The following is a 57,671-nucleotide window of genomic DNA, read 5'->3' as shown; positions in this document are numbered from 1 at the left end:
TACTCCCTACTCAACCATGAGTATAGTATCCGCTTGCATTCTGGCGGACAAGCCTCGGACTTCCTGCGTGGAGTTGTAAAGCGCGGGGCAGGTCAGCCCGGCGGAAGCGGCCGCGACAACACGAAGGCAGCGACGCCGGGGCCCGGGCAGCGCGTCCCGGTCTTGCACCGGCGGGGCGCATGCGATTTCCTGCGTCGCATCGACGAAAGGCGGCGGATGGCAGGCACGCGACACAGGCGGAACCGATGCTAGCCGGATGGGGCGGCTTCGTCGCGGCCTATGCCGCCTTCCTGCTGACGCATGCGATCCCGGTGCGCCCGCCGGTGCGGCCCTGGCTGGTCGCGCGCCTGGGGCCGGCGGGGTTTGGGCTGGCCTATTCGGCGCTGTCGCTGGCGGTGCTGGTCTGGCTGTTTCTGGCGGCGCGGGCGGCGCCCTGGGTGCCGCTCTGGCATCCGCCGTTCTGGGCGGGGCATGTCACGCTGCTGGCGATGGCGCTGGCCTGCCTGCTGCTGGCCTTCGCCGCCTTCCGCCCGAACCCGCTGTCCTTTGCCGGGTGGCGCAACGACCGGTTCGACCCGCGTGCGCCGGGCGTCGTCGGCTTCCTGCGCCACCCGGTGCTGGCGGCGCTGGCGCTCTGGTCGGGCGGGCATCTGGCGGCAAACGGAGATCTGGCGCATGTGCTGATGTTCGGCGGGTTCGCCGGCTTCGCGCTGCTCGGCCAACGATTGATCGACCGCCGGCGCCGACGTGAACTGGGGCCGCGCGGCTGGGCGGATCTTGCCGCCACCGCGCGCGCGCATCGCCTGTCCCAAGGCGCGGGTGCCGAGACCTTTCTGCGGCTGCTGGCCGGACTGGCGTTGGTCCATCTGCTGATCGCCCTGCATCCCTGGCTTGCCGGCGTGCCCATCGCCGCGCGCTTCATGCCCTGAGCGCTAGGCGCCGGGCATCCCCGGCGCCTTGATGTGGCGCAGCACGAGGTTGGTCTGGATATTGGCGATGCCGTCGAGTTGGAAGAGCGTGCGTTCCATGAAGTCGTTGAACGCGTCGAGGTCGCGGCAGAGCACGCGCAGATGGTAATCCGCGCCGCCGGTCGTGGCGTAGCAATCCTGCACCTCGTCATGGCGCATGACCTCGGCGACGAAACGATCGACGATCTCGCGGGCGTGGCGCACCAGCCGCACGTGGATGATGGCGTGAAACGCCATGCCGGCGCGGCGCGGGTCGATCTCGGCGCGGTAGCCGCGGATCACGCCGGCTTCCTCCAGCGCCTTGACCCGCCGCCAGCAGGCCGAGGTCGACATGCCCACCCGGTCGGCCAGGTCCTGGTTCGACAGGCGCGAATCCCGTTGCAGCAGGTCGAGAATTTGCAGATCGCGTGGTTCCAGTTGCATGGCCCCTCCTGGCAGGATATTCCACTATCCTGCCCATTCCCGGCATGAAGACCAGTCAAGACTGCGTCATTCCGGCAAATCTGGCACCCACTTTCGCCCGGCCTGCGCTAGACTGGCGCAAAGCCACAGCCACGATATGCCTTTACCGGAGGATCGCCATGACCGCCCCCTTCCGCCCGCCACTGGCCAAATACGACATGTCCGACCGCTACAGCCGGACCGAGGGACGCGTGTTCCTGACCGGCACGCAGGCGCTGGTGCGCATCCTGCTGGACCAGGCGCGGCGCGACCGGGCAGCGGGGCTGAAGACCGGCGGGCTGGTGTCGGGCTATCGCGGCTCGCCGCTGGGGGCGCTGGATCTGGAGATCTGGCGCGCGCGCGACCGGGTGAAGGAAAGCGGGATCGAGTTCCTGCCCGCGGTGAACGAGGATCTGGGCGCGACCGCGATCCTGGGATCGCAGCAGGTGGAGACGAACCCGAACGCCCAGGTGCAGGGCGTCTTCGGCATGTGGTACGGCAAGGGGCCGGGGGTGGACCGGTCGGGCGACGCGCTCAAGCACGGCAATGCCTATGGATCCAGCCCGCATGGCGGCGTGCTGGTGGTGGCGGGGGATGACCACGGTTGTGTCTCGTCCTCGATGCCGCACCAGTCGGACGCGGCGTTCCTGGCGTGGTTCATGCCGGTCATCAGCCCGGCGAACGTGGCCGAGTTCCTGCCCTTCGGCGAATGGGGCTATGCGCTCTCGCGGTTTTCCGGCCTTTGGGTCGGGTTCAAGGCGGTGTCGGACGTGGTCGAATCGGGCATGTCCGTGGACCTGCTGCCCGACCGCGCGTTCATGACGCCCGACTTCACGCCGCCGAAGGATGGGTTGCACTACCGCTGGCCCGACCTGCCCGGCTTCCAGATCGAGGACCGGCTGGAGGCCAAGAAGCAGGCCGCGCTCGCCTTCGCCGAGGCCAACCCGATCGACCGCGTGATCCATGGCATCCCGCGCGCGCGCTTCGGGTTCGTGACCACCGGCAAGGCGCATCTGGACCTGATGGAGGCGCTGCGGCTCTTGGGCATCGACCGCGACACCTGCGCGAAACTGGGCATCGACATCTACAAGGTCGGCATGGTCTGGCCGCTGGCGCATCGCGGGGCGCTGGATTTCGTCGCCGGCAAGGAGGAGATCCTGGTCGTCGAGGAAAAGCGCGGCATCGTCGAAAGCCAGTTGAAGGAATATTTCTACGACTGGGACGGCGACAAGCCGCGCCTGATGGTCGGCAAGCGCGACGAGAAGGGCGAACGCCTGATCCCGTGGACGGGCGAGCTATCGCCCCGCCAGTTGCTGCCCATCGTCGCCCAGCGACTGGACCGGCATTTCCCCGCAGGGAGATACCCCCAGCGCGCGGCCGAGATCCTGGGCGTCCAGCCTCAGGTGCTGAACATCCCCGGCGCCACCCGCACGCCCTATTTCTGCTCGGGCTGCCCGCACAACACCTCGACCCGCGTGCCGGAGGGGTCGAAGGCGCTGGCCGGCATCGGGTGTCACTTCATGGCCTCCTGGATGAACCGCGACACGACCTCGCTGATCCAGATGGGGGGCGAGGGGGTGAACTGGGCGGCATCCAGCATGTTTACCGGCAACGATCACGTCTTCCAGAACCTGGGCGAAGGCACCTGGTATCATTCGGGATCGATGGCGATCCGGCAGGCGATCGCCGCCGGCGCCAACATCACCTACAAGATCCTTTATAACGACGCGGTCGCGATGACCGGCGGCCAGCCGGTGGACGGCCCCGTCTCGGTCCAGTCCATCGCGGCGATCTGCCGGGCCGAAGGGGTGGAGCGGATCGCGCTGGTGTCGGACAATATCGGCAAGTTCAAGAGCGCCGATTTTCCCGCCGGCACCACCTTTCATGACCGCGCCGCGCTCGACGGCGTCCAGCGCGAGATCCGCACGGTGAAGGGCGTCTCGGTCCTGATCTACGAACAGGCCTGCGCCACCGAAAAGCGCCGCCGCCGCAAGCGCGGCAAGCTGGAGGATCCGCAGAAGTTCGTCATGATCAACGAACTGGTCTGCGAGGGTTGTGGCGATTGCTCGAAGGAGTCGAACTGCCTTTCGGTCGAGCCCATCGAGACGGAGTTCGGCCCCAAGCGGCGGATCAACCAGTCGAACTGCAACAAGGACTATTCCTGCCTCAACGGCTTCTGCCCGTCCTTCGTCACCGTCGAGGGCGCGGAGCGGCTGAAGCCGAAGCCGAAGGCCTCCGACGCCATCGACGCGGCGCTGGCCAAGCTGCCCGAGCCCGATCTGCCGATGCTGGAAAAGCCCTATGACCTGCTGGTCACCGGCGTCGGCGGCACCGGCGTCGTCACCGTCGGCGCGCTGATTTCCATGGCCGCGCATCTGGAGGGGCGCGGCGCGTCGGTGCTGGACTTCACCGGCTTTGCCCAGAAGTTTGGTCCGGTGCTGAGCTTCCTGCGCCTTGCGCCGAAGCCCGCGGATATCCAGCAGGTCCGCACCGACCGCGCCGCGGCCGACGCGCTGATCGGCTGCGATCTGGTGGTGTCGACCGCGCCCAAGGCCAGCGCCTGCCTTCGGCCAGGCACCCGCGCGGTGGTTACGTTGACCGAGATGCCGACCGGCGACATCGTGCTCAACCGCGATGCATCCCTGAAGATCCCGGCGCGGCTGAGGGCGCTGGAATCGGCGGTCGGCGGCGAGGTCGGCGCGCTGGATGCCGGCCGTCTGGCCGAGGCGCTGATGGGCGACACGGTCTATGCCAACATGATCCTGATGGGCTTTGCCTGGCAATCGGGGCTGGTGCCGGTGTCGCTGGCCGCGCTTGACCGGGCGATCGAGCTGAATGGCGTGGCGATGGAGGCGAACCGGCGTGCTTTCGCCCTGGGCCGGCTGGCCGCCGTCGATCCGGCGCCGTTTTCGGAGGTGCTGAACCCGAAGCCCGCCGAGGAAACGGTGGAGAAGCTGATCACGCGCCGCGCGGCGTTCCTGATCGACTATCAGGACGCAGCCTATGCGCAGGCCTATCGCGACCGGCTGGCCCCGATCCTGGCGCTGGGGGACGAGGAGTTATCGCGGGCGGCGGCGAAGAGCCTCTTCAAGCTGATGGCGGTGAAGGACGAATACGAGGTCGCGCGGCTGCACCGCGATGCCAGCTTTGCCGAGCGGATCAAGCGCGAGTTCGGCGACGGGGCGCGGGTCAACTATCACCTGGCGCCGCCGCTCTGGCCCACGGGGACCGACCACCGCGGCCGGCCCAACAAGCGCCGCTTCCCGGGATGGGGGATGCGGCCGGCGTTTGCGATGCTGGCGCGGATGAAGGGCGTCCGGGGGACGAAATGGGACCTCTTCGCCCGCCACCCCGAGCGGAAGATGGAGCGCGAGTTGCTGGACTGGTACGCGGGCCTGCTGGACCGCGCCGCGGCCGAGGCGACAGGCGACCTGCCGCGCTGGCGCGCAGTGCTGGCCGCGCCGATGGGCATCCGCGGCTATGGCCCGGTCAAGGCCGAAGCCGCTGGCAAGGTCCAGGCCGAGGTCGCGGCGAAGCTGGCCGCGCCCCGCCGCGCGGCGGCCTGAGCGCGCCGATGCCGGCAGTTTTTGCCCGCCAAACGCTCCAATGAGCGGCCTGCTCGCCAGCGAGCAAACGGGCAAAGCCTTGTAATGGATAGCTAAAAACCTTTTTGTTAACCTGAAAGAAACGGTTTTGCGCGCCGCCCTGCGACTTCAGGCGGCGCGCAGGATCGGGCGGGTCAGGCAGGTCGGCCCGCCCTCGCACGCGATGCAGAGCGCGTCGCCGGCGAAGACCTGCACGCGGCAGCCGGCGTCTTCCATCGCCTTACGGGTTTCGGGAAAGCCGTCGACCGCGATCACCTCGCCCGGCGCGGTGGGCAGGACATTGACGCTGAGCCCGAAGCTTTCGTGGAACTCGGCCGGCGGCGCGTCGATCAGGCGCCAGCCCCGGTCGCGCAGGAGCGCGTGGAAGGCAAAGGGCATCAGCGGGCGATGGACCAGCGCCAGGTCGTCGGCCAGCGGGCTGATCAGCGACATCAGGTGCAGGCAGGCGTCGCCCCCCGTCCAGACCGGCAGGTCGAAGCCGAGGACGGTGATCCCGTGCGGGCGCAGGATGTCGGCGACGGCCTCGATCCCGGCCTGGTTGGTGCGCGCCCCGCGCCCCACCGCCAGCGTGTGGCGGTCGACCCAGACGGTATCGCCCCCTTCCATGGTCGCGCCCTCGGGCAGGGCGCCGAGGATCGGGATGTCCATCGCCTGATAGGCGGCGCGGTGCAGGGCGGGCTCCTTCCGGCGCAGGGGCTTGCCCATGTTCAGGATCACCCCGCCGACCTCGGTCACGAAGGAGGGATCGTGGGTGAAGACGGCATCCGACAGCCCATCGCCATCGTGCTGTTCCAGCCAGTCGATCCGCGCGCCGCTGTCGGCGACCAGTTCCGCAAAGGCGGCATGCTGCACCTCGGCCCGCGCCGGATCGAAGCCCGGCCCGTAGTGCCAAACGGCCCGGTCGGCGGCGCGCATCGCCGCGCCGGGCGCGCGCATCATCACCCGCCGCAGCGGCGCCGCCATGCCTTGTGATCCGTATTCCCGCTGCATTCCGGTCCCTCTGGCTGGAAATTATACGCTTGAAGAATTATCGGATCGCGGGCTTAATGCAATCGAGTTCCACAGGGTTCGGGTGCATCAAGGGGGCCGCCGACCGCATGCCAGAAGCCGCCTCAGGCGACGATACCGCCCGACCCGAGGCGATACTCGTGGAGGGTCTGCACAAGTCCTTCGGTGCGCTGAAGGTGCTGCGCGGCGTCGATCTGCGCGCCTGTGAGGGCGATGTGGTGGCGGTGATCGGCGGCTCGGGGTCCGGCAAGTCGACGCTCTTGCGCTGCATCAACTTCCTCGAGCAACCGTCAGGCGGGCGGATCCTGGTGGGCGGCGAGGAAATCGCCATGCGCGCCGATGGCAGCCCCGCCAACCGCCGGCAGATCGAGCGGATCCGCACCCGGCTGGGCATGGTCTTTCAGGCGTTCAATCTATGGTCGCACATGACGCTTCTGCAGAACGTCATCGAGGTGCCGGTGCATGTGCTGGGCGTGCCAAAGCGCGAGGCGATCGCGCGCGCCCGCGACTTGCTGGACCGCGTCGGGCTGGCCGACAAGGCCGATGTCTACCCCGCGTTCCTGTCGGGCGGGCAGCAGCAGCGCGGCGCCATCGCGCGGGCGCTGGCGGTGGAGCCGCAGGTGATGCTCTTCGATGAGCCGACCTCGGCGCTGGACCCGGAACTCGTGGGCGAGGTGCTGGCGGTGATCCGCGATCTGGCGGCCGAGGGGCGGACCATGATCCTGGTCACGCACGAAATGAAGTTCGCCCGCGAAGTCGCGGGTCAAGTTATCTACCTGAACAACGGCGAGGTGATCGAGGAGGGCGCGCCCGAGGCGATCTTTGGCGCGCCGCAGTCGGATCGGCTGAAACAGTTTCTGCGAAGCGTGGCCTGACCGCGCAACAACCAACCACGACAGGAGGTACTAGAATGAAGACGACTGCTTGGATGCTGGCCGGCGCCGCGGCGCTGGCGCTTGGCACTGCGGCACAGGCCGATACGGTGCGCATCGGGATCGCTGCCGAGCCCTACCCGCCTTTCACCTCGCCCGATGCCGCGGGCAACTGGCAGGGCTGGGAGATCGACATCATCAACGCCATCTGCGAGGCGGCGGAGCTGGACTGCGAGATCGTGCCGACCTCGTGGGACGGGATCATCCCGGCGCTGCTGGGCCAGCAGATCGACGCGATCATGAACTCGATGTCGATCACCGAGGACCGGATGCAGGTGATCGACTTCTCCGACCCCTACTACAACACGCCGACCGTGATCGTGGCGCCGAAGGACATTGACATCACCCCCACGCCCGGGGGGCTGGCGGGCCGCGTGCTGGGCGTGCAGGTGGCGACGATCCACCAGACCTACGCGCAAGAGTATTTCGAGGGCGACACGACCCTGCGCATCTACCAGACCCAGGACGAGGCGAACCAGGACCTTTATGCCGGCCGGATCGACGCGACGCAGGCCGACAGCCTGGCGATGGAGGCGTTCCTGGAATCCGCCGAGGGCCAGTGCTGCGAAATCAAGGGCGCGGTCGAGCATGACGAGCGCATCCTGGGTGCGGGCGTCGGCGCCGGCATCCGCAAGGAGGACACCGAACTGAAGGAGGCGATCAACCGGGGTCTGGCGCAGATCCTGGAGGACGGCACCTATGACGCCATCAGCGAGCAGTACTTCACGGTCTCGATCTACGGCAACTGACGCGGGGTGATCGACGCGCTGATCGAGGCGCTGGGGCTGGGCCGGACGGTCGAGCTGCTGGCGCTGTCGCCGCCCGGATGGGGCGGGAACCTGCTGCGCGGTCTGGTGGCATCGATCCAGATCGCGCTCGGGGCCTTTGCGATGGGGCTGGTGATCGGGCTCTTCGGGGCCTGGGGCAAGCTTTATGGCGGGCCGGTCACGCGCGATCTGCTGGCGGTCTACACGACCGTCGTGCGCGCGGTGCCGGAGCTGGTGCTGATCCTGATCCTCTACTACGCCGGGACCGACCTGCTGAACCGTGCGCTGATGGCCGTGGGCTATGGGCGGGTGGAACTGTCGGGCGTGGTGGCCGGGATCGGGGTGCTGGGCATCGTGCAGGGCGCCTACGCGACCGAGGTGCTGCGCGGCGCGATCCAGGCGGTGCCGGCGGGTCAGGTCGAGGCCGGGCGCGCCTTTGGCATGCCGGCGCTGATGCTGATGCGGCGGATCGTGCTGCCGGCGATGCTGCCCTTCGCCATTCCGGGGCTGGCCAACCTGTGGCTGATCGCCACCAAGGACACGGCCCTGCTGGCGGTCGTCGGCTTTGCCGAGCTGACGCTGGAGACGCGGCAGGCGGCGGCGGCGACGCGGCACTACTTCACCTTCTTCCTGGCGGCCGGCGCGCTTTACCTGACCGTCACGCTGATCTCGGCGCGGCTTTTCGGGCGGCTGGAACGCTGGGCGCGGCGGGGCGAGCCGGACGTGGCGGGGGCGCGATGATGCGCGCCGGTCGCCCCGCGATGCGCTTTCGCCCACCGCCGCTGGGTGAATTCCTGCGCCCGCACCGGGTGGTGATGCTGCTGATCCTGCTGGGGATCGTGGCCTGGTGCGCGTTGAACCTGCGCTGGCACTGGTTGCCGCGCTATTCGGACCTGGCGCTGCAGGGGCTCTGGCGGACGATCTGGCTGCTGGCGCTGTCGTGTTTCCTGGGCTTCCTGCTCGCGGTGCCGTTGGGTCTGGCGCAGGCGGTCGGGCCGCGGGTGCTGGCGGTGCCGGCGCGCGCCTTCTGCACGGTGATCCGCGGCACGCCGCTGCTGTTGCAATTGTGGCTGATCTATTTCGGGCTCGGCTCGCTCTTTCCGCAGTACCCTTGGATCCGCGAAAGCGAGCTTTGGCCCTATCTGCGCGAGGCCTGGCCCTATGCGCTGCTGGCGCTGACCATCAGTTTCGCGGGCTACGAGGGCGAGGTGATGCGCGGCGCCTTCAAGAGCGTGCCGCGCGGCCAGCTGGAGGCGGCGCGCGCGATGGGGATGCCGCGGCTCACGCTCTTCCGCCGTGTCTGGCTGCCGCAGGCGGTGCAACGCGCGTTGCCGACGCTGGGTGGCGAGACGGTGCTGCAGCTGAAGGGCACGCCGCTGGTCGCGACGATCACGGTCGTCGACATCTACGCGGTGACGGCGCGCGTGCGGCAGGACACGTTCATCATCTACGAGCCGCTGTTGCTGCTGACCGTGGTCTACCTGATGATCGCGGGGTTGATCGTGCTTTTCTTCCGCTGGCTGGAGGGGCGTATTCCGCAGCGGCTGGGCTAGCCCACCTCGCTCGCCCGCAGCGCCCGCGGCGCCATCCCGAAACGGCGCCGAAACGCGCGCGAAAAACTCGACTGTTCGGCAAATCCACAGCGCAGCGCGATTTCCTGCACCGGGTGGCGGGTATCGACCAGCATGCGCCGCGCCGCCTGCAGGCGCAGGTCCAGATAGGCCGCACCCGGCCCCTGCCCCAGCCCGGCGCGAAACAGCTGCTCCAGCCGCCGCAGGCTGAGGCCCTGCTGGCGCGCGACGGCGGCCAGCGGCAGCGGCGCCTCGATATGCGCACTCATCACCCGCATGGCGCCCGAGAGGCGCGCATCGCGCGCCGCGGGCAGCATCCCCGGTCGCTGCGGTCGGGCGCCATCGACCGCAGCGTCATAGAGAAACGAACCGGCCACCTGCCCGGCCAGCGCCGCCCCGCAGCGCCGCCCGATCAGGTGCAGCATCAGGTCCGCCGCCGGCGCCGCACCGCCCGCGGTGAAGCGGTTGCGCGAGATGACGAAGCGGTCGGGCACCACCTCGACCTGCGGATGGGCGAGCGCGAAATCCTCCAGATCCTCCCAATGGACGGTGGCGCGGTGCCCGTCCAGCAGGCCCGCGCGCGCCACCACCCAGGGACCGGCATCGACCCCGCCGATCGCGAAAAAGCGCCCGGCCATGCGCCGCAGGTCGGCGACCAACCGGGGGTTGGCGCCTTCGGCCTGCCCGTAGCCCGCGATGACGATCAGCACATCGGCGCCATTCGCCGCCGAAAGCGGCCCGCTGCTGGGCAGTTCGATCCCGCAGGTCAGTGGCACCGGCGCCCCGCCGGGCGAGACGACGCGCCAGCGGAACCCGGCGCGGCCCAGGTGCCGATTGGCGCTGCGCATCGGGTCGAGCACCGAGGCCACTTCGAGGATCGAGGCGCGGGGCAGCACCAGAAGCGCAATCTCCAGCGGCTGGTCGGAAGGGGCGAAAACGGTTGCGTGTTTCGTCATGCCCTTTTCGTAAATCGCCAAGTGATCCGCCGCAAGCCTGCTAGGTTGTGGCGCAATACAGGAGGATTCCATGCCGCTTTCCATGAACCGAGAGGTCTTCATCACCTGCGCCGTCACCGGCTCGGGCGGCACGCAGGACCGCAGCCCGCATGTGCCGCGCAGCCCGGCGCAGATCGCCGAAGCCGCGATCGATGCGGCGAAGGCCGGCGCCGCGGTGGTGCATTGCCATGTCCGCGACCCCGAGACCGGCAAGCCCGCGCGCGATCCCGCCCTCTACCGCGAGGTGACCGAGCGGATCCGCGACTCCGCCACCGACGTGGTGCTGAACCTGACCGCCGGCATGGGGGGCGACCTGACCTTGGGCGGAACCGACGCACCCCTGCCCCCGGTCGCCGGCACCGACATGATCGGCGCGGCCGAGCGCGTGGCGCATGTGGTCGCCTGCTGCCCCGAGCTTTGCACGCTTGACTGCGGCACGATGAACTTCGCCGAGGCCGACTACATCATGGTCAACACCCCCGGCATGCTGCGCGACATGGCCGCGCGCATGGTCGCCAGCGGCACGCGGGTCGAGATCGAGGCCTTCGACACCGGCCATCTGTGGTTCGCGAGCCAGCTGGTGAAGGAAGGCATCATCCCCGAGCCGGTGCTGGTACAGCTGTGCATGGGTGTGCCCTGGGGCGCGCCCGATGACCTGAACACCTTCATGGCGATGGTCAACAACGTGCCGGAGGGCTGGCACTGGTCGGGCTTCGCGCTGGGGCGCAACCAGATGCCCTATGTCGCCGCGGCGATCCTGGCGGGCGGCAATGTCCGCGTCGGACTGGAAGACAACCTCTTTCTGGACAAGGGCGTGCTGGCCACGAATGCGCAACTGGTGGAGCGCGCGGTCGGCATCATCGAGAACATGGGCGCACGGATCGTCGGCCCGGACGAGGTGCGCAAGCGGCTGAAGCTGGAAAAGCGGGCGCCAGCCTGATCCCCGAACACGGACGGAGCGCGACGTGAGCCAACGCGTCCTCATCACCGGCGGCGCCTCGGGCATCGGCCTTGCCTTCGCCCGCGGCTTTGCCGGGCGCGGTGACCGGATCGCGCTCTGCGACGCCGATGCCGCGGCGGTCGCGCGCGTGCGCGGCGCGCATCCGGACTTCATCGCCGAAACCGTCGATGTCACGGACCCGCCGCAGATGGACGCCTTCCTTGCGCGGATCGAGGCTGCATGGGGCGGCATCGACGTGGTCTGCGCCAATGCCGGCACCGGTGGGCCCGCCGGCCGGATCGAGGATCTGGACTACGCCGCCTGGACGGCCTGCGTCGGCGTCAACCTCTTCGGCGCGTTCCTGACCTGTCGCTGGGCCGAGCGGCTGATGCGCGCGCAGGGATCGGGCCTGATCCTGATCACCACGTCGACCTCGGGCTTTCACGCCGTGCCGCATCGGTCGCCCTATGTCGCGGCGAAATGGGGGCTCGTCGGGCTGATGAAGACGCTGGCGATGGAACTGGGTCCGTCGGGCGTGCGCGTCAACGCCATCGCGCCCGGCGCGGTCGAGGGCGAACGGATGGAGCGCGTGGTTGAAATGGAGGCGCGCGCCGCGGGCTGCACGCCGGACGAGATACGCGCCCAGTATGCGGACGGCACGAGCCTGCGCAGCTGGGTCACAAGCGACAATGTGGCGGACATGGCGCTGTTCCTCGCCTCGCCCGCGGCGAAGAGGGTGACGGGGCAGATCCTGGCCGTCGACGGACATACGGAAAGAATGGTGTGATGACAAAGACGGCAGCAATCATCGGCGGCGGCGTGATCGGGGGCGGCTGGGCCGCGCGGTTCCTGCTCAACGGTTGGGATGTGGCCGTCTTCGACCCCGACGCCCAGGCCGAACGCAAGATCACCGAGGTGCTGGCCAACGCGCGGCGCAGCCTGCCGGCGCTGTCGGATGTCACCATGCCGGCCGAGGGGCGGTTGCGCATCGCCCCCACGCTGGAGGCGGCGGTCACGGGCGCGGCCTACATCCAGGAATCCGTTTCCGAGGATCTGGCTCTGAAGCACCGCGTCTACGCGCAGATTCAGGCCGTCGCGCCGGAGGTGCCGCTCGGTTCCTCGACCTCGGGCTTCAAGCCCTCGCAACTGCAGGAAGGCGCCGTGAACCCCGCCGCGATCTTCGTGGCCCACCCCTTCAACCCGGTCTACCTGCTGCCGCTGGTCGAGGTCGTGCCCAGCCCCCAGTCGAACGCCGCCCTGATCGACGGCGCAAAGGGAATCCTGCGCGCGATCGGCATGTATCCCCTGCATGTGCGCAAGGAGATCGACGCCCATATCGCCGACCGCTTCCTCGAGGCCGTCTGGCGCGAGGCGCTGTGGTTGGTCAAGGACGGCGTGGCGACAACCGAGGAGATTGACGAGGCGATCCGCATGGGCTTCGGCCTGCGCTGGGGACAGATGGGCCTGTTCGAGACCTACCGGATCGCCGGGGGCGAGCCCGGGATGCGGCACTTCCTGGCGCAGTTCGGCCCCTGCCTGACCTGGCCCTGGACGAAGCTGATGGACGTGCCCGCGTTCGACGACGCGCTGGTCGATCTGATCGCCGGCCAGTCCGACGCGCAATCCGGGCACCTGTCGATCCGCGAGCTGGAACGCATCCGCGACGACAACCTCGTCGGTTTCCTGCGCGTCCTGAAAGCGCGCAACTGGGGCGCGGGCCGCGTGCTGCTGGAACACGACGCCACACGCCGCGCCGAAGCCCCCGACCCGACCCCGGACACCGCCGCGCCAATGGTCATGGCGCATATGCAGGTCCTGCCCGGCTGGATCGACTACAACGGCCACATGACCGAAAGCCGCTACCTCTTCGCCAGTTCGGAAACCACCGACGCCTTCCTGCGCCATATCGGCGCCGGCATGGACTACGTCGCCGCCGGTCACAGCTACTACACCGCCGAGACGCACATCATGCATCTGGGTGAGGCGAAGCTGGGCGATCGGCTCACCGGGTCGGTGCAGGTGCTGGGTGCGGACGAAAAGCGCCTGCATGTCTTCGTGCGGATCGTGCGCGACGGGCAGGCCGTGGCGACGCTGGAACAGATGTTGCTGCATGTCGACACCGGATCGGGCCGCACCTGCCCCTCCGCACCGCAGGTGTTGGCGCGGCTGAAGCCGATCGCCACAGCGCACGAAAGCCTGCCCCCGCCCGATGGCGCGGGCCGCCACGTCGGACAAGGAAGAGGCTGATGGATTTTGCCCTCAGCGACGAACAGCGCATGATCGTCGAGACGACGCGCGCCTTCGTCGAGACCGAGCTTTACCCGCACGAGGCGCTGGTCGAACGCACCGGCCACCTGCCGATGGAGCTGATCCGCGAGTTGCAGGCCAAGGCGATGGCAGCCGGCCTCTACGCCGCCAACATGCCCGAGGAGGTGGGCGGCGCCGGCCTCGATACGCTGTCCTGGCTCCTCTACGAGCGCGAGCTGGGCCGCGCCAACTACGCGCTCCACTGGACCTGCGTCGCGCGCCCCTCGAACATCCTGCTAGCCGGCACGCCCGAGCAGCGCGAACGCTACCTGATGCCCTGCATCCGGGGCGAGACCTGGGACTGCCTCGCGATGACCGAACCCGGCGCCGGATCGGACCTGCGCGGCATGCAGGCCAGCGCGCGGCCGGACGGTGCCGACTGGGTCCTCAACGGCACCAAGCATTTCATCAGCCATGCCGACATCGCCGGCTTCACCATCGCCTTCATGGCCACCGGCGAGGAAGATACGCCGCGCGGCAGGAAGAAGAAGATCACCGCCTTCTTCGTCGACAAGGGCACGCCCGGCTTCACCGTGCGCGAGGGCTACCGCAACGTCAGCCACCGCGGCTATTCGAACGCGATCCTCGAATTCGACGACTGCCGCGTGCCGGCCGACAACGTTCTGGGCGAGGTCCACAGGGGCTTCGAGGTCGCCAACACCTGGCTCGGCGCGACCCGCCTACAGGTCGCCGCCACCAGCCTCGGCCGCGCCGACCGGGCCCTGGGCCATGCGCTCGCCTGGGCGGCCGAGCGGCGCCAGTTCGGCCAGCAGATCGGCAAGTTCCAGGGCGTCAGCTTCAAGCTCGCCGACATGGCGCTGGAACTAAGGGCCGCGGAACTCCTGACTTGGCAGGCCGGCTGGAAATTCGACGAGGGCACCGTGACCGAGGCCGACATGGCGATGGCGAAACTCAAGGCAACCGAGGCGCTGGCGATGATCGCCGACGAGGCGATCCAGATCCACGGCGGCATGGGCCTAATGGACGAGTTGCCCCTCGAACGCATCTGGCGCGACGCGCGCGTGGAACGCATCTGGGAGGGCACATCCGAGATTCAGCGCCACATCATCAGTCGTGAACTGTTGCGGCCGCAGGGCGGCTGAGCGCGCGCCGGGGGCTGTCTGCCCCGCGCCGGCTGGTTCTCGAACCAGTGGCGAACTAACCGGCGCCCCCCGAGGATATTTTCGGACAGATGAAATAACGAAATGTCAATTGCGGAAACCAATTCTATCAGCGCGGTACAGGCGGGGACGCCGATGACCGTGACAGGTGAAGTCCCCCGGCCCGGCACGTTCCGGGTCGGGGGCAGTCCTTACTTTTTCATCTGTCCTCAAATATCCTCGGGGGGTGAATTGCCCGCAGGGCAAGAGGGGGGCAGAAAGCCCCCCCCGCCCCTCGCAGCGGCCGCATGATGAGGGATCTCGCCCGCCTCCTCAGTCCCCGCTCGATCGCCATCCTCGGCGTCCACTGGGCCGCCAACGTGATCGAACAGTGCCGCAAGATCGGCTTCGACGGCGCGATCTGGCCGGTCCATCCTTCTCGCTCCCGGATTGCGGGCGTGCCCTGCGTGCCGTCGTTGTCTGCCTTGCCCGCCCTGCCCGACGCCGCCTTCATCGGCGTCAACCGGCATGCGACGATTGAGGTTGTGGCCGAACTCGCCGCGATGGGGGCGGGCGGCGCTGTCGCCTTCGCCAGTGGCTGGCGCGAATCGGGGGCGGGGGATCTGCAGGACCGTCTGGTGGCTGCGGCAGGCGGGATGCCGGTGCTGGGACCGAACTGCTACGGGTTCATCAACTACCTCGACGGCGCGCTTCTGTGGCCCGATCAGCATGGTGGGCGGCCGGTCGCGCAGGGCGTCGCGATCGTCAGCCAGTCGTCGAACATCGCGATCAACCTGACCATGCAGGCGCGCGGGTTGCCGGTCGCCTATGTCACCTGCCTGGGCAACGCCGCCCAGGTTGGACTGGCGGATCTGGCGGGTGCGCTGCTCGCAGACGACCGTGTCACTGCGCTGGGTCTTTACGTCGAGGGTATCGCCGATGCGCCGGCGCTGGCCGGGCTGGCCGAGGCGGCGCGCCGGAGCGGCAAGGGGATCGTCGCGCTAAAGTCCGGGCGGACCGAGGCCGCGCGCAGCGCCGCGGCCTCGCACACCGCCGCGTTGGCCGGGGCGGGGGTGGCCTCCGCGGCCTTTCTGGCACAATCGGGCATTGCCGAGGTGGCGACGCTTTCAGAACTCGTCGAGACGCTGAAGATCTTCCATGTCCACGGGCCGGGTCTGGGGCAGCGGCTCTGTTCGCTGTCGTGCTCGGGCGGCGAAGCGGGCCTGGTGGCCGACCTGGCGGCGCCGTTTGCGCTGACATTTTCGCCGCCCTCGGACATGCAGCGCGTGGCGCTTTCCGAAACCCTCGGCCCGCTTGTCGCCATCGCCAACCCGCTGGACTACCACACCTACATCTGGGGGGACGGGCCGCGCACGACGCAGGTCTTCTCGACCATGCTGGCGGGGTATGACGCGGGTCTTTTTGTCATCGATCCGCCCCGACCGGACCGCTGCGATCCCTCCAGCTTTCTCCCGGCGCTGGCGGCGATCGAGGCCGCGCAGGAGGCCACCGGCAAGCCGGCCTTTCCGGTCGCGTCCTTGCCCGAGAATTTCGACGAGGCGCTGGCCATCGCGATGATCGACCGTGGCGTCGCGCCGCTGATGGGGTTGGAGACCGCGTTGGCGGCGATCAAGGCCGCGCAGACGCCGCCGGGACAGCACGGCTGGTGCCCCTGGACGGCCGCGGAGATGCCCCCCCGCGGGCTGGTCGACGAGGCCGCCGCCAAGGAACGCCTTGCCGGTGCCGGCATCGCCGTTCCGAATGGAGTGACAGCTTCGACGCTGGCCGCGCTGGAGGCGCCCGCTCGCGCCTTGCGCCCGCCGCTGGCGCTCAAGGGCCTCGGCTTTGCCCACAAGACCGAGGCGGGCGCGGTGCGCTTGGGCCTGCCCGATCTGATTGGCGCCACCGAGATGCCGGGCGCGACCGGTTACCTGGCCGAGGAGATGGTCACCGACGCGCGGGCCGAGGTGCTGCTGGGCATCCGGCGCGACCCGGTCTATGGCGCGACACTGACCCTGGGGCTGGGCGGCGTCACCGCTGAATTGCTGGACGACAGCGTGACGCTGGTGCTGCCGGTGACAGGCGCCGAGATCGCGCAGGCGCTGCGGCGGCTTCTGCTCTGGCCGCTGCTCGACGGCTATCGCGGGCGGCCCCGGCCGGATGTCGCCGCCGTGGTCGAGGCCGCGCTTGCCCTGCAGCGCCTGCTGGCCGAGGATCCGGCGCTGCAGGAGATCGAGATCAACCCGCTGATGGTCCGCGATGCCGGCGCCGTCGCGGTCGATGCCGTCATATGGGAGGACGCGAGATGATGCAGATGCGCAGCGAAGGACCGATCCGCACCCGCCACGAGGGCGCGATCCTGGAGGTCACGCTGGACCGGCCGAAGGCCAATGCGATCGACCTGGGAACCAGCCGGATCATGGGCGACGTGTTTCGGGATTTCCGCGACGACGACGCCCTGTGCGTCGCCATCCTGCGGGCCGAGGGCGAGAAGTTCTTCTGTCCCGGCTGGGATTTGAAGGGGGCAGCCGATGGCGACGCGGTCGATGGCGATTACGGCGTCGGCGGCTTTGGCGGCCTGCAGGAACTGCCGCATCTGAACAAGCCGGTCATCGCCGCGGTGAACGGCATCTGCTGCGGCGGCGGGCTGGAACTGGCGCTGTCCTGCGATCTGATCCTGGCCGCCGACACCGCCACCTTCGCCCTGCCCGAGATCCGGTCGGGCACCGTGGCCGACGCGGCCTCGGTCAAGTTGCCGAAACGCATTCCCTATCACGTGGCCATGGACCTTCTGCTGACCGGCCGCTGGTTCGACGCCGAGGAAGCGCTGCGCTGGGGTTTGCTGAAGGAGATCTGCGCGCCGGGCGATCTGCACTCCAAGGCCTGGGACCTGGCGCGGCTGCTGGAATCCGGCCCGCCCCTGGTCTACGCCGCGATCAAAGAAATCGTTCGCGAGGCCGAGGACATGCGCTTTCAGGACGCGCTCAACCGCATCACGAAACGCCAGTTCGCAACCGTGGATCGGCTCTATGCGTCCGAGGATCAGCTGGAAGGCGCCCGCGCCTTCGCCGAGAAGCGCGATCCGGTCTGGAAGGGGCGCTGACACGGAAAGCGCTGCGCCCCGTCTGATCCCCTCTCAAACCCGACCGGACGCCGCCAGCCGTCGCAGGAAGTTATCCGCCTCGCACAGGACGGTCTTGCGCCGTTCCGTATCCATCCGGTCCCAGGTGCGGTACATCTGCGCCATGCGGGGGTTGCGTTCGAACCGGTCCCGGTGGCGCTCCAGGAAGTGCCAGTAGAGCAGGTTGAACGGGCAGGCCCGGTCGCCGGTCTTGTCCTTCACGCTGTAGGCGCAGGTGCCGCAGTAGTCCGACATCCGGTCGATATAGGCGCCCGAGGAGGCGTAGGGCTTCGAAGCCAGCACACCCCCGTCGGCGAATTGCGACATGCCGATGGTGTTCGGCGCCTCCACCCATTCGTAGGCGTCGGCGTAGACCGAAAGGTACCAGTCGTGGACCTGCGCCGGGTCGACGCCAGCCAGCAGCGCGAAGTTGCCGGTGATCATCAACCGCTGGATGTGGTGCGCGTAGGCATGTTCGCGGGTCTCGTCGACCACCGCCTTGACGCAGGCCATGTCGGTCTCGCCGTCCCAGTAGAAGCCCGGCAGCGCGCGCTTGTGCCCCAGTGCGTTCTGGTCAACATAGCCGGGCCCATGCAGGTCGTAGATCCCCCGCACGTATTCGCGCCAGCCAAGGATCTGCCGGATGAACCCCTCGGCCGAGTTGATCGGCACGTCGCCGGCGTCATGGGCCGCCTGCGCCGCGTCGCAGACCTCGGCCGGGGTCAGCAGGCCGAGGTTCAGGTAGGGCGCGATCAGCGCGTGGTGCAGGAACGGGTCGCCCGCCAGCATCGCGTCCTGATAGGTGCCGAAATCCGGCAGGTGGTTCCTCACGAAGTCCTGCAGGCAGGCGCGCGCGCCCTTCCGGTCGGTGGCGAACCAGAACGGCTCGGGCGCGCCGAAGTGGTCGCCGAAGCGCTCCTTGACCAGCGCGACGACCTCCCGTGTCACCTCGCAGTGGTCGTGCTTCAGGGGCACCGCGCGCAGCAGGTCGTCGCGCGCCGGTTTGCGGTTGTCGTGGTCGAAGTTCCACTTGCCCCCCGCCGGGTCGTCACCCGCCATCAGATAGCCGGTGCGGCGGCGCATCATCCGGTAGAAATGCTCCATCCGCATCGCCTTGCGCCCCTTGGCCCAATCGGCAAAGACCTCGGGCGGGCAGAGGAAGCGGTCGTCGGGCACGACCTCGACCTTCAGAGGCAGATCGTCGAGCGCCTGGCGCAACCGCCACTCGCCGGGCTGGGTGACAAGCACGCGGTCGGTCGCCTCCGCCTCGGCGCGGCGCAAAAGCTCACCGCTGAGGGAGCCGGTGTTCGCCTCCGCGTCGAGTTTCGTGTAGGCCACGCGCCATCCGTCCCCTTCCAGCGCGGCGGCGAACTTGCGCATTGCCGACAGCACCAGGATGATCTTCTTCGGATGGTGGCGTACATAAGTCGCCTCATCCATCACCTCGGCCATGACCACCAGATCGCGGCCCTTGTCGGCCCGCGCCAGGGCGCCCGCGCCCCGCGTCAGCTGGTCGCCCAGGACCAAGACCAGCCGGCTCACCAGGCGACCTCCTTGCCGGCCCAGTCGTAGAACCCTCCGGTCTGTGCGGGCGTCAGCCCGTCGAGGACCGACCAGAGGTTCTGCGCGGCCTCCTGCGGCGGTACGGCCGGGTGGCGGCCGAGGTATTTCTCGGTAAACGGGGTCGCCACGGTGCCCGGATGCAGCGCGACGCAGATCAGATCGCGGTGCGTGCGCCCCAGTTCGATCGCGGCGCAGCGGACGATCTGGTTGAGCGCGGCCTTCGACGCGCGGTAGGCGTACCACCCCCCTGCCCGGTTGTCGCCGATGGAACCCACGCGCGCCGACAGCGCCGCAAAGGTGGGGCGACCCCGGCGCGGCAGCAGGTGCGCGGCGTGCTTCAGCACCAGCGCCGGGCCCGTGGCGTTCAGCGCGAACTGCTGGGCGAGGGCGTCGGGCGAGAGGTCGCGCAGCGCCTTTTCGGGACCATGCGCGCCAATCTCCAGCGCGCCGGTCGCCACCCAGATCGCGTCGAACGCGCCCTTCAATCGGCCCAGATGGTCCGCGACGCTGGCCTCGCTGGTCACGTCCAGCCCGTCGATGCGCCGCGACAGGCGCGTGACCTCGGCCCCACGCGCCTCGGCCTCGGTCGCCAGGGCCGCGCCGATCCCGCCCGATGCGCCGATGATCAGAACCCGCATGATGCCTCCTTCGTCGTCGCGCGAGAGGTAGCGGGCGGCGCGCGCGGGTCCAGCGATTGACAGCGCGCGGGCCGCGTCACAGGGTGCCGGAAACGGAGGAGCGCATGTCGATACCCTACCTGACCGCCGCCGAATGCGACCCGCTGATGGACTGGGTCGCGCTGACCGACGCCATGATCGCGGGGCACCGGATGGCGCCCGCCGACCTGCGCGACGTGCTGCTGGCGCGCGGCGACGACCGGTTGCTGTCGCGGGCGGCCTGGATCGACGGGCTGGGGGTTGGCGTGAAGTCGGTCACGGTCTTTCCCGGCAACCCCGCCGCCGGGCGGCCCAGCATCCACGGCGCGATGCTGGTCTTCGACGACACCACCGGCCAAGTCGAAGCGGTGATCGACAACGCGCTGGTCACGCGCTGGAAGACGGCGGGGGATTCGCTGCTGGGCGCTCGGCGGCTGGCGCGCAAGGACGCGAAGCGGCTGCTGATCGTGGGTGCGGGCACGGTCGCAGCCTCGCTGATCGAGGCGTATGGCGCGCTGATCGAGGGGCTGGATGTCACCGTCTGGGCGCGCCGACCGGAACAGGCCGAGGCGCTGGCCGCGCGCTATCCCGGCACGCGCACGGCGACCGACCTGGAAGCGGCGGTGAAGGCGGCCGAGATCGTCGCCACCTGCACCATGGCGCGCACGCCGATCCTGCGGGGCGGGTGGCTGCAGCCGGGGCAGCATCTCGACCTGATCGGGGCCTTTACGCCCGAGATGCGCGAGGCCGACGACGACGCCCTGACCCGGTCGCGGATCTTCGTCGACAGCCGCGCGACGACCGTCGGCCATATCGGCGAGTTGACGATCCCGATGGCGGCGGGGGTGATCGGCGAGGCGGACGTTCTGGGCGACTTCCACGACCTGGTGACGGAGCAGGCAGGGCGGCGGTCGGACGAGGAGATCACGCTCTTCAAGAACGGCGGCGGCGCGCATCTGGACCTGATGACCGCGCGGATGATCCTGACGCGGTGGCAGGCGGCGCAGGCCTGACCAAACGTTTCCGATTAGGCGGTTTTCGGGTCACTGGCAAGACGGTCCGCTAGCGGACAATCAATCAAACCGCTGTAAAGGCTCGATATAAGTCGTGAGCACAATCTTTTCTTAACCCCTTTCCCGGCGTCTGCGGTGACGCGCGCCAAGATCGCCGTGCAGGCCTTCCAACGGTCGGCAACGGTGGTCGCCGATCGCAAGCGCGGTGTCCTGCGGATGCCGGTCTACCCGCCGGCGACAGAGTCCAGATCGGCGGTCACCCGCGCCGCCCCGGCGGTCAGCCCGCCCGCCGCGCGGTCAAAACGCAACCAGGCGAGGCCGCGATCGCCGGCGACGGTGTGCAGGGTGCCGGCGGGCTTGCCGTCTTCGGTCAGAAGCTCGGTTCCCGATTCAGCGGGCCCGTCGAGGCGCACGCGCACCAGCCCCTTGCGCAGGGTGGTCTTGTGGCGCATCCGGGCGGTGACCTCCTGCCCGACGTAGCAGCCCTTGCGGAAATCGACGCCGTTCAGCCGCTCGAAGCCCAGTTCGAGGATGAAACTCTCGTTCGGTTGCAACTCACGGCCGGTTTCGGGCACGCGGGCGGCGATGCGCAGCGCGTCCCAGTCGGGCGCCTCGCCCTGGTTCAGCGCCGCGCCGTAAAGCCGCCAGCCCAGCGAGGGATCGCGCGGGTCGGGCAACGCACCCTCGGGCGCGGGGCCGATGCCGCGCGTTACCGGCAGATCGACGCGCTCCAGCGTGATCTTCGAGCGCAGCTTGTACATCGTCAGACGGCGCTGCAGGTCGTCGGCCAGATCCCCGGCCACGTCGACCAGCACCGCCGCGTCCGCGGCCACCAGGAAGAAATCGGCCAGGTATTTCCCCTGCGGCGTCAGCAGCGCCGCATAGAGGATGCCGTGGTCCGGCAGGCGGTTCACGTCCTGCGTGACCATCCCCTGCAGAAAGGCGATCCGGTCGGGGCCGGTGACGCGCAGGATCGCGCGCGCGGGGTCCGGTGCGTAACGGGCGGCGGGATCGAGCGCGACGGGCGCGTCCGTCGCAGGCCGGTCAGTCCCGGTCAACTCTGTCGCGGGCGGATTTGTCGCGGGCACGGGTGCGGTCATCGGGGCCTCCTTTCGCACAGGATATAACCCCGACCGGGCGCGCGCAAAGCCCCCGCCCGACCGCTGCCCGCAGCGATTGACCGCGCCGGGGGGCGGCCCTAATGTGCCTGCAAAATTGCACAGGTGCAGGAGTTCCCCATGTCGCTTGCCCACGGTCGGCCGTATCTGGCGATCCCCGGCCCCTCGGTCGTGCCCGACCGGGTGCTGGCAGCGATGCACCGCCCCGCGCCCAACATCTACGAGGGCAAGCTACCCGACATGGTCGAGACGCTTTGGCCCGACCTGAAGGCCGTGGCGCGCACCCGGCATCATGTCGCGCTCTATATCGCCAACGGCCACGGCGGCTGGGAGGCGGTGAATGCCAACCTCTTCTCGCGCGGGGACAAGGCGCTGGTGCTGGCGACCGGGCGGTTCGGGATCGGCTGGGCGGAATCGATGCACGCCATGGGGATCGAGGTAGAGGTGCTGGATTTCGGCCGCGCCGGGCCCGCCGATCCCGACCGCGTCGCCGCCGCGCTGGCGGCCGACCGCGACCACCGCATCAAGGCCGTCGCGCTGACCCATGTCGATACCGCCAGCAGCGCGCGCAACGACATCCCCGCGATCCGGCGGGTGCTGGACGACCTGAACCACCCCGCGCTTCTACTGGCGGATTGCATCGCCTCGCTGGGCTGCGACGAGTTTCGCATGGACGACTGGGGCGTCGATGTCACCATCGCGGCCAGCCAGAAGGGGCTGATGGTGCCGCCGGGCCTGGCCTTCGTCTGGTTTTCCGACCGCGCGCTGGCGGCCGGGCGCGGCGCCGATCTGCGCACCCCCTACTGGGACTGGGAAAAGCGCGCCCTGGCCGAGGCGTTCTACCAGTATTTCGGCGGTACCGCGCCCACGCATCACCTTTTCGGCCTGCGCGAATCGCTCGACATGCTGGTCCACGAGGAAGGGATAGAGGCCGCCTGGTCCCGCCACGCCCGGCTGGCCCGCGCGGTCTGGGCGGCGGGCGAGGGGTGGGCGCGTCAAGGCGCGTTCCGGCTGAACATCGCCGATCCCGCCGCGCGCGCCCACGCGGTCACTGCGATGCGCCTGAACAGCCCCGACGGCACCCGCCTGCGCCGCTGGTGCGAGCACGAGGCCGGGCTGACCCTGGGCATCGGCCTGGGCATGGCCGAACCCGGCACGCCCGAGGCCGACGCCTACTTCCGGCTGGCGCATATGGGCCATGTCAACGCGCATATGGTCCTGGGCGCGCTGTCGGTAATGCAGGCGGGGATGGAGGCGCTGGGAATCGAACATGGCGCGGGCGCACTGGCGGCGGCGACGCGGGCGCTGGCCGGCGACCCGGCACCCGCCAGGGTTGCGCCGGCCCGCGAGGCACCAGTGCGCGAACGCGTCGGCCCGAGCGTCTAAAAGTCGGGCCCGGCGTGGAAAAAAACGCGTCGAAACCCTCTTTTCCGGGGTGTCATTCGGTTCTATATGCGCGATCCTGACCCGGCAGACCCCGGGAGGCCGTCCGGCCAGACCGGGGCACGGCAGGGTTGGCATGGGGAGCATGGGCATGGGCATCACGCAGACCATCTGGGCGGATCCCGTCGACTACCTGCGGACGATGGCGCCGCGCGATCCGGTGATGTTTCTGTCGCCGGCGGCCCTGCAGGCGCAGGCGCAACGCTTCCTGACGGGCTTTCCGGGCTTCGTCACCTACGCGGTCAAGGCCAACCCCGAGGAAGCGGTGATCGTCAACCTCGCCGCCGCGGGCGTGGCCGGTTTCGACGTCGCCTCGCCCGAGGAGATCCGCCTGATCCGGCGCCTGGTCCCGCAGGCGGCGCTGCATTTCAACAACCCCGTGCGCGCCGATCACGAGATCGCGGCAGGCGTCGCCGGCGACGTGCTGTCCTATTCCGTCGATTCGCTGAGCGAGCTCGACAAGCTCCTGGCCCGCGTGCCGCTGGTCAACGGCCGCGGCGACCGGGTCGAGATCACCGCGCGCTTCAAGCTGCCGGTCGCCGGGGCGGTCTACGATTTCGGCGCCAAGTTCGGCGCGACCGAGGATCTGGCGACCGAGATCCTGCACCGGATCGCGGCGCAGGGTTTTGTCCCCTCGCTGACCTTCCACCCCGGCACCCAGTGCACCGACCCCGCCGCGTGGGAGGCCTATATCCATGCCGCCCGCCGCATCGCCGACGGCGCCGGCACGACCATCGCCCGGCTGAATGTCGGCGGCGGCTTCCCTTCGCACCGGATCCGCGCCGAGATGCCCTCGCTCTCGGCGATCTTCCACCTGATCGACCGGACCACCGCCGAGGTTTTCGGCGACGACGCCCCGGCGCTGGTCTGCGAGCCGGGCCGCGGGCTGGTGGCCGATGCGGTCGCCCTGCTGGCGCAGGTGAAGGCGGTGCGCGACGGGCTGCATGTCTTCCTCAACGACGGGATCTACGGCGCGATGGCGGAACTGCCGCTGATGGGCGCGCTGGACCGCATCCGCGCCTACGCCCCCGACGGCACCCCGCGCACCGGCGAGCCGCAGCGCCGCATCGTCTTCGGCCCGACCTGCGACAGCGTCGACCGCCTGCCCGGCGAAATCGCCCTGCCCGAGGACCTGGCCGAGGGCGACTACCTGCTGGTGCAGGGCATGGGCGCCTATTCGGTGCCGACCAACACCCGCTTCAACGGTTTCGGCGCGCTGGCGCTGGAAATGGCCCTGACGCTGGAACCGTAGACCCCTTCCCTATTGACAGGGGCTATCGGACGGCGCGGCCACCCGCATGTCGGGCCATCGCTGGCGCCATTTCCTGTCGTGCTGCCGCGCGTCGAACGCCGCCAGCTTGTGCGCCGCGTCGGATGTCGGCCGCAGGATCATCCGCATCAGATCCTCGGTCCCGAAGGGCGCGATGAGGATGCAGTCCGCGCCCACCCGCCGCGCGGCCACCGCCGTCGCCGTTTCCGGCCAGTACCGCATGGCATCTTCGACCGAGCCGTAGGGATCATCCCCATTCCGCAGGTGCATTCGGGCCTGATTGCGGACCGACCACTTGAAGTCCGGCGCGCGATGGCGCAGGGCCTCTTCCAGTTCGGCATCTTCCTCCGCGCCGGTCCTGGAGCGATCGAAATAGAGGACATCGATATCCTCCACCCGGCAATCGCTACGCCGCTCGTGGAAATGGTCCCAGACAAGGTTGCGCACGAAACCCGCACCAACGCACCCCTCGGGCAGATCCATATCCGCCACGTGACCCAGCACTTCCCAGCGCAAAGCGTCCTGCCTGAGCAGGCGCACAATCGCAGGGGATTCGTCGGCCGCCATGCCCCGACCCTTGCAGAAATCCCCCGGCCCTCCAATCCCCTCAACCGCCCCGGACCCGCCTGGGCTCCGCCCCCTTGCCCCTGCCGGTCGCGCCGCTATCCTCCGCCGCGACAACAAGGGGAGTCACATGCGGGCATTCGGACAATCGCAAGGCGGCACGCGGAACGAGGATATCCGGTTCCTGACCGGGCGCGGGCGCTACCTGGGCGACATCCTGCCCGAGGGGACGCTCAGCGCCGTTTTCCTGCGCACGCCCGTCGCGCATGGTCGGATCACCGAGTTGGACACCGCCGAGGCGCGCGACATGCCGGGCGTCGCCGGCATCTGGACCTGGGACGACCTGGAGGACGCCGGCGTCACCGACACGATCTGGGCGGTCGCCGCCAAGGACCCGCGCGGCCGGCAGGGCGCCACCCCGCACCGCCCGGCGCTGGCGCGCGAGATCGTGCGCCATCTGGGCGAGCCGATCGCGCTGGTCGTCGCCGACAGCCGCACCCGGGCACTGGACGCGGCCGAGGCGATCATGCTCGACATCGACGCGCTGGAGGCCGAGTTGGACCTGGACCCCGCCGGCGCGCCGATCCACCCCGACATGTCCGACCGCCTGGCGGTCGACTGGCAGAAGGGCGACGCGGCGGCGGTCGAGGCCGCCTTCGCCCGCGCCGCCCATGTCACCCGCCTGACCCTGCGCCAGAACCGCGTCACCGCCGCCAGCCTGGAGCCGCGCGTGGCCTTCGCCGAGTGGGACGGCGAACGCCTGCATTTCGCCTTCAATGGCCAGGGCGTCTGGAACATGAAGCGCGAACTGGCCAAGACGCTGGGGCTGGACCCGGAAGCCGTGCGCGTCACCACCCCCGATGTCGGCGGCGGCTTCGGCATGAAGGTGATGATCTACCCCGAACATGTCGCCCTCGCCCAGGCCGCCCGCGCGCTCGGTCGCCCCGTCGCCTGGGTCCCCGACCGGGGCGAATCGATGCTGGCCGACAACGGCGCCCGCGATCTGGAAACCACCGCCGAGCTGGCCTTCGACGCCGATCACCGCATCCTCGGCTACCGGGCGACGAACCGCTACAACCTCGGCGCCTACAACTCGCAGTTCGGCCAGAACATCCAGTCCGAGCTTTTCTCGAAGGTGCTGACCGGGGTCTACGACATCCCCTGCGCGCTGCTGACCGCGCAGGGGATCTACACCAACACCACCCCCGTCGACGCCTATCGCGGCGCAGGCCGGCCTGAATCGATCACCGCGCTGGAACGCACGATGGACCTGGCCGCGCGCGAACTGGGCCTGTCGCCCGTCGACCTCCGCCGCCGCAACCTGATCGCCCCCGATGCCTTCCCCTACACCACGCCGATGGAGGTGACCTACGACGTGGGCGATTTCGCCCGCGTGCTGTCGCGGGCCGAGGAGCTGGGCGATATCGCCGGCTTCGACGCCCGCCGCGCCGAAAGCGCGGCCCAGGGCCGGTTGCGCGGCCTCGGCCTCGCCTTCTACATCGAATCGATCCTCGGCGACGATTCCGAGGGCGCGACGGTCGAATTTGCCGACGACGGCGGCGTCACCCTCTATGTCGGCACCCAGTCGAACGGCCAGGGGCACGAGACGGTCTATGCCCGCTACCTCTCCGGCCTGACCGGCATCGACGAGGACCGCATCGAGGTCGTGCAGGGCGACACCGACCGCATCGCGCGCGGCGGCGGCACCGGCGGCTCGCGCTCGGTCACGGTGCAGACCTTCGCCACCCATGCGCTGGCCGAGCAGATGGTCGCCAGCTTCGCGACCTTCCTCGAAGACACCCTCGACGCCGGCCCCTTCGATTTCGAGGACGGCAACTTCCACGCGCCGAACTCCAACCGCCGCCCGACCCTGATCGAGGCCGCGGATCTCGCCCGCGAACACGGCCGCGACGACATTCTGCGGCACGCGACGCGCGCCAAGCTGCCCGGCCGGTCCTTCCCCAACGGCGTTCATCTCTGCGAGGTCGAGATCGACCCCGAGACCGGCGCGCTGACCCTCGACCGCTACCTGGCGGTGGACGATTTCGGCAACCTGATGAACCCGGCGCTGGCCATCGGGCAGGTCCACGGCGGCGTCGCGCAGGGCTTCGGACAGGCGGTCTGCGAGGACATGCGCTTTGACGCCGACGGGCAGCTGCTGACCGGCAGCTTCATGGACTACGCCATGCCGCGCGCGACCGACCTGCCCTTCGTCACCTTCGAAAGCGTGCCGACCCCGTCGACCTACAACCCGATGGGCATGAAGGGCTGCGGCGAGGCCGGCACCGTCGGCGCGCTGCCGGCCATCGCCAATGCCGCGCTGGATGCGATGTGGACGCGCGGCGTGCGTCAGGTCGACATGCCGCTGACGCCCGCGCGCGTCTGGTCCTGGCTGCAGGCCGCCGAGGGCCGCGCGCCGGGATGACCGCGCGTCGGGCGGGGCAGGTTCGCCTCGCGCATCCGCACCCCGATCACGCCCATACGCCCGATCCCGGCCATGCGCGCGGATCGGTCACGCATGTGATCCTGCTCGACGGCACGCTCTGCTCGCTTGAGGAGCCGTGGCTCACGCATATCGGGCGGATCTACCACCTGCTGCGCGAGATTGCCGAGCCCGCGCGGCTGTCGATGTTCTACGAGGAAGGCATCCAGATGACCCGCTGGCGCGAGGTCAGCGACGTCGCGCTGGGGCGCGGCATCAACCGGCAGATCCGGCGCGCCTACGGCTTTCTGGCCTCGCGCTACCGACCCGGCGACCGGATCTTCCTGTTCGGATTCTCGCGCGGGGCCTTCGCCGTGCGCTCGCTCGCCGGGATGATCGACCGCGTGGGCCTGCTACGCGCCGAGGAAGCGACGGTGCGCGCGATCCGCACCGCCTACCGCCACTACCGGATGGAGGAACCCGACGCCGCCCGCGCCGCGTTTCGTGCCGCCTACGCCCACCCCGGCCTGACGGTCGACTTCGTCGGGGTCTTCGATACCGTCAAGGCGCTGGGGGTCACCCTGCCCGGCGTGCGCCGCTGGTCCGAACCGGCGCATGCCTTCCACGACCACCGGCTGGGCCCGACCATCCGCCACGGCTGCCAGGCGCTGGCGCTGAATGAGACCCGCGTCGCCTACACGCCGGTCCTGTGGGAGACGCGCCGCCCGCCCACGCCCCTGAACCGGGTCGAGCAGGTGTGGTTTCGCGGCGCGCATTCCGACATCGGCGGCAAGATGGAAGGGCTGACCGCGCCCCTGCCGCTGGCGCATATCCCGCTGGTCTGGATGCTGCGCCGCGCCGGGGGCGAGGGTTTGCCCCTGCCCGATGGCTGGCGCGGACGCTTCCCCTGCGACCCGCGCGCGCCGATGCGCGGCAACCTGCACGGCTGGGCGCGGCTGTTCCTGAACCGGCGCGCGCGCGTGGTCGGCGCCGACCCGTCCGAGCGTGTTCACCCCACCGCCCTGCGCCTGGCCGATCCCGACCATACCCTCGACCCCCTGGCGCCAGGCGGCTGAGCGCCGCACCCTGGTCCTGCCGGCAAGCTGCCAGCCAGCTGCCATACGTTTGCCATACGCCAGCCATACGCCAGCCATACGTTTGCCAGCACCCCCGAAACGCCTTCCCGCAGCGGTAAAATGGCCGGCGCAATCGGCTGGAACGGGTCACCTGTCAGCGCCTTGACGGAAGAACCCGACCCGCATAGCTGATGCCCTCAGGTGCCACCCCACTGCCACTTCGGCGCACTATGCAGAAAGTTTCATTGCGGTTAATTTCGTCATTTTCTGGCTATATCTCAACGGCTTGAAGAAACGCTCGCGCGCGAGCACCCGCGCTTTTCCGGGGTCTCGCCCCACCGCAGCGACACCGCGACCCGGCCTCAAACCACCCGCCAGAACGCCAGCATCACGCAATCCGGCGCCTCGGGACCCAGGGTCAACACCCCCAGGATCATCGCATCGCGCAGCCAGCCATGCGGCCCGTCCGGCGCCTCGAACTCGCACCGCGTCCGGCCCTCGCGCCGCCCCGCGATCGCCGCGCCCACGATCCCGGCATTGGTGACGCCCAGAACCGTCCCGTCCTCCAGTCGCAGCGCATACCGCGCCCAGACGCGCGACGTGCCGTCCGCCCGCCGCGTCGCCCAATCCGCCCCGCCCGGCAAGACGACGCCCGAAAGCCGCGGCCCCGCGACGGTGCCGCCGGTGATCGGGATCATCACCCGCTGCCCGCCATCGACCGGACCCAGCGGCACGGCCGGGGCGACCGTCACCCGCAGCCGGGCCACGAACTCCAGCCCCGGGGCGGTCGGCATCGGCATCGGCGTCGGCGCCGTCACCCTCAGCCCCCCAGCACCAGGCAGGTGGTCGACCCGGTCGCATAAAGCTTGCCGTCCGCGACCCCGCGGATCGACCCCTCGGCGACGCCAGTGGTGCGGCCGACGTGGCTGACCCGCGCCTCGCAATCGACCTCGGTGCCGATGGACAGGCCGCGGGTGATGTTGACCTTGTATTCCAGCGTCGTGTAGCCGCGCCCCGCCGGCAGCATCGTCGCCACCGCGCAGCCCAGCGCCGAATCGAGGATCGTGCCGTACCAGCCCCCGTGCACCCCGCCCATCGGGTTCAGATGCTCGAAAGCCGGCGCGCCGCGGAAGACCACGCGCCCCTCCTCGACCAGCCGCAGGCGAAAGTGCATCAGCCCGGCAATCGGCGCACCGCCGATCCGCCCGTCGAAGATCGCGCGGATGAAATCGAGCCCGCTTATCCCGCGCAGCGCGGCGGGATCGGCAAGGTCTTCGGGGGTTCGGGCAACAAACTGGTCGGGCATTTGATCCTCGGCTTTCGATGGCGGCAGGCTAGCGCCCGGCGCGGCGGGCACCAACCCGGAAGCTGCGCTTTCGACGCCGCGTCACGCGTGCGGGGTCTTTTCGCGCGCCTCGGCCAGGGCCGCGGGCAGGGCGGCGGCGAAAGCCGCGACCTCGTCCTCGGGGCCGCAGCTGACGCGGATGCAGCGGTCCTGCGGCGCGACGAAGGGCATGCGGATGAACACCCCGCGCGCCACCAGCGCCGCCAGCACGGCGCGGGCGAATTCGCCGTCGCCGCCGCAGTCGATGGCAACGAAGTTCGTAGCCGACGGCAGCGCCCGCAGCCCGTTCTCCGCGGCGATCCGCGCCAGGCGGTCGCGGCTGTCCGCGACCCTTGCCACGACCTGCGCCAGCCAGTCCTGATCCTGCAGGGCCGCGAGCGCGGCGATCTGCGCCGCGCGGTTCATGCCGAAATGGTTGCGCACCTTGTCGAAGGCCGCGATCAGCCCCGGCGCCGCCAGCCCGTAGCCGACCCGTGCCCCGGCCAGTGCATAGCCTTTCGAAAAGGTGCGGAAGCGGATCACGCGCGGATCGTCGGGATCGATCCGCGGCGCAGTGCCCGCGGGGGCGAATTCGATATAGGCCTCGTCCAGCACCAGAAGCGTGCCGTCGGGCAGATCATCGAGCGCCTTCTCGATCGCCGCGCCGGCATGGGCGCTCCCCATCGGGTTGTCGGGGTTGGCCAGATAGACCAGCTTCGCGCCGGTTTCGCGCGCGCGGGCGAACAGCGCGGCCGGATCCTCGAAATCGCCGGCGTAGGGAACCTTGTGCAGCACGCCGCCGAACCCCGCGACGTGGTAGTTGAACGTCGGATAAGCCCCGTCCGAGGTGACGACCGCATCGCCCGGCTCGACCAGCAGGCGCACCAGATAACCCAGCAGACCATCGATCCCCTCGCCCACGATGATCTGCGCGGGACGCAGCCCCAGATGCGCCGACAGCGCCGCCTTCAGGTCGTGGCTTTGCGCGTCGCCATACTTCCACTGCTCCGGCGCGGCGTCGGCCATCGCCCTGATCGCCTGCGGGGACGGGCCGAAACCGTTCTCGTTCGCCCCCAGCCGCGCAACGAAGGGCAAGCCGCTCAGCCGCTCCTGCGTTTCGGGCCCGACGAAGGGCACGGTGGCGGGCAACGACTGGACGAGGCGTGTGTATCGAGGTGTCTGCATGACGTTCTTGTCGCCGAAACCGGGGCGCTCGACAAGCCGCAAGCGGGCGCGAAAGAATCCCGTGCAATGTCCCTGCGATCGGGTATTTATCTTGCTGGGCCGGAATGAAAGGTTGCTTTGCAGCGCGGAATTGGCCAAGTAATCTTACCACAACGATGGGGAGGAATCAGATGAAACCTACAAGAACGCACTTTCTGGGCAGCGCGGCCGCGATCGGCGCGCTTGCTTTCATGGCCAGCGCCTCGGCCGCCGACGCGCTGGACCGCGTACGCTGGCAGGTGCCGATGTCGTTCGCCTCGACGCTGACCGCACTGGGCGACACCATGCCTTGGGTCGCCGACCAGTTGCGCGCGGCGACGGACGGCGCGATCGATCTGCGCGTCGCCGAACCCGGCACGGTCATTCCCGCGCTCTCGATCTTCGAGAACGTGTCGGAGGGCAATATCGACGCCGGCTACAGCTGGATGGGCTATGAATGGGGCACCGTTCCGGCCGCCGCCCTCTTCGGCGCCACGCCCTTCGGTCTGGAATCGATCGAATTCCTGGCCTGGATGACGCATCACGGTGGGCAGGAACTGCTGGAAGAGACCTTCCACCCCTACAACGTCCATCCGATCCTCTGCGGCACGATCAGCCCCGAGACCGCCGGCTGGTTCCGCAGCGAAATGAACAACGTCGAGGATCTTCGGGGCCTGCGCTTCCGTGCCGCCGGCGTCGGCGGCGAGATCTTCCAGGAATTCGGCATGTCGGTGACGCTGCTGCCCGGCGGCGAGCTGTACCAGGCGCTCGAAACCGGCACGCTGGACGGCACCGAATTCTCGCTGCCGACGGTCGATGAACAGCTCGGCTTCTATCAGGTCGCCGATTACCTCTATCTGCCCGGCTGGCACCAGCCCTCGACCAACCAGTTCCTCTACGTCAACCTCGACGTCTGGAACGGGCTGAGCGAGCAGACGCAAGCCGTGTTCAACATGGCCTGCATGGCCGGCAACGCCTATGCCATCGCCCGCGCCGAAGCGCTGCAGGGCGCGATCATCACCAGCTTTGAAGAGCGCGGCACCAACGTGCGCACCTATTCCGAAGAGCAGATCGCGGCCTTCCGCGAGGCGGCGAACACGGTGCTGGGCCGCTGGTCCGAACAGGACGAGATGTTCGGCAAGGTCTACAGCTCGATGATGGACTACCAGGCCGAGCTGCGGCCTTGGAAGGAACAGGGCTACCTGCCGCGCGACTGGCAGACCCGCATCGGCGAGTAAACGCGGCGCGGGGCGCTTGCGCCCCGGCGTCCGCAGGATGGCGCGCCCCCCGCCGGGGGCGCGCCGCTATCACGCCGCGCCGTGCCCGGCGGCCGAGGATACCGGCGAAGGGCGCCGCGCACTCCGCGGGGAGGCGGGTATTGCATGGCACCTAAGAAGTCCGCTTTCGAACTGGACCTGCACAAGGTGGATGAGGCCGCGGCGCGCACGCATGCGCTGGATTTTCCGCGCACGCGGGTCTCGGACGTGATCGAAAGCGGGCTGGGCGCGCTGTCCTGGGTGATCAACTGGCTCTGGGCAATCCTGATGCTGATCATCGTCGCGAACGTGACGATGCGCTACGCGCTGCGTGTCAACTACATCTGGATCGAAGAGGTGCAGTGGCACATCTACGCCGTGGGCTTCATGATCGGGATCGGCTACGCGATCCTCCACGACGCCCATGTTCGCGTCGACTTTCTGGCGGCGAACTTCCGCCCGCGAACCCGCGCCTGGATCGAATTCCTGTCGATCCTCCTGCTGATCTTCCCGATGGTCTACCTGATCATCGCCTATGCCCTGCCCTTCGTCGAAGCCTCCTACACGCGAGGCGAGACCTCCTCGGCGCCCGGGGGGTTGGCCAACCGCTGGGCGATCAAGGGCGTGATCGTCGTTGCCTTCGCCTATATCGGCCTTGCCGCGCTGGCCCGGTTCCTGCGCGTCTCGGCCCTTCTTTTCGGCTTTCCGCGCCCGCGAACCGGCTGAGCGCGACCGAACAACCAGGGACCGCACGAACGGTCCATCCATTTCTTGGCCGCGGATCAGGGTCCGCACGGGCAAACGGGACAGGGACGCTTGATGGAGACCAACGAAATCCTCGTGGTGGCGATGCTGCTGTCGTTCATCGCGATCATCTTCACCGGCATCCCGGTCGCCTGGGCGCTGGCCGGCGTCTCGATCATCTTCAGCTTCATCGCCATCTTCGGCTTCGAATGGTTCGGGTGGGACACCTATTTCCTGACCGACATGCGGATCTTCGGCATCTTCGTCCAGCGCATCTGGGGGCAGATGTCGAACTGGATCCTGGTCGCGTTGCCCATGTTCATCTTCATGGGGCTGATGCTGGAACGTTCGGGCGTGACCGAAAAGCTGATGTCGAACTTCATCCTGCTGTTCGGCCGCTTCCGTGGCGGGCTGGCGCTGGGTGTGGTGCTGATCGGCATCCTGCTGGCGGCGTCCACCGGCATTGTCGGCGCCTCGGTGGTGCTGCTTGCACTTTTGTCGATGCCGATCATGCTCCAGCAGGGCTACAACAAGGGCTTTGCGTCGGGGGTTGTGGCCTCGGCCGGGACGCTGGGCATCCTGATCCCGCCGTCGATCATGCTGATCATCATGGCCGACCAGATGTCGGTTTCGGTCGGCAACCTGTTCATGGGGGCCTTGTTTCCGGGGCTGATGCTGGGCGGGTTCTACCTGCTCTACATCCTGATCGCCGCGGCGCTCTTCAGGAAACTCGCGCCGGCGCCGACCGACCTGCCGCCGGTGTCGGCGCGGCTGATCCTGGACACGCTTCTGGCCGTCATTCCGCCGCTTCTCTTGATCTTCGCGGTGCTCGGATCGATCTTCTTCGGCATCGCCACCCCGACCGAGGCGTCGGGCGTCGGCGCCTTCGGCGCCACCGTGCTGGCCGCGCTCAACGGGCGGCTCAGCTGGGCGGTGTTGAAGGATGTCGGCATGAAGACCACGCTCACCACCGCCTTCATCTTCGGCATTTTCCTCGGCGCGACTATGTTCGCCGTGGTCATGCGCCAGCTCGGCGGGGACGAGTTCATCACCCAGTCCCTGCGCTCGCTGCCCTTCGGGCCGTCGGGCGTGGTGCTGACGATCCTCTTCATCGCCTTCCTCGCCGGCTTCTTCCTCGACTGGCTGGAGATTTCGCTGATCATGCTGCCGCTGGTGGCGCCGGTCGTGGTGCTGCTGGGCTTCGATCAGATCTGGTTCATCGTCCTCTTCGCGGTGACCCTGCAGACCTCGTTCCTGACACCGCCCGTGGGCTTCTCGCTCTTCTACCTGAAGGGCGTGGCCCCGCCCGAGGTGACGATCGTCGACATTTACAAGGGGGTGATCCCCTTCGTGCTGCTGCAGGTGCTGGCGGTGCTGATGGTCTTCACCTTCCCGCAAATCGTGCTCTGGCTGCCCGGCCGGATGCTGTGAGCCGTCACCGGACTCCAACGCGCGCCGGGCTCGCCCGACGCGCTGAAACTAAGTTGCGGTCAGGTTAAGAAAAAATCGCTTTGCGCTCTATATCAAGGACTTGCGGGCGTGCTCAAGCTTGAGCAACCTGCCTTTTGGCCCTCAATCCTCCCCGTACCCCCCGGCGGTCGGCGTGATCACCGTCACCGCCTCGCCCGCCTCCAGCACCGTCTGGTCGCAGCCTTTCAACTGCTCCACCTCGCCCGAAAGCCGGCGCACCAGCGTGCGCCCCTTCTCACCCGGCCCGCCGCCCGCCACGCCCTGCGGCGCGCGGTTGCGGTGCGAGGACAGGATCGCGCAGTCCATCCGTTCCAGAAACCGGATCGTCCGCGTCGTCCCGTCGCCCGCGCGCCACTTCCCCTGCCCGCCTGAGTCCGGCCGCAGCCCGAATTCTTCCAGCAGCACCGGAAAGCGCAGTTCCAGCACCTCGGGGTCGGTCAGGCGCGAATTGGTCATGTGGACATGCACGCCCGAGGTTCCGTCGAACCCCCGCCCGTCGTTCATGCGCCCGGCGGGGGAGCCCGAACAGATCGTCTCGTAATACTGGTACTGGTCGTTGCCGAAGGTCAGGTTGTTCATCGTCCCCTGGCTGTTGGCGATCGCCTCCAGCGCGCCAAAAAGGGCGTTGGTGACGTGCTGGCTGGTCTCCACATTTCCCGCCACCACCGCGCGCGGATATTCCGGCGCCAGCATCGACCCTTTCGGCACGATGATCCGAATGGGGCGCAGGCAACCCGCGTTCATCGGGATCGGCGCCTCCACCATCACCCGGAAGACGTATAGGACAGCGGCACGCGTCACCGGCTCGGGCGCGTTGAAGTTGTTTGGCTGCGCGTCGGACGTGCCGGTAAAATCCACAGTCGCCTCGCGCGCGTCGCGATCGACGGTGATCTGGACGCGGATCATCTGGCCGGTGTCGGTCTCGTATTCGTAGCGACAATCCTCCAGCCGGCCCAGCAGGCGGCGCACCTCCTCGGCGGCGTTGTCCTGGACATGGCGCATATAGGCCTGCACGACATCCAGGCCGAATTCCCCGACCATCTTGCGCAACTCCGCCGCACCGCGCTCGTTCGCCGCGACCTGCGCCTTCAGGTCGGCGACGTTCTGGTCGGGGTTGCGGCAGGGATATTTGTGGTCGGTCAGCACCCGGCGCAACTCCTCCTCGCGCAAGCGCCCTCTCTCGACCAGCTTGAGGTTGTCGATCAGCACGCCTTCCTCGTCCACGGTCGTTGCCAGCGGCGTCATCGACCCCGGCGCGGTGCCGCCGACATCGGCGTGATGCCCGCGCGAGGCGACCCAGAAGAGCACGTTTTCCTCGGCATCGTCGAAGACCGGCGAGACGACGGTGATGTCGGGCAGATGCGTGCCGCCGTTGTAGGGCGCGTTCAGCGCATAGACGTCGCCGGGGCGGATTTCCGGGTTCAGCCGGATCACCGTTTCGACCGAGCGGTCCATCGAGCCCAGATGCACCGGCATGTGCGGGGCGTTGGCGACCAGCGCGCCGTCAGCATCGAAGACCGCGCAAGAGAAATCCAGCCGCTCCTTGATGTTCACCGAATGGGCGGTGTTCTGCAGCGCCACGCCCATCTGCTCGGCGATGTTCATGAAAAGGTTGTTGAACACCTCCAGCAGGATCGGATCGGCGCGGCCGGCGCCCACCACCTGCGCCCGCTCGGCCGCCCGGTAGCGCTGCATCAGGACATGGTCGCGGGCGGTGATTTCGGCGCGCCAGCCGGGCTCGATCACGATGGTCTGGTTCGCCTCGATGATCAGCGCGGGGCCGGTGACGATGGCGCCGGGGCCGAGGCTTTCGCGCCGGAAGACGCCCGCCGCGTGCCAGTCGCCCCCGGCGAAGATTTTCGTCTTCTCGTCGGGGTCGGGTTCGGTTTCCTCGGTCGCCCGTTCAGGCTCTTCGGTGCCGGTGGGGCGGGCGTCGTGGGCCTGCAGGTCGATGGCCTCGACGGTAATTTCCTTGTCGTCGTAGATGAAGCCGAACTGCGCCTTGTGCGCGGCCTCGAAATCCGCGCGGGCCTTCTTCAGGTCGCGGTCGGCGAAAGGCACCGGCAATGCGGTGTCGGTGCCGGCGTAGCGCAGCATCAGGACCGGCAGCCATTCGGTCGCGTCATTTGGCACGCCTTGGTCGTCCAGATCGCCGGTGACCTGGGCGCGCAGGTCGTCGATCAGCGTGTCGATGGCATCGGTCGAGTTGGGCGCGAGCGGTTTCAGCAGCGCTTGCTGGCGGCTAGCCGAGACCGTCGCCAGCCCGATCCCGTAGGCCGAGAGCAACCCCGACAGCGGATGGATCAGCACCGACTCCATCCCCAGCGCATCGGCCACGAGGCAGGCGTGCTGGCCCCCCGCGCCACCGAAGGAATTGAGCAGGTAGCGGGTCACGTCATAGCCGCGCTGAACGCTGATCTTCTTGATCGCGTTAGCCATGTTCTCGACCGCTATCTTGAGGAAGCCCTCGGCGACCGCCTCGGCGCTCTTGCCCTCGCTCTCGGCGATTTCGGCGAATCTCTTTTCGACCACTGCGCGGTCCAGCCGTTGGTCCTGCCCGGGTCCGAAGATCGCCGGGAAGAGGTCGGGGTTCAGCTTGCCCAGCATGACATTGGCGTCGGTCACGGTCAGCGGCCCGCCGCGGCGGTAGCAGGCGGGGCCGGGGTCGGCGCCGGCGCTGTCGGGGCCGACGCGGAAGCGGCCGGGTTCGGCATGCAGGATCGACCCACCGCCCGCTGCCACCGTGTGAATCCGCATCATCGGCGCGCGCATGCGGACGCCCGCGACCTCGGTATCCAGCGCGCGTTCGTAGTCGCCGGCGCAATGGGCGACGTCGGTGGAGGTGCCGCCCATGTCGAAGCCGATGACCTTCTCGTGCCCCGCCAACCGCGCGGTCTGTACCATGCCGACGACGCCGCCGGCGGGGCCCGACAAGATCGCGTCCTTGCCCTGGAACGCCTCGGCCGCGGTCATGCCGCCCGAGGACATCATGAATTGCAGCGTCGGGCCGTCCTGCCCCGCCGGGGTCGCCCCCAGCGCGTCAGCGACGCGGGCCACGTAGCGGCGCAGGATGGGCGAGAGGTAGGCATCGACCACCGTGGTGTCGCCGCGCCCGACCAGCTTGATCAGCGGGCTGACCTCATGGCTGACCGAGACCTGGCCGAAGCCCCTGCCGCGCACCAGATCGGCCAGCGCCGCCTCGTGCGCGGGGTTCTTCCAGGAATGCATCAGGGCGATGGCGACAGCGTTGATGCCGTCGGCCTGCGCCTGCTCCAGTTCCGCGCGCAGGGGGGCGAGGTCGAGGTCGCACTCGACCGCGCCGTCGGCGCGCAGGCGTTCGTCCACCTCGACCACGCGGTCGTAGAGCTGTTCGGGCAGGGTGATTTCCTTGGCGAAGATGTCGGGCCGGGCCTGATAGGCGATGCGCAGCGCGTCGCGGAAGCCGCGGGTGATCAGCAGCAGGACCCGGTCGCCCTTGCGCTCCAGCAGCGCGTTGGTGGCCACCGTCGTGCCCATCTTCACCGTGCCGATGCGGTCGGGGTCGATCTGCCCGCCCAACAGGCGGCGGATGCCTTCTATCGCGGCGTCGTCATAGGCGCCGGGGTTTTCGGAGAGCAGCTTCAGGGGGTGCAGCGCGCCCGCGGGATCGCGGCCCACCACGTCGGTGAAGGTGCCGCCGCGGTCGATCCAGAAGTCCCAGCGCCCCGCGGTCTGACCGCCACCCTGCCCGTTCCCGTCCATCACTGCCCCCCTATTGTCTTGCCTGTCTTGAAATTCGGCGGGCCATTGTCAACGCTGTTTGACGCCGATTTTGGCCCCGTGGCGGCGCGTTGGCGGGGTTCAAACGCGCTGGTCCGCTAGCGGACCAGAGATCAATACGCTGACATTGAACATTATTCCTCGTGATCGCAACCTTTTCTTAACCGTTCGCCGCAGGCGTTTCAGAACAGCGCCCGCGGCAGCCAGGTCGCGATGGGGGGCGCCAGCCAGATGATCAGGATCGCCACGACCTGCAGCAGGATGAAGGGGATCACGCCCCGGTAGATCATGCCCGTCGTCACGCTTTTGGGTGCCGCGCCGCGCAGGTAGAAGAGCGAGAAGCCGAAGGGCGGCGTCAGGAACGAAGTCTGCAGGTTCACCGCGATCAGGACCGCCAGCCAGATCGGGTCATGCCCCATCAGGATCAGTGGCGGGATCAGCAAGGGCAGCAGGATCACCGAGATCTCGACGAAATCGAGGAAGAAGCCGAGGACGAAGACGAAGGCCATGGCGAAGATCAGCGCGCCGGTCGGGCCGCCGGGCAGCCCGTCGAGGATCGCGGCGACGCGATGCTCGCCCCCCAGCCCGACGAAGACCAGGCTGAAATACGACGCCATCAGGATCGTGGCGAAGATCATCGCGGTGACGATCATGGTCTGTTTCAGCGCCGGGATCATCAGCCGCTGGCGGCCAAGCGCGAAAAGCGCGAAGGCGACCGCGATCATCCCCCAGAGGCCCATCGCGCCGTAAATCGCGCCCAGCGTGAACTCGAAGGTTCCCGCATCGCTGCGTTGTAGGCGCACGGGCAGGACGCCGGCCGCGACGGCCAGCGCCAGCAGCGCCGCCGCGCCCGACAGGATCAGCCAGCGCGGCGCACCCTGCCGGTAGCCGGCCAGCAGGATCGCGCCGATGGCGCCGACGCTGGCGGCCTCGTTCGGCGAGGCGATGCCGCCGAGGATCGCGCCCAGCACGGCAACGATCAGGATCACCGGCGGCAGGATCGCGCCGAGGATCTGCGGGGTCGAGACCGCTTCGACCCGTTCGCGCATGGCGGGGGCGTCATCCGGGCGCAGGAAGGCGCGCGCGAGGATGTAGCCGATATAGATCGCGACCAGCAGGAACCCCGGCATCAGCGCCGCGGCAAAGGTCTGGCCGACCGAGATCGTCTCGATCGAGAAGCGGCCTTGGGCATATTGCGCCTGCTGGAAGGCCGAGGACATGACCTCGGCCAGGATGATCAGGAGCGTCGAGGGCGGGATGATCTGGCCCAGCGTGCCTGCGGTGCAGACCGCGCCGGCGGCGAGTTTCGGGTCGTAGCCGTTGCGCAGCATCGCCGGCAGCGCGATCAGCCCCATCGCCACCACGGTCGCGCCGACGATGCCGGTGGAGGCCGCCAAGAGCGCGCCGACCAGCATGACCGAAACGCCGAGGCCGCCGCGCAGCTGGCCGAAAAGCCGGCCCATCGTCTCCAGCAGTTCCTCGGCGATGCGGGACTTTTCCAGCACGACGCCCATCAGCACGAAAAGGGGGATCGCGGTCAGCACCGGGTTGGTCATAATCCCGAAGAAGCGCTGACCGAGCGCGCCCATCAGGTTGATCGGAAACGCATCCAGCCACCAGCCGAAAAGCGCGAAGGCGGTGGCGACGCCGGCAATGGTGAAGGCCACGGGATAGCCCATCAGGATGAAGACGATGAGCGCGGCGAACATCAGCAGATCAAGCGGCATCGACACCCTCGCGCAGGCGGATCAGATCGCGGATCAGCGCCGAGACCCCTTGGATCAAGAGAAGCACGCAGAAGGCCGGGACCAGCGATTTCAGCAGGAACGCGGCCGGGATACCGCCGACCGAAATGGGGCCTTCGAGGATCGCCCAGGACCGCCGCACCATCGGCCAGGACCAGTAGAGCAGCATGATCAGCGCCGGGCCGAGCAGCGCCAGATGGCCGAAGATGTCGACCAGTGCCTGCCCGCGCGGCGAGAGTTTCGCGTGGAAGATGTCGACCCGCACATGCCCCTGCGCCCAGAGCGTGTAGCCCGCGCCCAGCATGAAGATCATCGCGTGCAGGTAGAGCACGCCCTCGCCCCAGAAGATCGAGGCGACGCCGAAGACGTAGCGCATCAGCACCAGCACGAATTGCAGCAGCACCATCGCCAGCGCGAGCCACATCACCACCGCGCCGGCCGCGCGGTTGATCCAGTCGAGGCTGTCGGCAAGGCGTGCCACGGGAGCGACTCCGGTTGCGGGAAGAAGGCGGCAGGCGCGCAGGCGCGCGCCTGCCGGGCGGATCAGCTTTCGCCGCCGTAGGTGTAGTCGAGCCCGCGCGCGGCAAGTTGCGCGGCCTCGGCATGGGCCATGTATTCGACCATCAGGTTGCGGTAGTCGAGGAAGCTTTCGGTGATGCGGACGACCAGCTCGTCGCTGTCGTCCAGCATCTCGTCCAGCACCTCGCCCATGGCGTTGCCCATGGCGATCACGATCTCCTCGGGCCACTGGCGCACCTCGGTGCCGCTGGCGATCAGTTCGCGCAGGGCCATCGCGTGGCGGGTGTTGTATTCGGTCAACACCGGGTTGTAGAGGCTTTCGGCGGCGTACTGGACGGCCTGCTTGAGGTCGTCGTCGAGCGCGTTCCAGGCATCGAGGTTGATCGCGCATTCCTCGGCCGAGGAGGGCTCGCCCACGCCGTTGTCGTAGTAATAGGGCGCGACCTGCTGGAAGCCGAGGGCCGAATCCGACCATGGCCCGATGAATTCGCCCGCATCGAGCGCGCCCGATTGCAGCGCCTGGAACATCGCCGGGCCGGGCATCGCCTCGACCGCGACGCCGAGTTTCGACATCACCTCGGAATTGAGGCCGGTGGTGCGGTAGCGCAATCCGCGCAGGTCGTCGACGCTGGTGATTTCATTGCGGAACCAGCCGGCCCATTGCGGGCCGGAGTTGCCGCAGAGAAAGGGCTTCAGGTTGAAGCGGGCGTACATCTCATCGTAGAGTTCCTGCCCGCCGCCATGCAGCATCCAGCCGTGCTGCTCGATCGCGTTGAGGCCGAGGGGCTGCGAGCCGAAGAGAAGGATGCCCTTGGATTTCGATCCCCAGTAGGCGGGCACGGCGTGGTAGATGTCGGCGGTGCCCTCGCCCACTGCGTCGAAGACGCCGGGGCCCGGCACGATCTCGCCGGCGGCGAAAAGCTCCACTTCGAGCCGGCCGCCGGAAAGCGTGGTGATCCGGTCGGCCAGCATCTGCGCGGCCACCCCCGGCCCGGGCAGGTTGCGCGGCCAGGCCGAGACCAGGCGCCAGCGCGTCACGTCCTGCGCGATGGCTGGCGCGGCAAGGCCGGTAGCGGCGGCGCCGAGGGTTGCGGCGCTCAGAAAGGCACGTCTTTTCATGTCAGTCTCCCCTGTTTGGTTGGTCGGTCAGTCTTTCAGTATCGCCGGCAAATTGAGCCCGTGTTCGCGCGCACATTCAATGGCGATGTCGTATCCCGCATCGGCATGGCGCATCACGCCGGTCGCCGGGTCGTTCCAGAGCACGTTGGCAAGGCGCCGGTCGGCATCCTCGGTCCCGTCGCAGCAGATGACCATCCCCGAATGTTGCGAAAAGCCCATGCCGACGCCGCCGCCGTGGTGCAGGCTGACCCAGGTGGCGCCGGATGCGCAATTGAGCAGCGCATTGAGCAAGGGCCAGTCGGAAACCGCGTCCGATCCGTCCTTCATCGCCTCGGTTTCCCGGTTGGGGCTGGCGACGGAGCCCGAATCGAGGTGGTCGCGGCCGATGACGACCGGCGCCTTCAACTCGCCCGTGCGCACCATCTCGTTGATGGCAAGGCCCGCCTTGTGCCGGTCGCCGAGGCCGATCCACATGATCCGCGCCGGCAGGCCCTGAAAGGCGATGCGCTCGCGCGCCATGTCGAGCCAGCGGTGCAGATGGTCGTTGTCGGGGAACAGTTCCTTCATCTTCGCGTCGGTCTTGTAGATATCCTCCGGGTCGCCCGACAGCGCCGCCCAGCGGAACGGGCCGACGCCGCGGCAGAAGAGCGGGCGGATATAGGCGGGGACGAAGCCGGGGAAGGCGAAGGCGTTCTCCAGCCCCTCTTCCTTCGCGACCTGGCGGATGTTGTTGCCGTAGTCCAGCGTCGGTACGCCGGCGTTCCAGAAATCGACCATCGCCGCGACATGGGTCTTCATGCTGGCGCGCGCGGCTTTCTCGACGGCCTTGGGGTCGCTTTCCTGCTTCGCGCGCCATTCGCCGACCGTCCAGCCGATCGGCAGGTAGCCGTGGATCGGATCGTGGGCCGAGGTCTGGTCGGTGACCATGTCGGGGCGCGGGCCGCCGGCCTGCATGCGCCTGTAGAGTTCGGGGAAGACCTCGGCGGCGTTGCCGATCAGCGCCACCGACTTCGCCTCGCCGGCCTTGGTCCAGCGGTCGATCATCGCCAGCGCGTCGTCGAGGCTGTCGGCCTTTTCGTCGCAATAGCGGGTGCGGATGCGGAAATCGGCGCGGGTTTCGTCGCATTCGACGGCCAGACAGCAGGCGCCGGCCATGACGGCGGCCAGCGGCTGCGCGCCGCCCATGCCGCCCAGTCCCGCGGTCAGGATCCAGCGGCCCTTCAGATCGCCGCCGAAATGCTGGCGGCCGGCTTCTGCGAAGGTCTCGTAGGTTCCCTGCACAATGCCTTGGGTTCCAATGTAGATCCACGAGCCGGCGGTCATCTGACCGTACATGGCAAGGCCCTTGCGGTCCAGTTCGTTGAAATGCTCCCACGTCGCCCAGTGCGGCACGAGGTTCGAATTGGCGATCAGCACGCGCGGCGCGTCCTTGTGGGTGCGGAAGACGCCCACGGGCTTGCCGGATTGCACCAGAAGCGTCTGATCCTCCTCCAGGTTCTTCAACTCGGCCACGATGCGGTCAAAATCCTGCCAGGTGCGGGCGGCGCGGCCGATGCCGCCATAGACGACCAGTTCGTGCGGGTTTTCCGCGACATCCGGGTGCAGGTTGTTCATCAGCATCCGCAAGGGCGCCTCGGTCAGCCAGCTTTTCGCGTTCAACTCGGTGCCGGTGGGCGGGAAGACATCGCGCAGGTTGTGGCGGGGATTGGTCATGTCAGGACCTCAGGCTGGGGGCCAGGTCGGCCAGGCGGGAAAGGATGGCGGAGAGGACCGGCCGCAGGCGCGCGGCCTTCGTGTCGGAAAGGGCGAAGGGCGGGGACTCGGTTTCCAGATGCGTGATTTGTGCCAGTTCCATCTGGATCGCGTGCAGCCCCTCGGCCGGGCGGCCATAGTGGCGGGTGGTCCAGCCGCCCTTGAAACGCCCGTTGAGGATGTGGCTGTAACCATCTGACTTTGAACAGATTTCGACGGTTGTCGACTCAAGATCGGGTGCGCAAGTCACGCCACCGGCGGTGCCCACGTTGAAATCCGGCAGGATGCCGTCGAACAGAAACGGGATATGCGAGCGGATGGAGTGGCAATCGTAGAGGATGGCGACGCCGTGGCGGGCGCGCACGCGGTCGAGCTCCGCCGCCAGCGCGGCGTGATAGGGTGCATGGAAACCGGCGGTGCGGGCGGCGACCTCGGCGGGCGTCGGCGGTTCGGTCCAGATCGCTTCCCCGTCGAAATCGGTGGTCGGCACCAGCCCCGTCGTGTTCTGCCCAGGGTATAGACTCTCATCGTCGGGGGCGCGGTTGGCGTCGATCACGTAGCGGTGGAAGGTCGCGCGCACGGTCGTAGCATCGGGCAACAACCCCTCGTAAAGGCGATGAATATGCCAGTCGGTATCGGCCAGGACCTGCCCGCGGGGGTTGAGCCGAGCGTGGATCTCTGGCGGCAGCCAGGTGCCGGTATGGGGCAGGCCCAGCACCACCGGGCTGTCGCCACCGGTTACTTCGACGGGCGTCATAGCGCGAACTCCAGATCGGCGGCGCGGACTAGGCTTGCGTTGCGCACCAGTTCCGCCGCCGCCTCGATCTCGGGCGCCAGGTAGCGGTCCTGATCCAGCGCCGGGGCCTTGGCGCGCAGCGCGCCGATGGCGGCCTGCAGGCGCGGTGCGGTGGTCAGCGGCGCGCGGAAGTCGATGCCTTGCGCGGCGCAGAGCGCCTCCACCCCCAGGATCACCGACAGATTGGCGTTCATCCGCTGCAGGCGCCGCGCGCCGTGGGCAGCCATGCTGACATGGTCCTCCTGATTGGCCGAGGTCGGCGTCGAGTCGGTCGAACAGGGATGCGCCAGATGCTTGTTCTCGCTCATCAGCGCCGCCGTCGTCACCTCGGCGATCATGTAGCCCGAATTCAGCCCCGGATCGGGGGTCAGGAAGGGCGGCAGGTCGTGGCTGAGCGTGGGGTCGACCATCAGCGCGACGCGGCGCTGCGCGATGGCGCCGATTTCGGCTAGGGCCAGGGCGATGATATCGGCCGCAAATGCAACGGGTTCGGCGTGGAAGTTGCCACCGGACAGGATGCCGGCGCCAACGACCAGCGGGTTGTCGGTGACGGCGTTCGCCTCGGTCTCCAGCGTCGTCGCGGCGAAGCGCAAGAGGTCCACCGCGGCCCCGGCGACCTGCGGCTGGCAGCGGATGCAATAGGGGTCCTGCACGCGCGCGTCGCCCTCGCGGTGGCTTTCGCGGATCGCGGACCCGGCCATCAGCGCGCGCATCGCCTCCGCGACCTCGATCTGGCCGCGATGGCCGCGCAGGCTGTGGATTTCAGGTTCCAGCGGCGCGGTCGAGCCCATGATCGCGTCGGTCGACAGGCACGAGGTGACGAGCGCGGCCTGCGCGTTGCGCCACCCATCGAAAAGGCCGACCAGCGCCAGCGCGGTCGAGAATTGCGTGCCGTTGATCAGCCCCAGCCCCTCTTTCGGGCCGAGCGTAAGGGGGGTGAGGCCGGCGGCCGCCAGCGCCTTGGCGCCGGCCAAGCGGCGGCCGTCGAAGATCGCCTCGCCCGCGCCGATCATCACCGCGGTCATATGCGCAAGCGGCGCGAGGTCGCCCGAGGCGCCGACCGACCCCTGGGCCGGCACGACCGGCGTCACGCCCTGCGCCAGCATCCCCTCGATCGAGGCGATCACGTCCCAGCGCGCCCCCGAAGCGCCGCGGCCGAGGCTGAGGAGTTTCAGCGCCATCATCAGCCGGGTGGTGCCTTCGTCCAGCGCCTCGCCCACGCCGCAGCAATGGCTGAGGATGAGGTTGCGCTGCAGCGTCGCCGTGTCCTTGGGCGCGATCTTGACCGAGGCGAGCTTGCCGAAGCCGGTGTTGACGCCGTAGACCGCCTCCCCCCCCTCGGCCGCGTCGCGCACGCGGGTGGAGGCGGCCTCGACCCCGGCCCGGGCGGCGGGGTCCAGATGGGCGGGCAACCCCTCGCGCCACAGGCGTTCGAGCGTGTCCAGCGATGTCGCGCCGGGGGTGAGGGTCAGCATGCGCGGCCTCCGAAGATGCGGGAGTGAAGGGGGTTGAAGCCGGTGCGGTAGGCCAGTTCCGCCGGTGTCTCCACGTCCCAGACGGCCAGATCGGCGCGCTGGCCCGGCGTGATCCGCCCGCAATCATCCAGACCCAGTGCGCGCGCGGCGTGGACGGTGACGCCGCGCAAAGCCTCCTCAGGTGTCAGGCGGAAGAGCGTGCAAGCCATGTTCATCACCAGCAGAAGCGAGGTCAGGGGCGATGAGCCGGGGTTGCAGTCGGTGGCCAGCGCCATCGGCACGCCGTGGTCGCGGAAGGCGGCAACCGGCGGCAGTTTCGTCTCGCGGATGAAGTAGAAGGCGCCGGGCAGCAGGACGGCGACGGTGCCGGCGGCGGCCATGGCGCGGGCGTCGTCGTCGGTTGCGTATTCGACGTGATCGGCCGAAAGAGCGTTGAAGCGCGCCGCCAGCGCCGTGCCACCCTGATGCGACAGCTGTTCGGCGTGCAGCTTCACGGGCAGACCCAGCGCGCGCGCCTCGGTGAAGACGCGCGCGATCTGCTCGGGCGAAAAGGCGATGTTCTCGCAAAACCCGTCGACGGCATCGGCCAGCCCTTCGGCATGGGCGGCGCGCAGGGCGGGCAGGCAGACCTGATCGAGATAGTCGTCGGCGCGGCCGGCATAGTCGGCGGGCAGCGCATGCGCGCCGAGGAAACTGGTGCGCACGCGGACCGGGCGCATCCGTTCCAGCCGTCGGGCGACGCGCAGCATGCGCAACTCGGTCTCGACATCCAGCCCGTAGCCCGACTTCACCTCGACCATCGCCACGCCCTCGGCCAGAAGCGCGTCCAGTCGCGGCAGGGCCAGGGCCAGCAGTTCGTCCTCGCTCGCCGCGCGGGTGGCGGAGACGGTCGAGACGATGCCGCCGCCGGCGCGCGCAATCTCCTCGTAGCTGGCTCCTTCGAGGCGCATCTCGAACTCGGCGGCGCGGTGGCCGCCGTGGACCAGATGCGTGTGGCAGTCGATCAAAGCGGGCGTGACCAGCCGCCCTTCCAGATCGGTGCGCTCGGCCGCCCGGTAGGCCTCGGGCAGGTCGGCTTCGGCGCCCGCCCAGACGATCCGGTCGCCGCCGATGACCAGCGCGGCGCGGCCCGTCTCCGGCGTCCCTGCCCCGGCCAGGCGGGCGTTCGTCAGGATGTGGTGTTGCGAATTCACCTTGATTCCCCCTTCATCTTGGATAATTATGTCTATACTTATTATCGAGTCAATGGGGGAGACGCATGCAGACGATCTGGGCCGAACAGGCGCTTCTGGCAAAGGGTTGGGCGCAAGACGTGACGCTGGAGATCGCGGGCGACCGGATCGCCGGGATCGAGCCGGGCACCCTGCCCCAGCCCGGCGCGCAGCGCGTCGGCGCCCTGCTGCCGGCGCCCGCCAACCTGCACAGCCATGCGTTTCAGCGGGCGATGGCCGGCCTGACCGAACGCCGCGGCCCCGACCCGCGCGACACGTTCTGGACCTGGCGGCAGCTAATGTTCCGCTTCCTCGACCGCCTGACGCCCGAGGACGTGCAGGCCATCGCCGCCTTCGTGCAGATGGAGATGATGGAGGCGGGCTATGCCTGCAACGTGGAGTTCCACTACCTGCACCACGCCCCCGGCGGCACGCCCTATGCCCGGCTGGCGGAGATGTCCGAACGCATCGCCGCCGCGACGCAGGAGACCGGAATCGGGCTGACGCTGCTGCCCGTCCTCTATGAATTCGGGGGCTGCGACCGCCGGCCGCTGGGGCCAGGGCAGATCCGCTTCGGCAATGACCCCTCGCGGTTCGCGGCGCTGGTCGAACAGGCGGAAGCGGCGCTGACCCCCCTGCCCGCCGATACGCGCCTCGGCGTCGCGCCGCACAGCCTGCGCGCCGTCTCGCCCGAGGGGTTGGCGGCCTGCATGGACCTGCGCCCCGGCGCACCGCTGCACATGCATCTGGCCGAACAGGTGGCCGAGGTCGAGGAGGTGCAGGCCGCCCGAAGCGCCCGCCCGACCGAATGGCTGCTGGCCAACGCGGCCGTGGACCCAAACTGGTGCCTGATCCACTGCACGCAGATGGAACGCGCCGAGACGCTGGCGCTGGCGGCGACCGGCGCCGTCGCCGGTCTCTGCCCGATCACCGAATCGAGCCTCGGCGACGGCATCTTCGACGGCGTCGCCTGGACTGGCGCGGGCGGGGCGTTCGGCGTGGGGTCGGACAGCAACATCCGCATCGCGCTTTCCGAGGAATTGCGCACGCTGGACTATTCGCAACGGTTGCGGGACCGGTCGCGCGCGGCGCTGGCCACCACCGAGATGTCGACCGGCCGCGTGCTGCTGGACGGCGTCGCGCGCGGCGGCGCGCAAGCCGCCGGCCGCGACGCCGGCGTGCTGGCCGAGGGGAAGCTGGCGGATCTGCTGGCGCTCGACAGCACCCATGTCGATCTGGAGGGGCGGACCGGCGACACGCTGCTCGATGCGTGGATCTTTGCCGGCGACGACCGCGCGGTCAGCGATGTCTGGGCCGCCGGCCGGCACAGGGTGCGGGACGGTCGGCATGTCGCGCGCGAGCGTATTGAACGCGCCTACCGCGCGACGCTGCGGCGGTTGCGGGCGCTCTGATGGACCGGACGGTGACCTGGCAGGCGATCCGCGCCGAGGCTTTGCGGCGGATCCGCGCCGGCACCTGGCCCCCCGGCGCGCGCATCCCCGACGAGGCGGAACTGGCCACCGAACTGGGCTGCGCCCGCGCCACCGTGAACCGCGCCCTGCGTGACCTGGCCGAGGCCGGCCTCTTGGAGCGCAAGCGCAAGGGCGGCACGCGCGTGCCGGTCACGCCGGTGCGCAAGGCCACGTTCGACATCGCCATCATCCGCCAGAATGTCGAGGAACGCGGGCAGCGCCATGGCTACCGGCTGATCGATGACGCGCCGCGCCCGCCGCCGCCCGAGGTCTGCGCAACGCTCGACTGGCCGGCAGGCCCGCCGATGCGCCACGTGATCGCGCTGCACCTGGCCGACGACCGCCCCTTCTGCCTGGAGGATCGCTGGCTCAACCCGGCGGTCGCGCCGCCCGTGCAGGCCGAATTCACGAGCGTCAGCGCCAACGAATGGCTCGTGCGGAACGTGCCCTATTCGGACGGGACCATCGGGTTTACCGCCCGGCCCGCCGATACGCAGGCGGCGCGCTGGCTGGACTGCGCCGAAGGCGACGCGCTGCTGGCCATCGAACGCACCACCCGGACCGAGGCCGCGCCGATCACCTTCGTCCGGCTGACCTACGCGCCCGGCCACCGTGTGGACGCGACGCTCTGACATCGCGGCCCGAGGCGGGGGTACGCGCAGTGCGCATTGCGCCGCAACCTCATGAAGTCATTTGTAAATCGTGTAAATCGCAACGGTTTTTTAACTTCCGGCCTGCAGGTGCGGTCCGAAAGTTTCATTGCGGTTAACGAGGCCGAATAATCCTTTCGGATCAATACCCTGCCAAAGCGTCCAACCTTGGACGCCTGCCCTGCCAAGGGGGCGGGCGGCTCAGGACCCCATCGGCGTCCAGGGCCAGGGCTTGATGTCGCTGGCCGCCGACTGGAAGCGCGCGGCCTTGGCGATCCAGGCGCCGACCATGCAGCCGAAATCGGCCAGTTCCTCGTTCGGCTTGCCGCGGTTGGTCAGCATGATCAGGATCTGCAGCACCGCCACGACCACCAGGATCGTCTGCGCCAGGCTGATCATCGCGGCGATGACGATGATCCACAGGATGCGGGGCCAGACCTCGCGCGGCATCGGGTCGTCGTCGCGCTGGGGTCCGGGTGTGTCGTCTTCCATGCGGCTCATCGCGGCCCCTCCGTCGGTTGTCAGTCGGTTGCCAGTCGGTTGCGGGCCCAGACTGCGCGCAGATGCCGCGTCTGGCAAGCGTTCAGGTCAGCGTTCAGGCGGGTTCGAACGCGATGGCGCGGCGCAGGAAGATCGTCGCGCGGTGGCCCACGGCGATCGGATCGCCGGTGGTCAGAAAGCGGCTTTCCGCGCCCGTGCCCAGCATGTCGGGATGGCGGCGCAGATAATCCTCGAGGCTTGCCGCGACGATGTCGGGTTGCGAATAGACCGCGACCTCGGCGCCAATTGCGGCGCGGAAGACGGGCTCCAGCAGGGGATAATGCGTGCAGCCCAGCACCGCCGCGTCGGGGCGCGGCATCCGGCGCTTCAGCGCGGCGACATGGGAATGGACCAGCGCCTCGGCCAGCAACATGTCGGCTTCCTCGATCGCGTCGACGACACCGCCGCAGGGCTGCGCCTCGACATCTACCCCGATGGCGCGGAACGCGAGTTCGCGCTGGAAGGCGCGGCTTTGTACCGTGGCGGGGGTCGCGAAAAGCGCGACATGCTTCACCGCTACCTCGCGCGGGGGGGAGTTGTCGCCCCATTGGCGTTCGGTCAGCGCCTCGATCAGCGGGACGAAGACGCCGAGGACGCGTTTTTCCGCCGGCACCCAGGTCTCCTGCATACGTCTCAGCGCGGCGGCGGAGGCAGTGTTGCAGGCCAGGATGACCAGATCGCAGCCCTCGGCCCACAGGCGTTCCACCCCGGCGCAGGTCAGCGCGAAGATCTCGTCGGCCTCGCGCACCCCATAGGGGGTGTGGGCGTTGTCGCCGAGATAGACGAAGGGCACGTCGGGCAGACGCTTTTCCAGCGCGGCCAGCACCGTCAGCCCGCCCAGCCCCGAATCGAACACGCCCACCGCCATGCGCCCGCCCTCCGCCGCGTTGTCGCGGCCAGTCTTAGGCAGGAGCGGGCACAAAATCCATTTGTTTTCGCGGCTCTGGCATCATTCCGCCGCCATCGGCACGGGCGCGCCGCCCTGCGCGATGGCGCGCAGCAACTCGGCGCGCCGATGCGCGGCGGCCTTGGCGTTGGCCTCCTTCACCGGGCCGAAGCCGCGGATCTGCAAGGGCAGCAGCGACAGTTCCAGCACCAGATCGCGCGTTTGCGGCGTGACCTTGGGCAACAGATCCGCCATGTCGGATTCGTACTCGCGGATCAGCGCGCGTTCCATCTTTCGCTCCGCGCTGTAGCCGAACGGGTCGAGCGGCGTGCCGCGCAGCACCTTCATCGGCGCGAGAAGCCGGAAGGCGCGCCCCATGGCGGGGCCGAAGCGGCGCTTGCGGGGGCGCCCGTCCGCGCCGGGGCGCGACAGGATCGGGGGGGCGAGGTGATATTCGACGGAGAAGCCGCCGTCGAAAGTCTCGCGCGCCTTGTCGAGGGTCGAGAGGTGCAGGCGCGCGACCTCGTACTCGTCCTTGTAGGCCAGCAGCTTGTGATAGCCGCGCGCGACCGCATCGCGCAGGCCCGCGTCGTCGATCCCGTCCAGCATGCGCCGGTAGCGCCGGGCCAGCCGCTTGCCCTGATAGGCGACGAGGTGCCGGGCGCGAAACTCGACCGGGTCGACGGCGGTAGCCGGTGTGGCCTGGGGACGTAGCAGCGCCTCGGCCGCGTCGGGCTGCACGACGGCCCAGCGCCCGATCTCGAACGCGCGGAGGTTGGGTTCCACCGCCGCGCCGTTGATCTCGATCGCCTGGCGAATGGCGGCCAGCCCGACCGGGATCAGGCCCATCTGCCAGGCGGCGCCGAAGACGATCATGTTGGAAAAGATCGAATCGCCCAGTGCCACGCGCGCCAGTTCCGAGGCATCGAAGAGTGCCAGACGATCCTGAAGTCGCGCCTCAAGGGAAAGCCGCAGGCCCTTGATCGGCAGGCGGAATTCTGTGTCGCGCGTGAAGCTGCCGGTGATGATTTCATGCGCGTTGACGGCGGCGCCGGTGCGCCCGGTGCGCATCAGGCCCAGCGTGCGCGCGCCGCCGGTGACGACCAGATCGCCGCCGATCACCGCATCGGCCTCGCCCACGGCGACGCGCACGGCGCTGATATCCTCGGGGCGGTTGGCGATGCGGCAATGGATGTGGACGGCGCCGCCCTTCTGCGCGAGGCCCGCCATTTCCATCATCGCAGCCCCCTTGCCGTCGATATGCGCGGCCTGCGCCAGCACCGCGCCGATGGTGACGACGCCGGTGCCGCCGACGCCGGTGATGACCACATTGTGCGTGCCGTCGATGGCCGGCAGCGTGGGTTCGGGCAGGTCCGGCAGGTCCAACGTCTGGGTCGCGGCCTTTTTTACCTTGGCGCCCTTCAGCGTCACGAAGGAGGGGCAGAACCCCTTGAGGCAGGAGAAGTCCTTGTTGCAGGACGACTGGTCGATGGCGCGCTTGCGGCCCAGTTCGGTCTCCACCGGCACGATCGAGACGCAGTTCGACTGCACGCCGCAATCGCCGCAGCCTTCGCAGACATCGGTGTTGATGAAGACGCGCTGGTCGGGGTCGGGGAAGGTGCCGCGCTTGCGGCGGCGGCGCTTTTCGGCGGCGCAGGTCTGGGCGTAGACGATGGCCGAGACGCCGTCGATTTCGGCGAAGCGGCGCTGCACGGCCATCAGGTCGGCGCGTTCGTGGGTCTCGATCCCGGCGGGAAACTCGGAAAAGTCCGGTGTTTCCTTTTCGTCGTGCACCACGGCGAGGTGCTTGATTCCCATGGCTTTCAGTTCGTGCGCGATGCGTGCGGCGGTCAGCCCGCCCTCGTTCTTCTGGCCGCCGGTCATGGCGACGGCGTCGTTGAAGAGGATCTTGTAGGTGATGTTGGTGCCAGCCGCGACGGCGGCGCGGATCGCCTGGATGCCGGAATGGTTGTAGGTCCCGTCGCCCAGGTTCTGGAAGACGTGCTTGCGGGTCGAAAACGGCGCCTCGCCGATCCAGTTCGCGCCCTCGCCGCCCATATGGGTGAAGCCCAGGGTTTCGCGGTCCATCCATTGCGCCATGTAGTGGCAGCCGATCCCGGCATAGGCGCGGCTGCCCTCGGGCACGCGGGTCGAGGTGTTGTGCGGGCAGCCCGAGCAGAAATAGGGCAACCGCGCGGCCAGTTCCGGCGCGTTGTCGGCGCGCTGCGCCTCGCGGATGCGGGCAAGGCCTTCGCGCAGCGCGTCGGTTTCGCGCCCCTCCTCGATCAGGATCTGGGCCAGCTTTTCGGCGATCATCACGGGGTCGAGGGCGTAGCGCGTCGGGAAAAGCTCGACCCTTTGGCCGTTCTCGCGCGCGCTGCCCTTGTGCCAGCCATAGACACGGCGGCCCTGGCGGTCGTCGAACAGCGCCTCCTTGATCTGGACCTCGATCAGCTTGCGCTTTTCCTCGACCACGATGATCAGGTCGAGGCCGTCGGCGAATTCCAGGAAGCTTTGCGTGTCCAGCGGCCAAGTCTGCCCGATCTTGTAAGTGGCGATCCCCAGGTTTTCCGCCTGCGCCTGGTCTATGCCCAGAAGGCCCAGCGCGTGAACCAGATCCAGCCAGTTCTTGCCCGCTGCGACCAGACCGATCTTTGCGCCGGGCCGCCCCCAGACGCGCTTGTCGATCCGGTTGGCGCGCGCGAAGGCTTCGGCGGCGAAGCGCTTGTGGTCGATGATCCGCGCTTCCTGCGCGTGCGGCGTATCCTGAAGCCGGATGTTCAGCCCGCCCTCGGGCAGGGGAAAGTCGGGGGTCACGAACTGCAGGCGGTGCGGGTTTCCGTCCACCACCGCCGTCGCCTCGATCGTGTCCTTCATCGTCTTCAGGCCGACCCAGAGCCCGGCAAACCGGCTGAGCGCGTAGCCGTAGTGGCCGAAATCCAGCACCTCCTGTACGCCGGCGGGTGACAGGACGGGGATGTAGGCATCGACCATCGCCCAGTCGGACTGATGCAGCACGGTCGAGGATTCGCCGGTATGGTCGTCACCCATCGCCATCAGGACGCCGCCATTGGGCGAGGTGCCGGCCATGTTGGCGTGGCGCATCACGTCGCCGGAGCGGTCCACCCCCGGCCCCTTGCCGTACCAGAGCGCGAAGACCCCGTCATAGACCCCCTCGCCGCGCAACTCGGCCTGTTGGGCGCCCCAGATGGCGGTGGCGGCGAGATCCTCGTTCAGTCCCTCCTGAAAACGGACGTTCGCGGCGTCGAGATGCTTGCGCGCGCGGCTCATCTGCTGGTCGACCGCGCCAAGGGGCGAGCCGCGGTAGCCGGTGACGTAGCCTGCGGTGTTCAGCCCCTCCGCCCGGTCGCGCGCGGCCTGCGCCAGCATCAACCGGACCAGCGCCTGTGTGCCGTTGAGAAGAACCGGCGAACTTTCCAGGTCGAAGCGGTCCTCGAGGGTGAAGTGCGATTTTCCCATGATCCCGTCCTCCCAGGCGGCCGCGTTCCAGTCTGCGCCGGCACTATGGGTCAAAAACACTGACCCTTAAAGCGCTTTTCGGTCAATCGGCGCTTTCGTGACCAACGCTTCTGACCTAGAAGAAAGCACAACCGACACGTGCTTCAACCGCAATGATGTGACGCCATGGATTGGGACAAGCTTAGGATCTTCCACGCGGTCGCCGAAGCCGGCAGCCTGACGCATGCCGGCGACTCGCTGGCCTTGAGCCAGTCAGCGGTCAGCCGGCAGATCCGCGCGCTGGAGGAGTCGCTGGATACCACCCTCTTTCGTCGCCACGCGCGCGGCTTGATCCTGACCGAGCAGGGCGAACTTCTGTTCGATGCGACGAGTTCGATGTCCAAGCGCCTGGAAGCCGCCGCGGCGCGCATCCGCGACAGCGAAGAAGAGGTTTTCGGCGAGTTGCGGGTGACCACTACCACCGCGTTCGGCACCCTGTGGCTGGCCCCGCGGCTACCCGCGCTTTATGCCCGCCACCCCGAGTTGAAGATCGACCTGATGCTGGAGGAGCGCGTCCTGGACCTGCCCATGCGCGAGGCCGATGTCGCCATCCGCATGAAGGAGCCGAGCCAGGCCGACCTGATCCGCAAGCGGCTGATGAGCGTGCGCATGCGGCTTTACGCGACGCCGGAATACCTGCGTGCGAACGGCACCCCGGATTCGCTGGTCGACATGGTGAATTTCCGGCTGATCAGCCAGAACCCCGGCGCGGCGCAGGTGATGGCGGGGGCGCAACTCACCCGCGAACTGATGATGCTGCCGATCCGGTCCACCTTCACCGTCAACAATTACTTCGGCGTGCTGCAGGCGGTGTTGGCGAACCTGGGAATCGGGCTGCTGCCCGACTACCTGACCGAGGATTTTCCCAATCTCGTTCGCGTCCTGCCCGAGGTCGAGAGCGCGGAAGTGCCGGTCTTCCTGGCCTATCCCGAGGAGTTGCGGCACTCCAAACGGGTCACGGCGTTTCGCGATTTCGTGCTGGAGGAAGTGATCGCCTATCGCCGCCATCGCAGCATCGATCAGGCGCGGTAAGGCTGCCTCGCCTCGGAGTCGCCAGACGTTTGCCATGCGTGCATCCAGAAGAAATCACTCAACCCAAGGTGAGGCATGCGTGCAACGCAATCCGGGCATGTTGCAACTGCAGCGATGAAAATCTTGCGCATGTTCAGTGATTCGATGTAGCAAAGTGGCTGAGATATTCGGATCTTCCGATATCTCTACCTCCCTGTTGGACTTGGGCCGAGCTTCTGCTCGGCCTTTTTTTTGGCGTCGTTCGTCCGGTCGCGCCTGGCCCCATCGCCCGCATGCGGCGGGAACGCGGCGACAGGGCCTTCCGTCGCCGGCCGGATTGCCCTAAGACGCCCGCAAGCGTTCAGGGGACCTGCCAGCCGCCATGACCGAACCGAAGATCACGCCGGAACTTGTCGCCGCCCACGGGCTCAAGCCCGATGAATATGACCGCATCCTGCAGATCATCGGGCGCGAGCCCAGTTTCACCGAACTCGGCATCTTTTCCGCGATGTGGAACGAGCATTGTTCCTACAAGTCGTCGAAGAAATGGCTGCGGACTCTGTATACCGAGGGGCCGCAGGTGATCTGCGGTCCGGGCGAGAATGCGGGCTTGGTGGATATCGGCGACGGTCTGGCCCTTGTCTTCAAGATGGAAAGCCACAACCACCCCAGCTATATCGAGCCGCATCAGGGCGCGGCGACGGGTGTGGGCGGCATCCTGCGCGATGTCTTCACGATGGGCGCGCGCCCGATTGCGGCGATGAATGCGCTTTCCTTCGGCGCGCCGGACCATCCGCGCACCGCGCATCTGGTCAAGGGCGTGGTCGAGGGGATCGGCCAGTACGGTAACTGCTTCGGCGTGCCGAACGTGGGCGGCGAGGTGCGCTTTCATTCCGCCTACAACGGCAACTGCCTGGTCAACGCCTTCGCCGCGGGCTTGGCCGATGCCGACAAGATCTTCTATTCCGCAGCCTCGGGCGTCGGAATGCCGGTCGTCTATCTCGGCGCCAAGACCGGGCGCGACGGGGTGGGCGGGGCGACCATGGCCTCGGCCGAGTTCGGCGCGGATGCGGAGGAAAAGCGCCCGACCGTGCAGGTCGGCGACCCGTTCACCGAAAAGCGCCTGCTCGAGGCCTGCCTCGAACTCATGGCCTCGGGCGCGGTGATCTCGATCCAGGACATGGGGGCGGCGGGGCTGACCTGCTCTGCGGTCGAGATGGGCGACAAGGGCAAGTTGGGCATCCGGCTCGACCTTGACCGGGTGCCCTGCCGCGAAGAGGCGATGACCGCCTACGAGATGATGCTGTCGGAATCCCAGGAACGCATGTTGATGGTCCTGCGCCCCGAAAAGGAGGACGAGGCGCGCGCGATCTTCGAGAAGTGGGATCTGGATTTCGCCATCGTCGGCGAGACGATCCCCGAGGATCGCTTCCTGATCGTCCACGGCAACGAGACGAAGGCCGACCTGCCGCTGTCGAAGCTGTCCTCGGAAGCGCCCGAATACGACCGCCCGTGGGAGGAGACCCCTGCCCCGCCGGAACTGGGCGATCTGGTCCGCGTCGATCCGATCGACGGGCTGAAGGCGCTGATCGGCAGTCCGAACCACGCCTGCAAGGAATGGGTCTGGCAGCAATACGATCACATGGTCATGGGCGACACCGTGCGCGTGCCGGGCCTGGGTGCCGGGATCGTGCGCGTCCACGGCACCGAGAAGGCGATCGCCTTCACCTCGGACGTGACGCCGCGCTACGTGCGCGCCAATCCCTACGAGGGCGGCAAGCAGGCCGTGGCCGAGGCCTATCGCAACCTGACCGCCGCCGGGGCGCGCCCGCTTGCGTCCACCGACAACCTGAATTTCGGCAACCCCGAGAAGCCTGAGATCATGGGCCAGTTCGTCGGCGCGATCCGCGGCATCGGCGAGGCGTGCCGGGTGCTGGACATGCCGATCGTGTCGGGCAATGTCTCGCTTTACAACGAAACCGATGGGCGCGCGATCCTGCCGACGCCGACGATCGGCGCCGTCGGCCTGATCGAGAACCTGTCCGAGATCATTCCCACCGGACCCGAGGCCGGCGACTGGGCGCTGGTCATCGGCGAAACCCGCGGCCACCTGGGCCAGTCCGCGCTGCTCTACGAGGTCTTCGGGCGCGAGGAAGGCGACGCGCCCCCGGTCGATCTGGAGGCCGAGCGACGGCATGGCGAATTCCTGCGCGACAGCCGCGCGCTGATCAAGGCGGCGACCGACCTGTCGGATGGCGGGCTGGCGCTGGCTGCCTTCGAGATGGCCGAGGCCGCGGGTCTGGGCGTTTCGCTCGACCCCGGCGAAATGGCCGCGCTCTT

The 57,671-nt window shown here is 68.6% G+C and carries 45 protein-coding genes (1 of these 45 only partly in view); 24 read left to right on the top strand and 21 right to left on the bottom strand.

Annotated features, from left to right (window positions below; all coding sequences use genetic code 11):
* Window positions 1-245: 245 nt before the first annotated feature.
* A complete protein-coding gene (locus IM708_RS01805; protein ID WP_209424581.1) occupies window positions 246-929 on the top strand; it encodes an NnrU family protein in 684 nt (227 codons plus the stop codon).
* A 3-nt stretch (window positions 930-932) separates the two neighbouring features.
* Here IM708_RS01805 and IM708_RS01800 read toward each other — a convergent pair whose 3' ends face one another.
* Complete coding sequence (locus tag IM708_RS01800) at window positions 933-1,391, bottom strand: Lrp/AsnC family transcriptional regulator (protein WP_209424580.1); 459 nt, start codon at window positions 1,389-1,391, stop codon at window positions 933-935.
* 158 nt (window positions 1,392-1,549) lie between these two features.
* Between IM708_RS01800 and IM708_RS01795 the strand changes: the two genes are divergently transcribed.
* A complete protein-coding gene (locus IM708_RS01795) occupies window positions 1,550-4,975 on the top strand; it encodes an indolepyruvate ferredoxin oxidoreductase family protein (RefSeq protein ID WP_209424579.1) in 3,426 nt (1,141 codons plus the stop codon).
* Between the two features lie 147 nt (window positions 4,976-5,122).
* Here IM708_RS01795 and IM708_RS01790 read toward each other — a convergent pair whose 3' ends face one another.
* A complete protein-coding gene (locus IM708_RS01790) occupies window positions 5,123-5,977 on the bottom strand; it encodes an arginine deiminase family protein (RefSeq protein WP_245242922.1) in 855 nt (284 codons plus the stop codon).
* Window positions 5,978-6,111: 134 nt separating this feature from the next.
* Here IM708_RS01790 and IM708_RS01785 point away from each other — a divergent pair, with 134 nt between their 5' ends.
* The 4 genes from IM708_RS01785 to IM708_RS01770 are packed head-to-tail and all read left to right on the top strand — an operon-like array spanning window position 6,112 to window position 9,274.
* Window positions 6,112-6,897, top strand: coding sequence for an ATP-binding cassette domain-containing protein (locus IM708_RS01785; RefSeq protein ID WP_209424577.1), 786 nt, complete (start codon window positions 6,112-6,114; stop codon window positions 6,895-6,897).
* Between the two features lie 35 nt (window positions 6,898-6,932).
* Window positions 6,933-7,703: a transporter substrate-binding domain-containing protein gene (locus IM708_RS01780; protein WP_209424576.1), complete on the top strand. Its 771-nt coding sequence runs from the start codon at window positions 6,933-6,935 to the stop codon at window positions 7,701-7,703.
* A gap of 9 nt (window positions 7,704-7,712) precedes the next feature.
* On the top strand, window positions 7,713-8,462 hold the full coding sequence (locus IM708_RS01775) for an ABC transporter permease (protein WP_209424611.1): 750 nt from the start codon (window positions 7,713-7,715) through the stop codon (window positions 8,460-8,462).
* Entirely contained in the window at window positions 8,462-9,274 is an 813-nt protein-coding gene (locus IM708_RS01770; RefSeq protein WP_245242947.1) for an ABC transporter permease, read from the top strand. The genes IM708_RS01775 and IM708_RS01770 overlap by 1 nt, the downstream gene beginning before the upstream one ends.
* Here the strand turns inward: IM708_RS01770 and IM708_RS01765 are convergent.
* Window positions 9,271-10,248 carry a GlxA family transcriptional regulator gene (locus tag IM708_RS01765; RefSeq protein WP_209424575.1) on the bottom strand — a complete coding sequence of 326 codons (978 nt, stop codon included), beginning with the start codon at window positions 10,246-10,248 and terminating at the stop codon, window positions 9,271-9,273. The genes IM708_RS01770 and IM708_RS01765 overlap by 4 nt on opposite strands.
* A 70-nt stretch (window positions 10,249-10,318) precedes the next feature.
* Here IM708_RS01765 and IM708_RS01760 point away from each other — a divergent pair, with 70 nt between their 5' ends.
* From IM708_RS01760 to IM708_RS01735, 6 genes are all read left to right on the top strand, one after another.
* Window positions 10,319-11,227, top strand: coding sequence for a 3-keto-5-aminohexanoate cleavage protein (locus IM708_RS01760; protein ID WP_209424574.1), 909 nt, complete (start codon window positions 10,319-10,321; stop codon window positions 11,225-11,227).
* A gap of 25 nt (window positions 11,228-11,252) precedes the next feature.
* Window positions 11,253-12,014, top strand: a complete 762-nt coding sequence (locus IM708_RS01755; RefSeq protein ID WP_209424573.1) for an SDR family oxidoreductase — start codon at window positions 11,253-11,255, stop codon at window positions 12,012-12,014.
* Window positions 12,014-13,474 (top strand): carnitine 3-dehydrogenase, encoded by a 1,461-nt coding sequence (locus IM708_RS01750; protein ID WP_209424572.1) that lies wholly within the window; start codon window positions 12,014-12,016, stop codon window positions 13,472-13,474. Before IM708_RS01755 ends, IM708_RS01750 begins: the two co-directional genes overlap by 1 nt.
* Entirely contained in the window at window positions 13,474-14,637 is a 1,164-nt protein-coding gene (locus IM708_RS01745) for an acyl-CoA dehydrogenase family protein (protein WP_209424571.1), read from the top strand. The genes IM708_RS01750 and IM708_RS01745 overlap by 1 nt, the downstream gene beginning before the upstream one ends.
* Window positions 14,638-14,942: 305 nt before the next feature.
* Complete coding sequence (locus tag IM708_RS01740; protein WP_245242921.1) at window positions 14,943-16,943, top strand: acetate--CoA ligase family protein; 2,001 nt, start codon at window positions 14,943-14,945, stop codon at window positions 16,941-16,943.
* Window positions 16,940-17,737 (top strand): carnitinyl-CoA dehydratase, encoded by a 798-nt coding sequence (locus IM708_RS01735; RefSeq protein ID WP_209424570.1) that lies wholly within the window; start codon window positions 16,940-16,942, stop codon window positions 17,735-17,737. The genes IM708_RS01740 and IM708_RS01735 overlap by 4 nt, the downstream gene beginning before the upstream one ends.
* A gap of 33 nt (window positions 17,738-17,770) precedes the next feature.
* Here the strand turns inward: IM708_RS01735 and IM708_RS01730 are convergent, their stop codons facing one another.
* The gene (locus IM708_RS01730; protein ID WP_209424608.1) at window positions 17,771-19,300 is read right to left on the bottom strand and encodes a cryptochrome/photolyase family protein; all 1,530 of its coding nucleotides are present in this window, start codon (window positions 19,298-19,300) and stop codon (window positions 17,771-17,773) included.
* Window positions 19,294-19,959 carry an SDR family NAD(P)-dependent oxidoreductase gene (locus IM708_RS01725; protein ID WP_209424607.1) on the bottom strand — a complete coding sequence of 222 codons (666 nt, stop codon included), beginning with the start codon at window positions 19,957-19,959 and terminating at the stop codon, window positions 19,294-19,296. The genes IM708_RS01730 and IM708_RS01725 overlap by 7 nt, the downstream gene beginning before the upstream one ends.
* 101 nt (window positions 19,960-20,060) lie before the next feature.
* Between IM708_RS01725 and IM708_RS01720 the strand changes: the two genes are divergently transcribed.
* Window positions 20,061-20,987 (top strand): ornithine cyclodeaminase, encoded by a 927-nt coding sequence (locus IM708_RS01720; protein ID WP_209424569.1) that lies wholly within the window; start codon window positions 20,061-20,063, stop codon window positions 20,985-20,987.
* 224 nt (window positions 20,988-21,211) lie between these two features.
* Here IM708_RS01720 and IM708_RS01715 read toward each other — a convergent pair whose 3' ends face one another.
* Window positions 21,212-22,087: a folate-binding protein YgfZ gene (locus tag IM708_RS01715; RefSeq protein WP_209424568.1), complete on the bottom strand. Its 876-nt coding sequence runs from the start codon at window positions 22,085-22,087 to the stop codon at window positions 21,212-21,214.
* A 138-nt stretch (window positions 22,088-22,225) separates the two neighbouring features.
* Here IM708_RS01715 and IM708_RS01710 point away from each other — a divergent pair, with 138 nt between their 5' ends.
* On the top strand, window positions 22,226-23,491 hold the full coding sequence (locus IM708_RS01710; RefSeq protein WP_209424567.1) for an aminotransferase class V-fold PLP-dependent enzyme: 1,266 nt from the start codon (window positions 22,226-22,228) through the stop codon (window positions 23,489-23,491).
* Window positions 23,492-23,639: 148 nt separating this feature from the next.
* Window positions 23,640-24,800, top strand: coding sequence for a type III PLP-dependent enzyme (locus IM708_RS01705; RefSeq protein ID WP_209424566.1), 1,161 nt, complete (start codon window positions 23,640-23,642; stop codon window positions 24,798-24,800).
* A 9-nt stretch (window positions 24,801-24,809) separates the two neighbouring features.
* Here IM708_RS01705 and IM708_RS01700 read toward each other — a convergent pair whose 3' ends face one another.
* Window positions 24,810-25,385, bottom strand: coding sequence for a nucleotidyltransferase family protein (locus IM708_RS01700; protein WP_209424565.1), 576 nt, complete (start codon window positions 25,383-25,385; stop codon window positions 24,810-24,812).
* 127 nt (window positions 25,386-25,512) lie between these two features.
* On the opposite strand from IM708_RS01700, the gene IM708_RS01695 reads away from it, so the two are divergent.
* Together IM708_RS01695 and IM708_RS01690 are read left to right on the top strand one after the other, a co-directional pair.
* Window positions 25,513-27,807, top strand: a complete 2,295-nt coding sequence (locus IM708_RS01695) for a xanthine dehydrogenase family protein molybdopterin-binding subunit (RefSeq protein ID WP_209424564.1) — start codon at window positions 25,513-25,515, stop codon at window positions 27,805-27,807.
* Window positions 27,804-28,880, top strand: coding sequence for a DUF2235 domain-containing protein (locus IM708_RS01690; protein ID WP_209424563.1), 1,077 nt, complete (start codon window positions 27,804-27,806; stop codon window positions 28,878-28,880). The genes IM708_RS01695 and IM708_RS01690 overlap by 4 nt, the downstream gene beginning before the upstream one ends.
* A gap of 362 nt (window positions 28,881-29,242) precedes the next feature.
* On the opposite strand, the gene IM708_RS01685 is transcribed toward IM708_RS01690, so the two are convergent.
* From IM708_RS01685 to IM708_RS01675, 3 genes are all read right to left on the bottom strand, one after another.
* Window positions 29,243-29,698: a DUF3237 domain-containing protein gene (locus IM708_RS01685; protein ID WP_209424562.1), complete on the bottom strand. Its 456-nt coding sequence runs from the start codon at window positions 29,696-29,698 to the stop codon at window positions 29,243-29,245.
* Window positions 29,699-29,700: 2 nt separating this feature from the next.
* On the bottom strand, window positions 29,701-30,186 hold the full coding sequence (locus IM708_RS01680) for a PaaI family thioesterase (protein WP_209424561.1): 486 nt from the start codon (window positions 30,184-30,186) through the stop codon (window positions 29,701-29,703).
* An 81-nt stretch (window positions 30,187-30,267) separates the two neighbouring features.
* The gene (locus IM708_RS01675) at window positions 30,268-31,389 is read right to left on the bottom strand and encodes a pyridoxal phosphate-dependent aminotransferase (protein WP_209424560.1); all 1,122 of its coding nucleotides are present in this window, start codon (window positions 31,387-31,389) and stop codon (window positions 30,268-30,270) included.
* A 170-nt stretch (window positions 31,390-31,559) separates the two neighbouring features.
* Here IM708_RS01675 and IM708_RS01670 point away from each other — a divergent pair, with 170 nt between their 5' ends.
* The 3 genes from IM708_RS01670 to IM708_RS01660 all read left to right on the top strand — a co-directional run bounded on the left by IM708_RS01670 (window position 31,560) and on the right by IM708_RS01660 (window position 34,838).
* On the top strand, window positions 31,560-32,645 hold the full coding sequence (locus tag IM708_RS01670) for a TRAP transporter substrate-binding protein (RefSeq protein ID WP_245242919.1): 1,086 nt from the start codon (window positions 31,560-31,562) through the stop codon (window positions 32,643-32,645).
* 144 nt (window positions 32,646-32,789) lie between these two features.
* Window positions 32,790-33,389 (top strand): TRAP transporter small permease subunit, encoded by a 600-nt coding sequence (locus IM708_RS01665; protein ID WP_209424559.1) that lies wholly within the window; start codon window positions 32,790-32,792, stop codon window positions 33,387-33,389.
* A 93-nt stretch (window positions 33,390-33,482) separates the two neighbouring features.
* A complete protein-coding gene (locus tag IM708_RS01660; RefSeq protein ID WP_209424558.1) occupies window positions 33,483-34,838 on the top strand; it encodes a TRAP transporter large permease subunit in 1,356 nt (451 codons plus the stop codon).
* Between the two features lie 141 nt (window positions 34,839-34,979).
* Here IM708_RS01660 and IM708_RS01655 read toward each other — a convergent pair whose 3' ends face one another.
* The 8 genes from IM708_RS01655 to hutI form a co-directional block, all read right to left on the bottom strand.
* Window positions 34,980-38,618 (bottom strand): hydantoinase B/oxoprolinase family protein, encoded by a 3,639-nt coding sequence (locus tag IM708_RS01655; RefSeq protein ID WP_209424557.1) that lies wholly within the window; start codon window positions 38,616-38,618, stop codon window positions 34,980-34,982.
* Window positions 38,619-38,818: 200 nt separating this feature from the next.
* Window positions 38,819-40,369 (bottom strand): TRAP transporter large permease subunit, encoded by a 1,551-nt coding sequence (locus tag IM708_RS01650; protein WP_209424556.1) that lies wholly within the window; start codon window positions 40,367-40,369, stop codon window positions 38,819-38,821.
* Window positions 40,353-40,862 (bottom strand): TRAP transporter small permease subunit, encoded by a 510-nt coding sequence (locus tag IM708_RS01645; protein ID WP_209424555.1) that lies wholly within the window; start codon window positions 40,860-40,862, stop codon window positions 40,353-40,355. The genes IM708_RS01650 and IM708_RS01645 overlap by 17 nt, the downstream gene beginning before the upstream one ends.
* Before the next feature lie 62 nt (window positions 40,863-40,924).
* A complete protein-coding gene (locus tag IM708_RS01640; protein WP_209424554.1) occupies window positions 40,925-42,019 on the bottom strand; it encodes a TRAP transporter substrate-binding protein in 1,095 nt (364 codons plus the stop codon).
* A 27-nt stretch (window positions 42,020-42,046) separates the two neighbouring features.
* Window positions 42,047-43,732, bottom strand: a complete 1,686-nt coding sequence (hutU, locus tag IM708_RS01635; protein WP_209424553.1) for a urocanate hydratase — start codon at window positions 43,730-43,732, stop codon at window positions 42,047-42,049.
* A 1-nt stretch (window position 43,733) separates the two neighbouring features.
* Complete coding sequence (gene hutG / locus IM708_RS01630; protein ID WP_209424552.1) at window positions 43,734-44,528, bottom strand: N-formylglutamate deformylase; 795 nt, start codon at window positions 44,526-44,528, stop codon at window positions 43,734-43,736.
* Entirely contained in the window at window positions 44,525-46,042 is a 1,518-nt protein-coding gene (gene hutH, locus IM708_RS01625; RefSeq protein ID WP_209424551.1) for a histidine ammonia-lyase, read from the bottom strand. Before hutH ends, hutG begins: the two co-directional genes overlap by 4 nt.
* On the bottom strand, window positions 46,036-47,199 hold the full coding sequence (gene hutI / locus IM708_RS01620; protein WP_245242943.1) for an imidazolonepropionase: 1,164 nt from the start codon (window positions 47,197-47,199) through the stop codon (window positions 46,036-46,038). The genes hutH and hutI overlap by 7 nt, the downstream gene beginning before the upstream one ends.
* A gap of 101 nt (window positions 47,200-47,300) precedes the next feature.
* Here hutI and IM708_RS01615 point away from each other — a divergent pair, with 101 nt between their 5' ends.
* Both IM708_RS01615 and IM708_RS01610 read left to right on the top strand, forming a co-directional pair.
* Complete coding sequence (locus IM708_RS01615) at window positions 47,301-48,665, top strand: formimidoylglutamate deiminase (RefSeq protein ID WP_209424550.1); 1,365 nt, start codon at window positions 47,301-47,303, stop codon at window positions 48,663-48,665.
* Window positions 48,665-49,357 (top strand): UTRA domain-containing protein, encoded by a 693-nt coding sequence (locus IM708_RS01610; protein ID WP_209424549.1) that lies wholly within the window; start codon window positions 48,665-48,667, stop codon window positions 49,355-49,357. Before IM708_RS01615 ends, IM708_RS01610 begins: the two co-directional genes overlap by 1 nt.
* 219 nt (window positions 49,358-49,576) lie before the next feature.
* On the opposite strand, the gene IM708_RS01605 is transcribed toward IM708_RS01610, so the two are convergent.
* The 3 genes from IM708_RS01605 to IM708_RS01595 form a co-directional block, all read right to left on the bottom strand.
* Window positions 49,577-49,876, bottom strand: a complete 300-nt coding sequence (locus IM708_RS01605) for a DUF4389 domain-containing protein (RefSeq protein ID WP_209424548.1) — start codon at window positions 49,874-49,876, stop codon at window positions 49,577-49,579.
* 94 nt (window positions 49,877-49,970) lie between these two features.
* A complete protein-coding gene (locus tag IM708_RS01600; protein ID WP_209424547.1) occupies window positions 49,971-50,783 on the bottom strand; it encodes an aspartate/glutamate racemase family protein in 813 nt (270 codons plus the stop codon).
* Window positions 50,784-50,864: 81 nt separating this feature from the next.
* Window positions 50,865-54,281: an indolepyruvate ferredoxin oxidoreductase family protein gene (locus IM708_RS01595; RefSeq protein ID WP_209424546.1), complete on the bottom strand. Its 3,417-nt coding sequence runs from the start codon at window positions 54,279-54,281 to the stop codon at window positions 50,865-50,867.
* A 165-nt stretch (window positions 54,282-54,446) separates the two neighbouring features.
* On the opposite strand from IM708_RS01595, the gene IM708_RS01590 reads away from it, so the two are divergent.
* Together IM708_RS01590 and purL are read left to right on the top strand one after the other, a co-directional pair.
* Window positions 54,447-55,352, top strand: coding sequence for a LysR family transcriptional regulator (locus IM708_RS01590; RefSeq protein ID WP_209424545.1), 906 nt, complete (start codon window positions 54,447-54,449; stop codon window positions 55,350-55,352).
* Between the two features lie 361 nt (window positions 55,353-55,713).
* Window positions 55,714-57,671 carry the 5' portion of a phosphoribosylformylglycinamidine synthase subunit PurL gene (gene purL, locus IM708_RS01585; RefSeq protein WP_209424544.1) on the top strand. It continues 208 nt past the right edge of the window, so only the first 1,958 of its 2,166 coding nucleotides appear in the window; its start codon is at window positions 55,714-55,716; its stop codon lies off the right edge, out of view.

It is taken from the genome of Pararhodobacter sp. SW119 (assembly GCF_017811755.1).
In the GTDB taxonomy this organism is placed as follows: Bacteria; Pseudomonadota; Alphaproteobacteria; order Rhodobacterales; family Rhodobacteraceae; genus Pararhodobacter.
The sequence above is the reverse complement of the archived record's forward strand: the minus strand, read 5'-3'. Positions and strand labels throughout refer to the sequence as shown.

Coding starts and splice junctions, on each gene's coding strand:
- IM708_RS01745 (WP_209424571.1), top strand. CDS start 13,474: ATGGATTTTGCCCTCAGCGACGAACAGCGCATGATCGTCGAGACGACG.
- IM708_RS01615 (WP_209424550.1), top strand. CDS start 47,301: ATGCAGACGATCTGGGCCGAACAGGCGCTTCTGGCAAAGGGTTGGGCG.
- IM708_RS01680 (WP_209424561.1), bottom strand. CDS start 30,186: ATGCCCGACCAGTTTGTTGCCCGAACCCCCGAAGACCTTGCCGATCCC.
- IM708_RS01720 (WP_209424569.1), top strand. CDS start 20,061: ATGTCGATACCCTACCTGACCGCCGCCGAATGCGACCCGCTGATGGAC.
- IM708_RS01605 (WP_209424548.1), bottom strand. CDS start 49,876: ATGAGCCGCATGGAAGACGACACACCCGGACCCCAGCGCGACGACGAC.
- IM708_RS01740 (WP_245242921.1), top strand. CDS start 14,943: ATGATGAGGGATCTCGCCCGCCTCCTCAGTCCCCGCTCGATCGCCATC.
- IM708_RS01750 (WP_209424572.1), top strand. CDS start 12,014: ATGACAAAGACGGCAGCAATCATCGGCGGCGGCGTGATCGGGGGCGGC.
- IM708_RS01770 (WP_245242947.1), top strand. CDS start 8,462: ATGCGCGCCGGTCGCCCCGCGATGCGCTTTCGCCCACCGCCGCTGGGT.
- IM708_RS01715 (WP_209424568.1), bottom strand. CDS start 22,087: ATGACCGCACCCGTGCCCGCGACAAATCCGCCCGCGACAGAGTTGACC.
- IM708_RS01760 (WP_209424574.1), top strand. CDS start 10,319: ATGCCGCTTTCCATGAACCGAGAGGTCTTCATCACCTGCGCCGTCACC.
- IM708_RS01695 (WP_209424564.1), top strand. CDS start 25,513: ATGCGGGCATTCGGACAATCGCAAGGCGGCACGCGGAACGAGGATATC.
- IM708_RS01675 (WP_209424560.1), bottom strand. CDS start 31,389: ATGCAGACACCTCGATACACACGCCTCGTCCAGTCGTTGCCCGCCACC.
- IM708_RS01800 (WP_209424580.1), bottom strand. CDS start 1,391: ATGCAACTGGAACCACGCGATCTGCAAATTCTCGACCTGCTGCAACGG.
- hutG (WP_209424552.1), bottom strand. CDS start 44,528: ATGACGCCCGTCGAAGTAACCGGTGGCGACAGCCCGGTGGTGCTGGGC.
- IM708_RS01785 (WP_209424577.1), top strand. CDS start 6,112: ATGCCAGAAGCCGCCTCAGGCGACGATACCGCCCGACCCGAGGCGATA.
- IM708_RS01710 (WP_209424567.1), top strand. CDS start 22,226: ATGTCGCTTGCCCACGGTCGGCCGTATCTGGCGATCCCCGGCCCCTCG.
- IM708_RS01660 (WP_209424558.1), top strand. CDS start 33,483: ATGGAGACCAACGAAATCCTCGTGGTGGCGATGCTGCTGTCGTTCATC.
- IM708_RS01590 (WP_209424545.1), top strand. CDS start 54,447: ATGGATTGGGACAAGCTTAGGATCTTCCACGCGGTCGCCGAAGCCGGC.
- IM708_RS01595 (WP_209424546.1), bottom strand. CDS start 54,281: ATGGGAAAATCGCACTTCACCCTCGAGGACCGCTTCGACCTGGAAAGT.
- IM708_RS01640 (WP_209424554.1), bottom strand. CDS start 42,019: ATGAAAAGACGTGCCTTTCTGAGCGCCGCAACCCTCGGCGCCGCCGCT.
- IM708_RS01805 (WP_209424581.1), top strand. CDS start 246: ATGCTAGCCGGATGGGGCGGCTTCGTCGCGGCCTATGCCGCCTTCCTG.
- IM708_RS01795 (WP_209424579.1), top strand. CDS start 1,550: ATGACCGCCCCCTTCCGCCCGCCACTGGCCAAATACGACATGTCCGAC.
- IM708_RS01765 (WP_209424575.1), bottom strand. CDS start 10,248: ATGACGAAACACGCAACCGTTTTCGCCCCTTCCGACCAGCCGCTGGAG.
- hutH (WP_209424551.1), bottom strand. CDS start 46,042: ATGCTGACCCTCACCCCCGGCGCGACATCGCTGGACACGCTCGAACGC.
- IM708_RS01700 (WP_209424565.1), bottom strand. CDS start 25,385: ATGGCGGCCGACGAATCCCCTGCGATTGTGCGCCTGCTCAGGCAGGAC.
- IM708_RS01670 (WP_245242919.1), top strand. CDS start 31,560: ATGAAACCTACAAGAACGCACTTTCTGGGCAGCGCGGCCGCGATCGGC.
- IM708_RS01665 (WP_209424559.1), top strand. CDS start 32,790: ATGGCACCTAAGAAGTCCGCTTTCGAACTGGACCTGCACAAGGTGGAT.
- IM708_RS01690 (WP_209424563.1), top strand. CDS start 27,804: ATGACCGCGCGTCGGGCGGGGCAGGTTCGCCTCGCGCATCCGCACCCC.
- IM708_RS01790 (WP_245242922.1), bottom strand. CDS start 5,977: ATGGCGGCGCCGCTGCGGCGGGTGATGATGCGCGCGCCCGGCGCGGCG.
- IM708_RS01705 (WP_209424566.1), top strand. CDS start 23,640: ATGGGCATCACGCAGACCATCTGGGCGGATCCCGTCGACTACCTGCGG.
- IM708_RS01780 (WP_209424576.1), top strand. CDS start 6,933: ATGAAGACGACTGCTTGGATGCTGGCCGGCGCCGCGGCGCTGGCGCTT.
- hutU (WP_209424553.1), bottom strand. CDS start 43,732: ATGACCAATCCCCGCCACAACCTGCGCGATGTCTTCCCGCCCACCGGC.
- IM708_RS01600 (WP_209424547.1), bottom strand. CDS start 50,783: ATGGCGGTGGGCGTGTTCGATTCGGGGCTGGGCGGGCTGACGGTGCTG.
- IM708_RS01735 (WP_209424570.1), top strand. CDS start 16,940: ATGATGCAGATGCGCAGCGAAGGACCGATCCGCACCCGCCACGAGGGC.
- IM708_RS01610 (WP_209424549.1), top strand. CDS start 48,665: ATGGACCGGACGGTGACCTGGCAGGCGATCCGCGCCGAGGCTTTGCGG.
- IM708_RS01655 (WP_209424557.1), bottom strand. CDS start 38,618: ATGGACGGGAACGGGCAGGGTGGCGGTCAGACCGCGGGGCGCTGGGAC.